Genomic DNA, 57,671 nt, shown 5'->3' on the forward strand with positions numbered 1-57,671 from the left:
CATGCGCTCTTAAACAAAAACAAACATATGATTTTTATACATAAAGCTTTGTATAAAGTCAGCCACATTCAATCCTGAGAAACCCGATAGCCCCAACCCTATATTCAGCAAATACGCAGCTATTGAAATCCAGCAAAAAAAGGGGAAAGACTGATATTCAGAGCAAATGTATTTAAATCGGCTAGAATGGAACCTGGGCATGAATCTCAACCTTAATTCCACTCAAAGGCTGCTCGAACATCAGCTGACTGGCATGCAGTGCCATCCGCTTTAAAGGACTGCGCTGTGGTTTCGGATGATAAAGTTTATCTCCGGTAATCGGGTGGCCAATATGTAGCATATGCACTCTAAGCTGATGTGAGCGACCTGTAATCGGTGTCAGTAAAATCCGGCTAATATCTTGTTCCGCAGAATATTCAAGCGACTGATATAAGGTCTGGGCTGCCTTCCCCAGCTCATAGTGCACCATCTGACGTGGGCGGTTTTCCCAGTCTGTAATTAAGGGCACATCTACACAACCTTCGCCTTTGAGCTGGCCTTGCACCAAGGCCACGTACCGTTTGGAGACCGTTCTTGCCTGAAACATTTTACTGACCGCAACCTCGGCCGCACGATGTTTGGCGAACATTAAAATACCTGACGTTGCCATATCCAGACGGTGAGTAATTTTTGCCTGTGGATACTGGTCAAGTATGCGTAAATAGGCACTATCCTGATGCTCGGGCAAACGTCCCGGAACTGACAATAATCCGGCTGGCTTTTCAATCACCACCAGATCTTCATCTTCATAAAGAATCTGTAGCGCGTCCTGTGGCGGAGCATAGACAAAGTCGTCGTTAATTGGCATGTGCAAGTGAAGAATCAGGTGAAAACCGGCAAAATAACAAGCCGTCTTCCGCCTGTCAATCCAGCCCCCTAAAGTACCAGCTAATCTGCCAGATAGGATTCAACTGTTGATACCATCCGGGCTTTCTTCAGATAGGGCGTATTGCTATCCCGATCTTCAATACTAAACAGCCCCTGATTGGCCAACTTGATTTTCCCCAGACTGCTTTTTTGAATAAACTGATTTATCAGCCTCCAATCAACGCCTTTGATATTTTTACACTTATTTTTTATAGTTTCGACTTCAATCTGCAACGCATAGCCTTTATAAGCTGATTTATATAAAAGCTTCCTCTCTGTTGGGGTTCTAAAGTAATCAAGAGTCTCAAAATAAGCTCATTAAAAACTCCATTTAATAAATCTATACCCTATAAAGCGCTACTCATACAGCGGGATTTAGATGAGCTGTATCAAAGCGTCTGAGGCTAAAATAGCAGATTGATGCAGAAGAAATGAACGCTTATGTGTATATGCTGTAAGTCTGGAAGGATAATCAACAGCTGATTTATTTTAGTTCTTCTCTGGTTATTCTTTGAGAATTCTTTAGGGTGTTGGGAAAACTCTGAATGGTTTACTTCAACTATCACTCTTTGTAAGAAATGATCTTATAGCCTATAAACTTTTGATCTATAGCGTCCTAAGCCGAATCGAGACCTTTTGGGTACGTACTGCACTCGCGTTTTGCGCCGCTCACAGCATGCTACTCTTTTCGATCCCATCACACCCTTGAGAGATATAATAGATAAAACCCGACGGGATTAATTTCCTATGTTTTTTTAATTTTCTGGATTTTTGAAAATTTATTTCTTTAGACATCTATGAATCGAAAAATATTTCCCCTCTCCCTTATTTGATGCTATTTTCTTCTGGAAAAACCAGTTTTCACGGTATTTTTATACGTGAGTTTTTACAGCAGTCATTTTAAAAGCATGGCCTATTATTGTACTTAGATTAAATTCTACTGATGGACTGTAAAGATAACTCCGCTCTAGTCAGCCTCTGATTTAATAATGTCAGGCCGAATCCACCTGTCGCCCATCCAGCCCATTATTAAAGGCTTATAAAAGTTTTTGATTAATCAGTTTGATCACCACAATCCGAACAGCTTTAATGCACAAACAGATGACGGGTATGATGATTGATATAGGCATTCAAGCCATCGCCATATTGAGCCAGCTGCTTCATATTTTCGACATGCTGATAGCCTGCGCTACTATAGCTATAGGTATAAACTTTTGAGCTTTTCTTAAATTGAACCCGAATAAACTCTCTACCAATCTGATAATTAGCCACACCTGAATCATGATTCAGATCGAGATAATGTTGCAATTGAGCCGTTCCTAACACTATAAGTCTTATCGTTTATATGGGGATTTTTCGATCAATTTTCAAATTCTATTTCTCGCCTTAATCATAGCTTTGGTGTAGTCAGACATTCTGAGAGTCGAGGTGAAATTAAATATATAAAAATCAATATAATTCAGCATCTAGATAAGAATTAAGTAGTTTAAGCATGAGCAGATATTGAAAAACCCCACCTTAGGAGTGGAGTTTTTTCAGTAGTTAATTTTTTTAAGTTTTAGACCGGTCTTATACAGCACAGCATTTGCTACAACCTTCTACTTTTTCAGTCGGCCAATTTATTCTTGCACGCTGATAAGCCAGTGCATAATTGGCGAAATACCCCAGCACAACTTGATCGTCAAATGCGGGTAAATCCTCACAACCGAGCGTTGCATTGTGTATTAGGTGTATGCCTTGGGCTATCGGTTTTTCATCTACAATAAATTTTATCATTTTTAGTTCCCCCATGTTTTTTTAGAATTTTCAACCTTCAAAAAACCATACAAAAATTATGTGTTTATAAAATTAAACCGATAATGCGCAAAAATCAATCATTTTCATAAAAGATGATAGTTTTTGAAATTGAATAAAAAAGACAGTTAATTATAAGAAAAATAGTTTAAAAAAGAGATTTTGCCTGATTGAGAAATTCGTCTTGGCTTTTTAAATGGTATGGGAGGTTTTTATAAAACTTACTGTCAAATTAATGAAAATTAGCTTTGTATCATAGAACAATCTATATCTTCCTGTTTCTTCTGTTATAGCCAATGCACGCCTCATATCACCTTCACAACCAGAACAACGCCCAATACTGGCACTCAAAATGACAAGACGGACAATAAGCCGATCTATTCCCTCTTGTTAGACAACACACGATTGAACTCCCTAGGGTTACAGTCGACAGGCCACGCGCATTGAATGTACTCATTTATACGGTTCCTGCCGTACCACTCCCTACAATAATCGCCTTGGCCCAACTGGCAAACTGTGACATTGCTCCACCACTGACAACCATACTGGTGAGTGTGCCCGCGAGCCTTTTTGCCGGGGTCGCTATGGTGTCTAAGACATTATCGCCCCATGGCATATAGTAAGTTGCGATTTCACAGAAGATAGCAATACGCCAAGCGATACCCACGAATAGTATTGCCAAATACTCAAAACTTCTCATAGGTTCAAACCATCCTATGAGAGCAGCAATACTCATCAGCAACAAGGAAAAAATACGTGCAAACCGTAGGCTGTATCCAAGCCACGCCAAGGCATAAACCTAATACTGTTTCTCTATATATGCCCATCTAGTGCTTGATGCTTTTTATAAAGTTCTAGATTTAAAGTAACAAAAAAGCCCTATGGAGTAATAGGGCTTTTTTTAAAACAGGGAGTAACTGTTTTATTTATGCTGCTTAGGCATTCTTATTGTTGAATTGATTGCCAAGGCATTTGGTACACGGGGGTAAACGATCAGTACCAATTTCTAAGTAGGTGCGGTGGCCGCATTTGACACAAAAATAGAAGCCTGTTCCGGGTTTTTGACCAGCTGTAACCATCTTTGCTCTCCATAGGTTTTAGAAATGGTGAACTTAGTGTATATCCAAAATGTAAGGGCTGTCTATTGGTTATTTTGAATAAAAATGATGTCATTTTTGCAAGAAATGATTTCAGAAAAATTATGCTGGGTTTATAAAGGTTGAGGGAGCATCTTTAATGGTTGCAATTTGCATTACAGCTGAAGCGCTTTGTGATCTTGTGCTGGCTCCTCCTCTCTTTTTATAAAAAGTCAAAGAGTATGGATGTCAGAACTTTAAGCAAGCTACAGTGACTATTTTTTTTACGTAACGTTAATTTGTTACCACAAAGGAAAAATTCAGCTATTTTTTCTTCAAGGTGAACTTGCTAAGTCAGCAGATAGCTTGACTACAACTTGTTATATAACTTTCGCGACAGTCATTAGATTGCTCTATTCCAATTACTTAAACCATGATTCTTAATCCCTGATTATAAAACACATCATATTTATGCAGATAATTTGAACTAATACTCTCGATTAATTTCTGATATTTCATAAAATGAAGATTGAGTCAGGTTTTACTTTCGCATGCGCTCTCATGATTCTGCGAATATACCTAACTTTAAGACTCACTACACAGGTGCCGCACTTGGAATTTGAATCCGCGGTTAAATAAATATAAATTAATCATATTGGGCAGTATAACCACCGTCTATTACCACAGCTTGTCCTGTCACACCGCCCGCCTTATCACTGGCAAGAAAAATTGCATAATCTGCAATTTCTTCCACACTCAGTAAGCGTTTTTGTGGCACCATCGCCAAAATCACATCTTCTAATGCACGTTGTTCGCTGACATTGCGTGTTTTAGCCAAGTCATGAATTTGACCACGTACCAATGGCGTATCAACATAACCGGGACATAAAGCATTTACTGTAATGCCCTCACCGGCGCACTCTAAAGCTGCGACTTTGGTCAAACCAATCACACCATGTTTAGCACTGTTATAGCCCGCCTTACCTGCAAATCCAATTAAACTATTAATCGAAGCCATATTAATAACACGGCCAAACTGCTGGGCTTTCATGATTGGAAATGCATACTTGATACCAATAAATGAACCCACCAACATGACATTTATTAGCTTTTGATATACTGCCGTTGGAAAGTCTTCAATCAGGGCGATATGTTGAAAACCTGCATTATTAATTAAAATATCCAGACGGCCATAAGTTTTTTGAGTCAGTTCAATGGCAGCTCTATATGCCTCTTCATCTGTGACATCACAAGGCGCAGACAACGCGTCAAAGCCTTCTTTTTGAAGTGCAATCACAGCCTCAGCGCACTTTTCTACATTCATGTCAGAAATAACAACTTTAGCCCCCTCCTTGGCAAATTTCTTTGCAATTTCATGCCCAATACCACTGGCTGAACCTGTAATAAATGCAACTTTATCTTTTAGCAGTTGACTCATCATATCCTCCGTTGTCTGATTTTTTCATTCTAAATTCTTAAACAACACCCAACCAAGTAAAGGCAGCAATCACTACAAATACAGCAATGGTTTTAATGATCGTAATGGCAAAAATATCTTTATAGGATTGATTGTTTATGGGTTAAAACCTGTGACCACCTGTAAGGTAACTGCGCCATTATGCGTAAAGTATCTATACCGCATAATGCCATTGCAGCATTGTACTGATCCGCCATCACACCTAGGACAATACTCATCCCCTCCGAGGCTGACCCCATACTCATGCCAAAACCACAGTGGTAGCAGTTCATATTGCTGGGCATTTTCATCAATGATTTTTTAATTAATTCCAAGTGATAGACTCTAGTGCTTAAATTAAGCAGACCAAATAGTTTAGTGCGATCAATTGGTGACTTTACACTTCAATATATGACGCTTGTTTAACATCAGATGTATCGCTATGGTTTGATTTTTTTGTTATCTATGGTTGGTGAATAAACATCAACTAATGGTTCTAGCTTGGTATAGCTACAGTATTCGGCTTAGTTGAACCCCATTTAATATAATTTTTTTGTTGTAAAGAAAACTCAAAAGACAAAAAATACACAGCTTCCTATCAAAATATAAATCAAGAGTTACAATAATACGGTGGAACTAATATTTCTTGGCTCATCGCATTATTTATTTTAGTGCGTGTAACGGCATTATTTTTAATTTACGCCTAACTCAGAAAATGAAACCTGTATAACAACAGTGGTTAGTTTAATAAACTCAATTGATTAATTTAAAATCATTATACTAAGGTGAAACTGGCTTAGCGTCAAAAGGGTGTCAGCTTAATAAGTTAATAAGGCAACCATGATCCTAGACCTTTTAGAAAAAACGTTAGGGATAACGATAAAATAACAACAGGGAGAAATAATGGGCACTTTAGCAATCCTCATCTCATTGGCATTACTGATGTTTTTTGCCTATCGAGGTATTTCAGTACTGATTTTGGCACCAATTATGGCAGCGATTGCCATTTTTCTTTCTGGCGACATGCTATATATGATGCCCCAGTACACAGAAACCTTTATGTCTGCTTTGGGCGGCTATATTTTAAAATTCTTTCCTATTTTTTTATTGGGTGCCTTATTTGGCCAGTTAATGGTTGATTCGGGTGCTGCATCCAGTATTTCAAACTGGATCATGAAGAAATTAGGGTATAACCGAGCTATTTTGACCGTGGTATTGGCGTGTGGTGTATTGACTTACGGTGGGGTATCACTGTTTGTGGTGGCTTTTGCTATTTACCCCATTGCCAAGTCTATGTTTCAAGCGGCAAATATTCCAAAGCACTTAATTCCAGGTGCCATCGCTTTAGGCTCATTTACCTTTACCATGACCGCTCTACCAGGTTCGCCTTCCATTCAAAATGCGATTCCGATTCCTTTTTTTGGTACCAATGTATTTGCTGCCCCGGGTATTGGCGCCATTTCCGGTTTGATCATGTTTGGTTTGGGCTGCATCTGGTTACAAAGCCGTGCCAGTAAAGCCTATAAAAATGGCGAAGGATACGGTATTGATACCCAAGAAGCAGAAAACTTAGAAGACGGTTTGAGCTCTCAAGGTGAAATGCCAGTATTTTTGGCATTTTTACCCTTGCTGTTGGTCATTGGTGTAAATGCTCTGTTCACCTACATTCTTTTTCCCAGCATGGACTTCAGTTCGTTCAAAGAACTCTATCCAAACTTAGATCCAAGCAAACAAACAGGTTTGTGGGCATTGGTGATTGCCTTGATGGCGGCATGTTTAAGCTTGATTTTATTACGCTTGGGCAAATGGAATAACTTAAAAGAAACTGTGAACAAAGGTGCGTTGGGTTCGATGTTGCCAATTTTCAACACAGCTTCTGAAGTGGGCTATGGTGCAGTTATTGCATCATTGGCGGGCTTCGTGATTATCCGCGATATGGTGCTAAATGTATCAAGTAATCCATTGATTTCAGAAGCCATCGCCATGAATATTTTGGCAGGCATTACCGGTTCTTCTTCTGGCGGTATGTCGATTGCCTTATCGACTTTGGGTGCCGATTACCTGGCCATGGCGACTGCTGCTGGTATCAACCCTGAATTATTACACCGTATTGCGGCATTGGCGGCAGGCAGTTTAGATACCCTGCCTCACTCAGGTGCGGTTATCACATTACTGTCTATCTGTGGCATGACGCACAAACAATCTTATGGCAATGTGGCCATGTGTACGGTTGCCATTCCACTGGTATCGCTTGTTGTAGCGATTACTTTGGGTACGCTTTTCGGCTCATTCTAATCCGTATTTACAGGATGCTGCAAAGCGTCCTGTAGCCATTTTTAAGGATTAAATATGAAACTGGCTTAGATAGATGACTTTCATATAGATTGATCTCATAGCTTAACCTACACCATAGCCCCCGAAAAAGACTCTCAATTTGCAATTTTTGAAACCGGTTTATGAGAGTAATGATATTGATATCATCGCTACAGTAACCAAAGTTGTTCATGAGCGGAAACGGTTTTACTGTGACACCATTTACAACATACATGGCCAAAGAGTGATTGAGGGCGAAGTAGAATTCTGGGGACCTAGCCTCACAGTTGCACTTTACTGCTGACTTGTGAAGCTCATTTACTAAAATGTCTTGAGAAATCAGAAGCTCTCTATAAAAATGCAATCCGTTTTAGCACTTATTGAGCCATTTGGAATTAAACCAACTTGTGTACACATTGATGCAAAGGTGTCTTCACTAATTTACCCAAATCTCTCATATATGCTTAAAATCTTTTTAAATAAAAAAACCCCACTTAACAGCAGGGTCTTTTTACAATAATAACAATTACTTTAAGCTTAAAGTCTTATGCCACATTGCCTTCCAAAAAATCCTGTGCAAAGCGCTGCAATACCCCACCGGCTTCATAGACAGACACCTCTTCCTCAGTATCCAAACGACAGGTCACCGGGACTTCAACAATCTGATTCTTGCCATCTTCAGTTGCACGCTCAATCACCAAAGTTAAGTCAGAACGCGGCGCAATATTCCCCATCACGCTATACAGCTCCGTCCCGTCCAGCTTCAGGGTTTTACGATCCGTGCCCGGTTTAAACTCCAGCGGCAACACTCCCATACCGACCAGATTGGTACGGTGAATACGCTCAAACCCTTCTGCTACAATCACTTCTACCCCGGCAAGACGCACCCCTTTGGCCGCCCAGTCACGGCTTGAGCCCTGACCATAGTCCTTGCCCGCAATAATGATCAGCGGCTGTTTGCGGTTCATATAGGTTTCAATCGCTTCCCACATCCGCATCACTTCACCTTCCGGCTCCACCCGTGCCTTTGAACCCTGTTTGATGCTGCCGTCAGAACGCACCACCATTTCATTAAACAGTTTCGGATTGGCAAAGGTTGCACGCTGCGCCGTCAAATGGTCACCGCGGTGCGTTGCATAAGAGTTAAAGTCTTCTTCAGGCACCCCCATTTTGTGCAGGTATTCACCCGCTGCCGAATCCAGCATGATGGCATTCGATGGTGACAGATGATCCGTGGTGATGTTATCGCCCAAGATTGCCAGTGGACGCATATTCGCAAGTGTACGTGGTGCAGCCAGTGCGCCTTCCCAGTAAGGCGGGCGGCGGATATAGGTACTTTGCGGACGCCAGTCATACAGCGGACTTGCTGCCTGCTCACGCTCCCCCAGATCAAACATCGGGATATACACCTGCTTGAACTGTTCCGGTTTAACCGATTCTTTGACCAGGGCATCAATTTCTTCATCCGACGGCCAGATGTCTTTTAAGTAAATCGGGTTACCGTCTTTGTCATGCCCTAATGCATCTGTTTCGATGTCAAAACGGATGGTTCCGGCAATGGCATAGGCCACCACCAAAGGCGGTGAAGCCAAAAATGCCTGCTTGGCATAAGGATGGATACGTCCGTCGAAGTTGCGGTTACCTGAAAGCACCGCTGTGGCATACAGGTCACGGTCAATAATTTCCTGCTGGATGTTCGGATCAAGCGCACCCGACATGCCGTTACAGGTGGTACAGGCATAAGCGACAATACCGAAACCCAGTTTTTCCAGATCACCCAGTACTCCGGCTTCTTCCAGATATAAAGCCGCTGCTTTAGACCCCGGGGCAAACGATGATTTCACCCACGGTTTACGCACCAAACCAAGCTCATTGGCTTTACGTGCCAGCAAGCCTGCTGCCACGGTATTACGTGGATTTGAGGTATTGGTACATGAGGTAATCGCAGCAATAATGATCGCTCCATCTGGCATTAAGCCTTCTGCTTCTTGCGCGCGAGCTGCTTCTAAATTGCCGGCAATGCCTTTTTCTTTCAGGTCCGCCGTTGAAACACGCGCATGCGGATTGGAAGGTCCGGCAATGTTACGTGTAACGGTAGAAAGGTCGAAACGCAGCACACGCGGATATTCCGCCTGTGTCATGTCTGAGGCCCAAAGACCGATTTCTTTGGCATAGGTTTCAACCAGCCTGACCTGCTCGGCTTCACGGCCCGTCAGCGTTAAATAATCAATGGTGTTCTGGTCGATGTAGAACATCGCTGCAGTTGCACCATATTCAGGTGTCATGTTGGAAATCGTCGCACGATCCCCCACCGACATGCTGTCTGCACCTTCACCAAAGAATTCCAGATAGGCACCCACCACACGCTCTTGACGCAAGAATTCTGTGAGCGCCAGTACAATATCGGTTGCGGTAATGCCCGGCTGACGCTGACCGACCAGCTCCACCCCGATAATGTCAGGCAAACGCATCCACGAAGCACGGCCAAGCATTACGTTTTCAGCTTCTAAACCGCCCACCCCGATTGAAATCACGCCCAGAGCATCGGTATGCGGTGTATGCGAGTCGGTACCGACGCAAGTATCCGGGAATGCCACGCCATCACGATTTTGAATGACTGGAGACATTTTCTCCAGATTGATCTGGTGCATGATGCCATTGCCCGCCGGAATCACATCGACATTTTCAAACGCGGTTTTGGTCCACTCAATAAAATGGAAACGGTCTTCATTACGACGGTCTTCAATGGCCCGGTTTTTTTCAAAAGCATCCGGGTCAAAACCGCCATATTCCACCGCTAGAGAGTGATCAACGATCAATTGCGTTGGTACCACCGGATTGACTTTGGATGGATCGCCGCCCTGCTCGGCAATGGCATCACGCAAACCGGCAAGGTCAACCAGTGCGGTTTGACCGAGAATGTCATGACAGACCACGCGGGCGGGATACCAGGGGAAATCGTGATCCTGTTTACGGTAAATCAGTTCTTTTAATGACTGTTCCAAAATGGCAGGATCGCAACGGCGCACCAGCTGCTCGGCCAGTACTTTGGAGGTATAGGGAAGTGTGGCATAGGCGCCTGGCTGGATATCTTCCACAGCCTGACGCACGTCATAATATTCCAGCGGGGTGCCTTGCAGCGGTTTACGATATTTTTTGTTCATAGCTTACCTGCCTCTTGCATCATTTTTTCCTACATCATTGTTGTTAAGAATGACCATCGCTTAAGTGGCATAGTACACTGCCGAAAAGCCACTTCCCAAATCATTTATATTTCATATACTTAGTTGCAAAAATCCGCATTTCAGCAACATTTTGTTATATATTTTTTAGAATATCCGCTCTAAATGTTCTTTTTTTAAGCAATTTTAGCATTTCCTTCCTATTCTTTAGTATGAGATCGATTTGCTGAAGTAAAAATTAATTGAATTCTATATATTTAAATAAACCTTTTAAGCATTTATAAAATCTATATTTTTTATATTTACCCCAGTATTTCTAACCTTCAAAAAAATGAAAATGGCGAACTGGCGGCTTCGGGGCGTATAGTTATTCTGTGGCAAGATAAAACCACGCTCATACTTCCAGTGAATAAATTCTGGTGTTGAAAAAATTCAATACGTTTGTGCAGTACCACCAATACATCAACCAAGGCTAATTCAAATGGTTGTATCGGATAGAAGATTATACCGAACTGAATAATCCTAACTCCTAGGGATTAGCCACTCACACATCTCGAGCTGGCGTTCGTGATGTCTTGGGCCTAACCCTCAAAGAATGGTCCAATAAACTATTGCAGCCTGTTCACAATGTCGGACCAGAAACTGAAAAAAATGATTTCGATCAGCTTAAGTTTCTTCCTGTCACGACAAGTACCTACGATGGTTTAACTATCGATCAATTACCCCATACTTTCTGTTTTGCATCTTTTAGATCATGAAGCTCGGGGCATGATGGAAATTATGCGGATCTACGATGACACATTTGACTGTAACCGCAAACTGCCCTCACCTCCTATGAGCTTGCCTATTACCGCAGAGCCCAATCGTGTTCATTAATGAGCAGTTTTACAAGTTTTATTCAGCCTAGAGCAATATGGGCTTTTTGTTTGCCTATCTGCCTTGCATGTTGCAAAATATCAGGATTAATGATTTGTGAAAATATACCCAGAGGCTAAACATGGCAACATCTACTGCTTTTATACTCTTCACTCTAAATGGTGTAGATGCGCAAAAATTCCTTCAGGGTCAAGTGACTTTAAATACTGAAGCATTAGCCGAAAACCAGACGCGTTATACTGCCATCTGTAGCTTAAAAGGGCGTATTCAGTTTGGGTTGTGGCTAAAGAAAATCAATTCAGAAAGCTTTGAAATTGTCACCACCCAAGACCAAGCCGAAGAATTTGCCAAACATATTAAAAAATTCGGGGCTTTTTCAAAAATGAAACTGGAAGAAGTCGGCACGGTTTATCCGACTTTACACGGTGAGCATACTGAATTTTCCCCAGCCGAAGCTGATATTGCCCTGTGGAAACAGCAAGCTATTCGAGCCGGACAAGCTTGGATTGAAGCAGATATTGCCGGAGAGTTTCAGCCGCAGGAATTACGTCTGCATCAGCGTGAAGGGGTGAATTACGACAAAGGGTGCTATTTAGGGCAGGAAGTGGTGGCACGCCTGTGGTTTAAAGCCAAACCAAAAGCCTGGTTGCATCTCATTCAAGGTACAGGCCCTGCGCCTGCACAAGCTGAACAGTTAAATCGAGGTGTCCAGGTGGTCAACAGTACCGCATGTGAAAATAGCTATATTGCACTGGTGGTTGCCCGCCCTGAAGCTTTGACTGAACTGGATGTGACGGTTTTGGATTTACCTGAAAGCTTAAGTGGCGATGTGGCGCGTCCGCAGTAAGTGCTTTTATTTTAAAACTCATCCAAAAAGCCAAGCCTCTACGCTTGGCTTTTTAGTTTCTGTTTCTCGTTTAATCTTGTTTTTTAACTGTGTATTCAGGGAGTATCTGCAGACTTTAAAGATAAAATCGATGCATAATTGATGCTGAAAATACAGATTAATGCCTAATTTTAAATTATTTACCAGTCAAACAACTGTTTTTTATTTCGTGACAAATTCCTTATTTACAAAGTCCAAAATCCTTTTATGATGGAAGGACAATGATTAAAACCACACCATGGAATCAGGTGTAAAAAATATTAAGGTTATAGGAACCATGAAGAAAAAGTTAGTACTCGCTGCAATTCTTGCAGTTTCTGCACAATTCACGCTGGCCAATACTGCTGCTGTTCCAGTTGATCCACAATTTACTAAAATTGAAGAAATGGTTAAAGCCAATAATTTTAAGGGCGCCTATGAGGCCTTAAACAAGCTGGCGAGTCAGGGAAATGCTCAGGCCATATATAACTTAGGCTATTTAACACAATCTGGCCAAGGGACTGTCAAAGACGAGAAAAAGGCCGTTCAGCTCTATGAACAGGCTGCCAGCAAAGGCTATCCGGTTGCGAATTATGTCCTTGGAAAAAACTATGCTGCTGGCACTTTAGGCTTAAAACAGGATCTGACCAAAGCCAAACAGCATTTAGAAAAAGCATCAGCTGCAAATTTTGATGATGCGACCATTGATCTGGCTGTGCTGCTGTTTGCAGAAGGTAAACCCGCCTCTGACAAAAGTGCCCTGCAAAAATTACAGCCTCTGCTGAATAAAGGCAATTTGCAGGCAATTCATGCCAAAGCACTATATGACATCAGTCTGGGCTTTAAAAATAAAGATGAAAAGCCGGTTCAGCAAGGGCTGAGCAGCATTCAGGATCTGGCTAAAAAAGGCTATATCCCTGCCCTGATGGCAGTGGCCAACATGTTTGCCAATGGCAGCATCGTGCCGCAAAACCTGCCTGAAGCGAAAAAAATCTTTGCGGCACTGGCAAAGGAAAATATTCCACAAGCCAAAGAGTCCTTGGTCACAGTGGATAAAATGATTGCGGAGCAGAAAAAAGCACCGGCGAAAAAAAGCTAATCCCTTTTTCTTCAGTTCTGAAAAAAGCTCCAACAGGAGCTTTTTTGATGCGGACGTTTTCTTGAATATCAGCTTTTAACTCCACCATAAGGTAATCAGTCCACTGGCGACAATAAAACCTGCAATAGTACTCATCAATAAGGGAGTTAAAGTCCGTTCCTTTAAACCATAAGCCTGCCCCAACATGCCATACAAGGTGGGCATCGGCAGGGCTGCAATCAGGGTCCCAGCATAGATCATTTCCTGACTTAAGCTGGTCAACTGGCTGAGCCCCAGATACATCAGTAAAGGCATCAGGATATTGCTGGAAAACACCAGATAACAACTTTCTACATTTACATATTTCAGACTGGTACCCACAATTCCGCCGCCAATCACAAAGAGTGCCAGCGGTGAAGCGGTTTGTCCTATCATGGCAAAAACCTGATCAAGATAAACCGGCACCCGGATCTCGAATACGGCACAGCTGATGCCCAGTATGACTCCGACAAATAGGGGATTTTTAAAAAGCGGCAAGATGGTACTTTTCAAAATACCACCCAGATTGGATTGCTGCTGACTACCCATTGCCGCCAGTACCAGCACCATAGGAAGCAGCAGCATACTTTCAATAATAACGACCAGAGAAGTATAGGTCAGGGCTTGTGGTCCGACCAGCAAGGTCAGCATAGCCGTCCCGATCAGCCCGGTATTGGACATGGCTGCACCCAGAGATAAAATCGCGCTATGTGAAAAACTATTCTGGAAATGACGACGCATTATCCAGAAACCGGTCGTATACAGCACTAAAGTAACCGTGCTATAGACCATAAAGTATTCAAAATACCAGATTTCATGCAGGTCTTTAGAAGACAGAACTTGAAAGAACAGCAAGGGCAAAGCCACTTTAATAACAAAAGCACCAACTGTATCAACCTGTTCTTTTTTTAAGATTTGACATTTCACACTGAGGTAACCCAACCCCACCAAGAGAAAGATAGGTACAATGACCGAAAAGATCATATGAAAAAACCTGTTGCAAATGAAGCATGATTATAGGCCCTGGTACGGGGAAACAGGCTTTAAAAAGGCTTAAATAAACCATTTAGCCCATGAGGTGCAGAACGTAAATATTGGGGTGAAATTTTAATTTCCTGTTTCAATTCGGCAGCTGCATGCCAAGGCCAGTGTGGATCATATAAAATGGCACGGGCAATCGCGATGGCATCGGCCTGATCCTTCTGTAAAATTTCCTCAGCCTGTTCAGCATCAGTAATCAGCCCCACAGTAATCACCGGAATCTGGACTTGGGGCTTAATTGCTGCTGCAAAAGGCACCTGATAACTTGGTTTTATATCGATTTTTTGCGCTATATGCAGGCCTGCGCTGGATACATGAATATAGGCAGCTCCCAGAGCTTCCAAAGCTTTAGATAGTTCAATAGAGGCATTAATATCCCAGCTTGGCTCTTCTTCAATCCAGTCTGTTGCTGAAATACGCACACCCACCGGATAGCCTTCTGGAACGACTGCTTTCATCGCCTGGAACACTTCCAGAGTCAAACGCATACGATTTTCTAATGAACCACCATATTGATCTGTACGCTGATTCGACAGCGGAGACAGAAATTGATGCAATAAATAACCATGTGCAGCATGTAACTCAACCAGATCAAATCCAGCGTCTACGGCACGTTTGGCACTGTGTGCAAAGTCAGAAATGACCTGCTGGATTTCCAGCTCACTCAGTGCTTTAGGAGGATGCTCATCTGCCTGAAAAGGAATACTACTGGCAGATACGGTTTGCCAGCCATGCGGTTCATCGGGCTTGAACTGCCCTCGGCCCGACCAAGGCTTGTCAGTAGAGGCTTTACGGCCGGCATGCGCCAGCTGAATACCAAATGGCATAGGCGAGATGGATTTGACTTTGGTCAGCAACGTCTTGATCTGGTCCGCCTGCCGATCATTCCATAATCCCAGATCGGCATAGCTGATCCGACCCTCGGGCTGCACGGCCGTCGCTTCTACAATACATAGCCCCGCACCGGAAAGTGCATAACTCGCCCACTGCTGTTCATGCCAATAAGTAATTTCACCCTGATCCGTTGCAGAATATTGACACATAGGTGCAATGACAATTTTATTGCTGAGTTCTAATGCACCGAACTGGAGAGGCTGAAATAATAATGTCATGGGTTCTTCCTTTTTATTCATTTTCAATCAGGGTCAGGCAAAACTGATAAACAGGCCATTGAGACCTGGTTATTTATAACGTGAATGCTGCTTTTTTAAAAGATGATACGGCGACTGAGTCCCAGGACCGGCATATCATCCTTATTTTTTGTAGCACCTGGATTCACCAGCTCGTGCAGGTTCGAAGCTGATATCAGCCCCGGCGTTGCATGAATTTTAAATTCCAGTCTTTTTTTATCCTTTCTGAATAAAAAGTATAAATACCTATTCAAACATCGCACTATTTTAAAATGCACTAAGTCGGCAATGATCGGTCATTTTTCTCACTCCCCAACGTGATTCACTTGCAATCCCTTTCAAATCACCCAATATTAATACCATTCTCCTGTTGCTGATGTGTTATGCCTGAATTACCAGAAGTTGAAACCACTAAAACCAGTTTATTACCCTTAGTTGAGCAAAAAGTGCTACGTGTCGAAGTACGACAGCCAAGCCTACGCTGGCCGATTCCAAATGATCTGGCCAAATTGCAAGGTCAGCGTCTGATCGGACTAAACCGTCGTTCCAAATATATTCTGGCTGAGTTTGAAAACGACAGTATGCTCTGGCATCTGGGCATGTCAGGCAGTTTTCGCCTCTGTGAACCGCATGAAGAATTACGTAAACATGACCATTTAATTATCCAGTTTGAAGATTTTGAATTACGTTATCACGACCCTCGCCGTTTTGGCTGTATTTTGTGGCTAGATGAGTATTCACAAACGAAGTTGATTGATACTTTAGGTCCTGAACCTTTAAGTGAAGCATTTGATGCTGCATATTTAGCGCAAAAATTAAAAAATAAAAACACTGCGATTAAAGTTGCCATCATGGATAACCATGTCGTGGTGGGCGTTGGCAATATCTACGCAACCGAGAGCCTGTTTAATCTTGGCATTCATCCGGCCCAGCCCGCCAAAGACCTAAGCCCAAGTCAAGTTGAAAAACTGGTCCTTGAAATCAAGCGCATTCTGAAGCAGGCGATTGAGCTCGGTGGCTCGACACTCAAAGACTATACCAATGCCATGGGTGAAAACGGTTATTTCCAGCAGACCTTGCTGGCCTATGGCCGTGCCGGTGAGATGTGTGTCAACTGTGAAACCCCCCTTGAAAATCTCAAACTGGGACAGCGTGCATCGGTATTCTGTCCACAATGCCAGCCGTTAAAAGCAGTTAAGCTAGCTGCGAAGCCAGTGATACAGGGGAATAAAACATGAAGTCCGCTATCGTCCGTCATATTCTGGTTAAAGATAAAGACACTGCCGAGCAACTGAAAAAGAAAATTAAAGGCGGTGCAGACTTTGCCAAAATTGCCAAACAACATTCCACTTGCCCATCCGGAAAAAAAGGCGGTGAACTCGGTGATGTAAAAAAAGGCCAACTGGTTGGGCCAATAGATAAGGCCGTGTTCAGTTTGCCAGAACGCGAATTACATGGCCCAATCAAAAGTCAGTTCGGCTGGCACTTGCTGGAAATTAAATTCCGGATGGATTTTTAAGCCCGGCTTCTTCCTTCTACTGATGGCAGAGAAAGAGCTTTTGAGTGATAAAAATGAGCATTTGCGTAAAAAAACGGCGCCCCACGCGCCGTTTTTTATATAAGCCCAAGCTCTTAAGCTTCAGGACGTTTTTTCAACTCATCCCGAATTTCACGCAATAATGCAATATCTTCCGGGGTTGCTGCAGGTGCTGGCTCCGCCTCTTGCTTACGGCGCATTTTGTTCATCACTTTAACCAGCCAGAACACCACCCAAGCCAATAAAATGAAATTAATCAGAATCGTCAAGAAGTTACCATAGGCAAAGATATTTAAACCAGCTTCTTTTGCAGCTGCCAGATTAGTAATGTTATTTGGATTATCGCCCAGTACCAGGAACCAGTTTGAATAATCAACATCTCCACCTAGAATCCAGCTGATAAAAGGCATAATTAAATCAGCAACCGCGGAATCAATAATTTTACCGAAAGCGCCACCAATGATTACACCAACCGCCAGGTCCATCACATTGCCTTTAACAGCAAATTCTTTAAATTCCTGAAGAATACTCATAACTTATTTCAACCTACTCTTATCAAGTTTTGTCCTGAATTATACATGAGGCAGGACTTTTGATTTTTATTTAATTTACTGGGTTTTGGTAAATTACGCTTGGATGCTATCCAAAAATAAAAAACCGTAATCTCCAGGAAGATTACGGTTCATTTAATCTGATAAATCGTCTAAAGATTATTTATCACGATTACGTTTACGTTCGTTTTCAGTCAGGTAACGCTTACGAATGCGGATTGACTTCGGTGTTACTTCAACCAGTTCGTCATCTTCAATGAATTCAAGCGCTTGCTCAAGTGTGAATTCGATAGCTGGCGTCAGCGTCAAGGCTTCGTCAGTACCCGATGCACGTACGTTCGTTAACTGTTTTGCTTTGGTCGGGTTAACTGTCATATCGTCAGAACGAGAGTTAATACCAATGATCATACCTTCATAAACTTCTAATTGCGGTTTAGCAAATAGACGGCCACGATCTTGTAGGGTGAATAATGCATAGCCCAAGCAAGTGCCTTGAACCATAGAAATCAGCACACCATTTTGACGTTTCGCAACAGTACCTGCTTTCGCCGGACCATAATGCGAGAAGCTTGAAGTCATGATACCTGTACCAGAAGTCATGGTCATGAATTCAGAACGGAAACCAATCAAGCCACGTGAAGGGATCGTTGCTTCAATACGGATACGGCCTTTACCGTCAACTTCCATATTGGTTAACTCGCCCTTACGGTGACCCATTTGTTCCATTACAGCACCTTGGTGCTGATCTTCGACGTCGAAAGTCACGTTTTCGTACGGTTCTTGCATTTCACCATCGATTTCTTTCATGATCACTTGCGGACGAGATACACCCATCTCGAAGCCTTCACGACGCATGTTTTCGATCAACACAGAAAGATGCAGCTCACCACGACCAGACACTTTAAAACGGTCCGGACTGTCAGTATCTTCAACACGTAATGCGACGTTATGAATCAATTCGCGGTCTAGACGTTCACGGATATTACGTGAAGTAACGAATTTACCTTCTTTACCAGCAAATGGTGAGTTATTGACCTGGAAGGTCATCGACACTGTAGGTTCGTCTACAGAAAGCGGAGGAAGTGCTTCAACAGCTTTCGGATCACAAATCGTGTCAGAAATATTTAATGCATCGATACCTGTGACACAAACGATATCACCCGCAGATGCTGACTCCACATCCACACGATCTAAACCATGATAACCCATGATTTTCAGGATACGGCCGTTACGCGTCTTACCTTCTTTATCAATAACAGTAACTGGCGTATTTAATTTGATCGAACCGCGCTGGATACGACCAACACCGATAACACCTACGAAACTGTTATAGTCCAGTGAAGAGACTTGCATCTGGAACGGACCATCAACGTCAACCGCTGGTGGTTCAACGATGTCTACAATCGTTTGGAACAACGGAGTCATGTCTTCAGCCAACTCATCCGGAGCAGGACCCGCTACACCACGAAGACCTGAAGCATAAACAACCGGGAAGTCTAACTGTTCATCAGAAGCACCCAAGTTATCGAACAAATCGAATACCTGGTCGATAACCCAGTCTGGACGCGCGCTTGGCTTGTCAACCTTGTTGATGATCACGATTGGCTTTAGACCACTCGCAAAGGCTTTTGCTGTCACAAAACGTGTTTGCGGCATTGGACCTTCCTGAGAGTCAACCAGAAGCAGTACACAGTCAACCATCGACATTACACGTTCAACTTCACCACCGAAGTCGGCGTGTCCCGGGGTGTCCACAATGTTAATACGGTATTCAGTATCAGTACGTTTGTCTAACCATTTGATTGCAGTATTTTTTGCAAGAATGGTAATACCACGTTCACTTTCGATAGCACCCGAATCCATGACACGCTCAATCTCACCCGCGCGATCACCGAGAGCACCTGATTGTTGCAAAAGTTTGTCTACAAGAGTAGTTTTACCATGATCGACGTGCGCAATAATGGCGATGTTACGGAGAGTTTTAATATCTGACATGTAAATTCAATGCGTATGTAATTTGAGGGCAGATTATACAGAAAAATACTAATTTTTTATAGTGGCTGTTTATTTACAGGACTAATTTTTTTCTCCTTATGTCCCCATTTAGTTTGTAAAGGCGTGTAACTCGATTAGAATAGCGCCACTCAGCCTTAATTTTCTTTGACACATGTCTGATTTTAATCAATCTCCCCCTTCAAAAGATCAACTTGACCTGGTGTATGGTCTGGAAGATCGTCCTAAACCTTTTATTGCTTTTTTAGCCGCTTTCCAGCATCTCCTGGCAATTATTGTCCCGATTGTGACCCCCGGCCTACTCATCTGCCTGGCACTGGGTGTGTCGAAAGAAGATACCAACATGATTTTATCCATGTCATTGGTCATTTCGGGGATCGCTACATTTCTACAATCTAAAAAAGTTGGCCCATTTGGTGCCGGCCTGCTAATTGTGCAAGGAACCAGTTTTAATTTTATTGGTCCTATTATTGGGATTGGTTCTGCCATGGTGGCGGCGGGCACACCGGTCGAATCAGTAATGGCCGCTATTTTCGGTGTGGTCATTGCAGGTGCCTTCATTGAGATGGGCGTTTCACAAATTCTGCCCTGGATTAAAAAACTGATTACCCCGTTAGTTACCGGAATTGTGGTGCTGCTGATTGGTTTGACCTTAATTAAAGAAGGTCTGATCAGTATGGGGGGCGGTTATCAGGCCATGAGCGATAAAACTTTTGCCAATGCCGACAACCTCATCATGTCATGCACCGTACTGGCCCTGATTATTATCTTGAACCGGGCACGTATTACCTGGGTAAAAAGCTCTGCCATTCTCATTGCACTGGTGGCCGGCTATATTCTGGCAGGCTTCATGGGTCACCTGGATTTTTCCGGTCTCAAAGATGCACCTCTGGTTCAAATTCCGACCCCAATGCACTTTGGTCTGGACTTCTCCTGGAGCCTGTTTATTCCCATGGCATTTATCTACCTGGTAACCTCGCTGGAGGCGATTGGTGATATTACGGCAACTTCTAAGCTGTCAAACCAACCTGTCGATGGTCCAGAATGGATGAAACGTATTAAAGGCGGTGTTCTGGTCAATGGCGCCAACTCACTGCTTGCTGGTATCTTTAACACTTTCCCGAGTTCAGTCTTTGCGCAAAATAATGGCGTCATTCAGCTGACTGGTGTGGCTAGCCGTTACGTTGGTATCTGGATTGCAGCCCTTCTGGTGATTCTGGGTTTATTGCCTGCTGTCGCTGGTGTCATTCAGGCTGTTCCACAAGCCGTATTAGGGGGCGCCGTGATGGTGATGTTCGGTGCTGTGGCTGCATCAGGGATCAATATTCTGTCTGGCGTCCATTTAGACCGTCGTGCCCTGCTGATCATTGCGATTTCTCTAGCACTTGGTCTGGGTGTTGCACAGGTACCGCAAATCCTGGAACATTTACCTGAACTATTCCGTAATATTTTTAGTTCTGGCGTAGCGACCGGCGGTATTGCCGCACTTATTTTAAATATTGTACTTCCAGAAACAAAGAAGTAATTGCATGTCCAGAAAACACTGTTTAAGCCCCACTTGGACAGTGTTTTTTCTATTGGAGAAAGATCTATGGATCCTAAAAGCGAAGTTTTATTAAGACAATACGATTATTTGTCAGGTCGGATTTTATTACTGAATGCACCGACCGATGAGCTTCTTGCTGAGTTTGGTGAGTCGATCCAGCCCTCAATCTGGACATGGAACTTTAATGATTACCAGTATTTTCAGGCACGGCAGGCAGAGGTCCATTTTGGCACTGAAATTCCTGCAGGAGAATTTGATCAAGCTGTTATCTTTGTTCCCAAATCCAAAGAATTACTCAATTATTTGATTCATAACCTGGCCGTACAGCTAAAACAGGGAAGCAGTATCTTTCTGGTGGGTGAAAAGAAAGGCGGCGTAGAGCGGGCAGCAAAGCAATTACAAGCCTATGGTAAAGCCATTAAACTAGATAGCGCGCGTCATTGCCAACTATGGCAATTAACCTTAGACTGCGCGGTCGAAGCGAAAACTTTGGCAGACTGGGCTCAGACCTATACAGTTCCGACTCCTAAAGGAGAGTTAACGGTGTGCGCCCTTCCAGGCGTGTTTAGCCAAAATCGCCTGGATGTAGGAACTGCGGTACTTCTTCCTTATCTGAATCAGGTTAGCTCAGGCAAGATTGCTGATTTTGGCTGTGGGGCCGGTGTGATGAGCGCCTATCTAGCCAAACTGAATCCAGAAAATCGGATTTTTGCACTGGATGTAGATGCTTTTGCATTAGCCTCTACACAAATGACCTTCGAGAAAAATCAGCTGAGTCCGCAGCAGCTTGAAATCAAAGCCATTTCGGGTATTGAAGATGCACCGCTATTTTTACATGCCATTGTCAGTAATCCTCCTTTTCACCAAGGGATCCAGACACACTATGATGCCAGCGAGAACCTGTGCAAGACTGCACGTCGCCACCTCAAATCCGGTGGTGAATTATGGATTGTGGCGAACCGCTTCTTAAATTACCCAACTTTAATTGAGCAAAGTTTTGGTCAGTGTACGGTTAAAACGGATCAAAGCGGCTTTAAAGTGCTGTTTGCCAGCACTCAAAAAAACTTTAAGGAATCATGATGAGCGAAACTCAACACAGTCCACAGCTGCAGCGTAAGCTGAGTGCTCGTCATTTGAACATGATTGCCATCGGCGGTTCCATTGGTACCGGTTTGTTCCTGGCCTCAGGAGCAACTATTGCAAATGCCGGACCTGGGGGTGCGCTCATGGCCTATGCCTTAATCGGCATCATGATTTACTTTCTGATGACCAGCTTAGGCGAACTTGCCACACACAACCCGACATCTGGTGCATTTTTCACCTACGGCACCAAATATGTGGAAGGCGGTTTTGGTTTTGCACTGGGCTGGAACTACTGGTACAACTGGGCAATTACTGTTGCTTTTGAACTGGTTGCAGTTCAGTTCATCATGAAATTCTGGTTTCCGGATATTCCCGGCTTCTATTGGAGCGCCATTTTCCTGACCGTGGTCTTTGGAATTAATGCCTTGACCGTTAAAGGTTTTGGTGAATCTGAATTCCTCTTCTCGCTGGTTAAGGTTCTTGCCATTATCGTGTTCATCATCATTGGCATCTTCATGATTTTCAAAATTATGATGACGCCTGAGGTAAGCGTCTTTGGAAATTGGAGCAAGGGAGAAGCCCCCTTTGTAGGGGGATTATCGGCCCTTATTGGTGTGGCGATGATTGCCGGATTCTCTTTTCAGGGTACTGAAATGGTGGGAGTGGCAGCGGGAGAATCCAAAGATCCGAAAAAGACCATTCCAATTGCCATCAAACAGATTTTCTGGCGTATCTTGCTATTTTATATCGTCTGTATTTTCATTATCGGCACCTTGATTGCCTATGATGATCCACGTCTTTTACAGGCTGCCGCTACAGATAATATTGCGCTTTCACCCTTTACCCTTCTGTATGAGCAGGCCGGTTTTGCTTTTGCAGCCAGTGTGATGAATGCCGTGATTCTAACTGCAATTTTATCGGCAGGTAACTCTGGCATGTATTCCTCTACCCGCATGTTATTTGATATGGCACGTAAAGGCAGTGCACCAAAAATATTTGGCCTACTCGATGCTCGTGGTGTACCCATGAACGCGCTCTATGCCACCACAGCGATTGCCGCCTTATGTTTCTTGACGACTTTTATCGGTGAAGAACAAGTATTTAACTGGCTGTTAAATATGTCAGGCATGTGTGGTTTTATTGTCTGGCTAGGAATTGCAGTTTCGCATTACCGCTTCCGCAAAGGCTATATTGCACAAGGCTATAAACTGGATGAGCTGGCTTATCGTGCCAAGTTCTTCCCTTTCGCACCTTGGTTTGCATTTACGCTCTGTGCCATTGTGGTTCTCGGTCAGAATTATCAGGCGGTTCTGGAAGGAGAATGGCTGGCCGTATTGTCAACTTATATCGGCATTCTGTTATTCCTGGTCATCTGGCTGGGCTATAAATGGAAATACAATACCAAGCTGATTTCCTATCAGGAAATGGATGTGCAACCTATGAAAGTTGATCGGAATGAATAATTTCTTGTGATCTAAAAAAGCAGCTGAAATAGCTGCTTTTTTTTACACTTTTAGATTAATTATGCCGCATGACAAAATGACGGTCATCAATCACAATGACCTGCTGACAAATCCCCCCTACTTGGCGCTGCTGTTCAAACACCTCTTTGGACATTGGCTCAAAACTATCAAAGAAGCTGATTTCATTTGCATTGATGTCATAAATTAAAGAATGATTTCCCACACCCTCTAAAGTGTCATAAAACACAATAACAAAAGTGCCCTGTTCTACATAAGCTTGAATATCCGCATAAGCAAGAGGAAACTCGTGCACAGGAAGTTTGAGTTTTTCGGCTTTCTGATAAAAGTCGACTTCTATCGGTTGTTTATCGAGATCGGGTTCTGTATAGAAGTTCACATCCAATCCGAGTGTACTTAAAGCCACTGCTAATGCAATACTCGAAGCTCCCATCTCAGTATCATGGCAAGTCAATTGCACCAAGTCTGGAATATGTAAATCGATACCATAATGATGAAAGATCATCCAGATTGCAAAAATTCCGCTATTGGCCTCCAGCTTTTGCAAATCCTCAGGAATTTCCACACTCATGTCTTTACTCAATTCAATTTTAGAAAGACAAGTGTAGGCAAAAAATCAATATAAAAAAAGGCGGCTCATATGAGCCGCCTTTTAACATTCAATAATAAATTATTGAGCTGTTTGCTGTTCGCCTTCCACTAGTACAGTACGGCTACCAGTGATTGTCGCGAATACGCGACGGTTCATAGCACGACCTTCTTTAGTGTTGTTGTCAGCAATCGGTTGATCCCAAGCGAAACCTTGAGTAGACAAACGAGCTGCATCAACGTTGTATTCGTTTACAAGTGCAGACTTCACAGAGTTAGCACGAGCTAGAGATAAACGTTCGTTCAATGCACGTGGACCAGTGTTGTCAGTGTGACCTTCGATACGTGCAGTTGCGTTTGGATATTCAACCAGTTTCTCAGCAACTTTAGCGATTTCTGGCTTGTACTGGTCTTTGATGTTTGACTTGTTAGTATCAAAGAATACGCGAAGTTCCATGTTCAGGTCTTCAGTCAACTCTTGTGGAGCTGGAGCTACTGGAGCTACTGGCTCAACCGGAGCAACTTCTACAACTGGAGCAGCTGGTTTCAGACGGCCACCTAGAACTACGTTAAGACCAGCAAGCGCTGTATAGTTCCAGAATTTTTCGTCAAAGTGGTAAGTACCACGAGCTTCAGTACGTAGTGCCAATGCATCGTTGATGTGCCAGAACGCACCGATACCCGCGTTACCTAGAGTACCTTCTTCTTCATCACCACGAGTACCGCGATCTACGCCATCGAATTCATATTTGTAGTGACCAGCACCTAAAAGCATGTATGGCTTTACTTTGCTGTCATAGTTACCAGTGAATACATCAGAAGTTGCATAGAAGTTACCTGCAATGTTCTGACCTTTGTATTCTGCACCAGAAGCTGCATAATCTACATCGCCTTTAACTTGGCTATATTCAGCTTCAAAACCTAACCATGGAGTTAATTCAACACCAATCGCAGCACCAACGAATAAATCGTCTTGCATTTCACCTTGAGATGGATTTAATAACTCACCGTCATTACCGCCATTGTTGTGCTGGGTGTCTTGGAATGTGTAACCTAACATTAGTGGAGTAACAGTTACGCCTGCGTTTGCAGCAGCAAAAGGAGCTGCTACAAGCATTGCTAAAGCAATACGACTCATTTTCATGGATTTATCCTCCAGAGATAACAATTGTTGTTCAAGCTCAGGCCCTGATATTAGGCCACCCTGAGATAGGCTTTTTTACCCCAGTTTTATTTTTAAGCTATTCACATGGCATCATACAAACACTTTATTATTTTTCCAAGTGCTTGATTAATTTAATCAAGTAAATTATTGACAAAATTACTTACAATTTCCGTTGTAATTCGGTAATTTTTTACTCAATTTCACAGCGCAAATCACCTATTTTAAGTACCAATTTATTTTTTGACGGCTTATTTGAACTCTTTAAAAATATTCAATACAGCCTAAAAACGCATAATTAATAACATATTTCTTATAAAAAAATATATAATTCAGGTAACTCTATGTATATAAAAATAACAAGAGCATTTACGCTTGTAGAACTGATTATCTGTATTGCGCTGATCGCAATTATGGTGACAATCGCACTACCTTACGCTCATGGCTACTTTTCCAGACAAGAAGCCAAAGCTATTCCGGCTAAATTATTTTCCATAAATCGCTTTGCACGTAGCCAGGCAGCTGTACTGCACCAAAATGTAGTGATCTGTCCTAGTCAGGATGCCTTAACTTGTCATCCAACGCAATGGAATAAAAGCTTGATTGTATTTATAGATAGAAATAGGAACCGTCAAGTAGATCCAGGCGAACATATTTTACATATTGATCAATTAAACCTTAAATACGGTAACTTAAGCTGGCGGGGTACTCTACGTACACCTAGTATTACTTATCAATCCAATACAGGCTTACCGATTGGATCAAATGGCAGCTTTTATTACTGTTCTACTTATCAAGCCGCTCAGCAACGCATTGTATTGAGCAAAATGGGGCATCTACGGATTGAACATCTGTCTAGCTGCTAAGGAAACCCTACAGTCTATATTTCGTGATGATTAAAGCTTTAATCCTGTTTTTTTTATCCTATACTGCTTGAGTTGGAAAAAAATTGATTAAAACACATACGGAGATATAACAATGACTGACATCGTAATTGTCAATGGTGCACGTACCGCAATGGGCGGTTTTCAAGGCAGCCTAGCCAGTGTTACTGCACCTGAACTCGGTGCGGTAGCCATTAAGGAAGCCATTGCACGTGCCGGCTTGCAGCCAGGCGATATTGAAGAAGTCATCATGGGTTGTGTACTCCCGGCTGGATTAAAACAGGGACCTGCTCGTCAGGCTATGCGTCAAGCGGGTCTTCCTGATTCAACAGGTGCCGTCACCATTAACAAGCTGTGCGGTTCAGGCATGAAAGCTGTTATGCAGGCAGCCGATATGATTAAAGCCGGCTCTGCTGACATTGTGGTTGCGGGTGGTATGGAATCCATGACCAATGCACCGTATGTCTTGGCCAAAGCTCGTGGCGGCTTCCGTATGGGGCATGGCGAAATTAAAGACCATATGTTCCTGGACGGTCTGGAAGATGCTGAAACAGGTCGCCTGATGGGGTCTTTTGCTCAGGATATGGCCAATACAAAGGGCTATACACGTGAACAGATGGATGACTTTGCAATCCGTTCCTTGAAGCGCGCGCAGAACGCTGTCAATGCAGGCTACTTTAGTGATGAAATCGTACCCGTAACAGTGTCTACCCGTAAAGGCGATGTGGTGGTTGATAAAGATGAACAACCCTTTAATGCCAATATCGATAAAATTCCAACGCTCCGTCCTGCTTTTGCCAAAGACGGTACGATTACTGCAGCCAATGCCAGCTCGATTTCAGATGGTGCATCAGCTCTAGTAATCACCTCGGCTGACAATGCAGCAGCAAAAGATTTAAAGCCTTTAGCCAAAATTGTTGCCTATGCTTCAAATTCTCAGCATCCATCTGAGTTTACCATTGCACCAGTCGGGGCAATTCAAAAAGTACTGGATAAAACCGGATGGACTACTGAAGATGTAGATCTTTGGGAAATTAATGAAGCTTTTGCCATGGTCACTATGTGCCCAATGGATGAGTTCAAGCTAGATCCAGAAAAAGTCAACATCAACGGTGGCGCGTGTGCACTTGGCCATCCGGTTGGTTCTACAGGCTCCCGTATTATCTTGACTTTAATTCATGCGCTAAAACGTACAGGTGGCAAGAAAGGCATTGCTGCACTCTGTATCGGTGGCGGTGAAGCAACTGCAGTGGCGATTGAATTACTTTAACCTCTGCCCCTGCCCCATCCCTCTCCCATGGAGAGGGGGTTAAAAATCCTCCTAATCTGGAGGATTTTTTCGCTTACCTTTTTAGTAGTTTTCCTTATGCAAGATGAGTCAAAGCTGCTTAGACTAAAAGAGCACAACACAAAAGGAGTCCTGTAATACGACTCCATCACTATCCCAGTTTTCAAGCTAATACCGAAGCAGCCTTTCGCTTCTACCATTCCGTGTTTGGCGGTGAGTTTTCAACGCTGATCCGTTATGGAGATATTCCTACTAATGATGAACCTTTCTGATGGCGATAAAAATCTGATTCTGCATATTGCTCTACCTATGAATGAGGATACAGAATTGATGGCATCCGATGCGAATGATAAATTTTGCGCGCAAACCAATACCGTGTTCACGCCAGGGAATAGTCACTACACTTCTATTCATCTGGAGGCAAATGAACAGGCTAAGGCCAAAGATGCTTTGATGCATTATCGGCAGGGTGAAATGAAATGCTGCTGGAAAAAACCTTCTGGAGTGCGCTCTATGGCGCCTTTAGCGATCAGTTTGGAATTCACTGGATGATCAATTGTCAACTTAAAGCTATATAAATAGCTAAATCAAAAAAGCCTCCGTGTGGAGGCTTTTTAAGTCAGTGCCGATTAAGCACCTGTTTGATAGCGCGCTTCTGATACTGCAGTGGAGGCCTGATATGGGTTAGTAAAATCACCTAAGCCAGCAGCTGCTTCCTGAATATCCTTACCTTCTTTAATCACGAAAGTATCAAAACCAGAACGCTTCATGTAGTTCAAAACGTCTTTGAACACATCACCGGTGGCACGCAGCTCGCCCTGGAAACCTTGACGGCGCAGCAATGCAGCAAATGAATAACCACGGCCATCATTGAAACCTGCAAACTCAATAAAAATGGCATCAAGTTGGTCAAGCGGAAATTCATGGGTTTCAGGTGAAGCATCAACCGTTAGGTACAATGCTTTTTTACCAGAAACATTGGCAATCTGGTCTAACTGTTCGACAGTCAGCACCACATCACCCTGTGGCAATGCACCATCTTCACCAATGAGCCGATATGTATTGTCGGTAATCGTGCCATCTTTAGAGAGCACAGGTAGTGCGGTATTAAGCATATGCACGCTCCTTGAATGGTTTGATGCCGATACGGCGATACGTATCAATAAACTCCTCGCCTTCTTGACGTAAATCCAGGTAGGTATTCAGAATTTCTTCTATAATATCCGGTACGACGTCGGCAGCGAATGATGGCCCCAAGATGTCACCGATCGAAGCATCGTGGTCTGCATTTCCACCAAGCGTAATCTGGTAGAACTCAGCGCCTTTTTTATCGACCCCTAAAATACCGATATTACCCACATGGTGATGACCACAGGCATTCATACAGCCTGAGATATTCAGATCGAGTTTACCCAAGTTATAAATGGTATCTAAATCATCAAAACGGCGTGAAATCGCTTCAGAAATCGGAATCGATTTGGCATTCGCCAATGAACAGAAATCGCCACCTGGACAGCAGATGATGTCAGTCAAGAAACCGATATGCGCACGCGCCAAATTATGCTGATCCAGAGTCTGCCATAACTCGAACAGGTCTTTTTGCGGGACATCTACCAATGCAATATTTTGCTCATGCGTGGTACGCAGTTCACCAAAGGTATACTTGTCTGCAAGATCTGCAATCAGCTGCATTTCTTCAGTCGAAACATCACCCGGCGCAATACCGGCACGTTTCAGGGAAATCGTGACTATACGATAGCCGGTGACTTTGTGTGCATTGGTATTGATGTTGAACCATTGCTTGAACTTTGGATGTTGTGCAAACAGCTCAGTGAAGTCTTCATCTGCATAGTCTTGATAGTCAAATGGCGTGAAATTCTCATCCATTTTCGCCAAGGTGTCTGCATCAATTTTCAGGGTTTTCACTGTATGTTTAAATTCAGCTTCAACTTTCTCGGCAAATACTTGTGGTGTTAATGCTTTCACCAAAATCTTGATACGCGCTTTGTATTTATTGTCGCGGCGGCCATGCAGATTATACACGCGCAGGACAGCTTCAAGATAGGCTATTAAATCTTCACGTGGCAAGAACTCACGAATAAAGCTGCCAATCACTGGCGTACGGCCCAAGCCACCACCGACTTTGATTTTATAGCCGATTTCACCTGCTGCATTTTTTACGATGTAGACTCCAATATCATGGAATGCAGTGGCTGCGCGGTCAATTTCTTCAAGTGCAGATACGGCAATCTTGAATTTACGTGGCAAAAAGGCGAATTCCGGATGGAAAGTTGACCACTGGCGGATCAGTTCACAGGTCGGACGCGGATCAGCAATTTCGCCCGCCACCACACCGGCATACTGGTCCGTTGTAGTATTTCGGATACAATTGCCTGACGTCTGAATCGCGTGCATCTGTACCGTCGCGAGTTCCGCCAGCATGTCTGGTACATTTTCCAGCGCTGGCCAGTTAAACTGGATATTCTGACGGGTGGTGATATGCGCATAGCCACGGTCATATTCTTGAGCCAGATCAGCCACTTTACGCAGCTGCTTAGAATTCATCAGGCCGTACGGTACCGCGATACGCAGCATCGGTGCATAACGTTGGACATAAAGACCATTTTGGAGGCGGAGCGGACGGTATTCTTCTTCCGTCAATTTGCCCGCTAAATAACGTTCCGTCTGGTCACGGAACTGTGCAACACGTTCATTAATCAGTTGCTGATCGAAATCAGTATATAAATACATGGCGTACAGCTAGTAGTTTCTATTATATCGCTGGCAAGGATAGCGAGATTAAAACTATCAATAAAATGCTTTTTATACATATTTCATAGCGATTTTATTGATAAGCCTACCTTAGATTCAATGATATAAAGCTTTAGCGTCACTTCTGCTGTTTTTTTAGCTAAATGATTTATTTATGAGATCTTTAGCATTTATTTTCATAAAGGAGTTAACCTGGGTTTAAATTACCAGTACTGCTTCTCTCCCAGAGCCTGACCGATAAAATCATAACGCATGGCTGAGCGCGAAAATTTGATTGGACAAGCCAGCTGGGCTTGGCTTTGTTCAGAATCATTCATTTTCAGAGGTACCTGTACGACCCATCCCCGTTGCTGCGCCAGTTCGGAGTGCAAGGCTTCCTCCAGTTTTAATACCGGCTCGACACACACATCCGCCTGAGCAAACAGCATTTGCCAGTGGGCTAAAGGCTGGGAGCGGATTTTGTCTTGAATGGCCTGCTTGACCTGAGCATGATCTTCAGGAGCAAAAGAGGTTCCTTTTTCCAAAATGATCGGCAGCTCCAGCAACTGTGCCAGCCCTTGCATGAACTGCGGTTCCAGACTGCCAATCGACAGATAACGTCCATCCTGCGTCTGATAATAGTCATACAATGTACCGCCATTTAAATAGCCCGATTCGGCCTGCTGATGCTGGTTAGCTGCCAGACTGGCTGAAGCTGCCATATTATTTAAGGTCGCAACGCAATCGGTCATGGAAATATCAATATATTGCCCCTGGCCACTGCTCTGCCGTTCAATCACGGCGGCCAGAATTGCAACCAGCGCATGCATGGACCCACCCGCAACATCGGCAATCTGGATACCCATTGCCGGTGGTCCACTTTCCATCCGGCCACTATGCCCGGCAATTCCTGATAGAGCCAGATAGTTAATATCATGTCCCGCCCGGTTTTTATAAGAGCCGGTCTGGCCATAACCGGTAATCGAACAATAGATCAGACGAGGATTGAGAGCACTGAGACTTGGATAATCCAGGCCAAGCCGCTGCATCACGCCTGGACGAAATTGTTCAACCACAATGTCATAATCTGCAATTCTCATCCGGATCTGCTCAAGATGCTCCGGATTCTTCAAATCCAGTGCCACAGAATGCTTGTTTCGGTTCAGATAACTATGGGTAGTCGCCTGCCCATGTGCAAAAGGCGGCATCAAACGTACCAGATCAGGCCGGGTCGGTGATTCAATATGCACAACCTCTGCACCTAGATCTGCAAGATATAAAGTGGCAAACGGGCCTGGTAGTAATGTAGAAAAATCGAGGACTTTCAATCCTTTTAGCGCATAGGACATTGGCGTTTTTACTCTACTTATATTGCTTTTTGTCTTATCATAAAACATAAAAACCAGAAAACAATGTCATGTTCAGCCATTTACCTTGATAGTTTCGGCAATTTACCATGTAAGAAAATGGTAATTGCTTTCTTGTAAATTGCCATTGATTTATTATTTTTTGTCATTTAGGTCAAATATTAGTGAACATTAAAGAGACTGAAGGATTAAACATGAGTCGTGATACGATCAGCATCCATTTCGTCAATGCAGCTTTATCTGGTGTTAAACGCCTCGGCATGGATGTCGATACTTTATTGTCTCACGTTGGGATTGAAGCAGAATTGCTGCATCAGCCCAAGGCCCGTATTTCGCCTGAACAATATACCCGCTTTATTAAAATGCTCTGGATGGTGACTCAAGATGAACACGTCGGCTTTGACAAACAGCCACGTCGTTTGGGTACTTTTGCGATCATGTGCCAGCTGATTATCCATGCCAAAACGCTGGGTGATGCACTGGAGCTATCTTCTCAGTTCTATAAACTCTTTGGTGATGACTGGTCCGTGACGCTGGAGCGTGACAAACACGAAGCCCGTCTGGTTCCTTTAATTCCCAACTCGATGGATCCGGATCACTTTATTACCGAAAGTATGCTGATGATCTGGCATGGCTTGGCTTCCTGGTTAATTGAGCGTCGCCTGCCACTGGAGCGTGTCCACTTCAGCTATCCGCGTCCGGCCCATGCCGATGAGTATGACGCCCTGTTTTTTGCCCCAGTGATGCAGTTCGATATGCCGCGTACTGAAATTACTTTTGCAGCCGACTATCTGGATTTGCCAATTCGCCAGAATGAAGAAACGCTAGAAGAATTCCTGAAAGCCGCTCCAGCACAACTGCTGGTGAAGTTCAAAAACACCAATTCACTGACTTCACGTATCCGTGATGTATTGAAGAGCCAGATTGGCGAAGAAATGCCCACCCTGAACGATGTAGCCTCCATGCTATATCTGTCTCCGCAAACCTTGCGCCGTCGTCTGGCAGCTGAAGGCAAGAGTTATCAGGGGGTAAAAGATGCGCTGCGTCGTGATGCTGCAATTCATCTCTTACTCAACCCGGATCTGACTCTTGAAGATGTCGCGCAGCAGGTCGGCTTTAGTGAAACCAGCACCTTCCACCGTGCTTTCAAGAAATGGACGGGTGTTACGCCAGGTCTGTATCGCCAGTTACATGGTTACCATTAACATCGGTTTAATAAACCTTTATTGTAAAAGCTAATCACCTGCTGGGTGATTAGCTAGCCAAGCCCAAGCTCCAGACTTGGGCTTTTTTTAGATCTATTTTTTCTGTCCATCCCTATTGACCAAACTGCTCAAATGATCTGGTTCGTTCTCGTCATTGCACTTCAAAATTTAATCATTACACTCGAAATATTAGAATAATTTTAGTAAAGCAAAAAGGATATTGTATGAGCGAGGCCTATATTATTGATGCCATTCGCACACCACGCGGAAAGGGAAAAAAAGACGGCGCATTGCATGAAGTCAAACCGATTAGCCTATTAACCACATTGTTAAATGAACTCCAGCAACGTCATCATCTGGATACTGCGCAGGTCGATGATATTGTTTTGGGCTGCGTGACACCAGTTGGGGATCAGGGTGCGGATATTGCCAAAACTGCTGCGATTGCGGCGGGCTGGGACAATGACGTGGCCGGTGTACAGATCAACCGTTTTTGTGCCTCGGGGCTGGAGGCTGTCAATCTGGCCGCACAGAAAGTCCGTTCTGGCTGGGAAGATCTGGTCGTTGCAGGTGGCGTTGAGTCTATGTCTCGTGTAGCGATGGGTTCAGATGGTGGGCCTTGGGCCTTGGACCCGGAAACCAATATGGCCTGTGATTTTATTCCGCAAGGGATCGGCGCTGACCTGATTGCCAGTATTGATGGCTATAGCCGTGCGGATGTGGATCAGTTTGCTGAGCAATCCCAGAAAAAGGCAGCAGCTGCACAGGCGCAGGGTTATTTCAATAAATCTATTATTCCTGTCAAAGATAAAGCCGGTGTCGTAATTCTGGAGCAAGACGAGTTTATTAAACCCAATACCACAGCAGAGGCGTTGAGCACACTCAACCCTAGTTTTGCCATGATGGGACAGATGGGCTTTGATGCCATCGCCCTACAAAAATATCCGGAAGTAGGCAGTATCCAGCACGTGCATCATGCCGGCAACTCTTCCGGAATTGTAGATGGTGCCGCTGTGGTGCTAGTGGCTTCTGAACAGGCCGTTCAACAGCACAATCTTAAACCCCGTGCCAAAATACTGGCAACTGCACTGGTGGGGGCTGATCCGACCATTATGCTAACTGGCCCTGCTCCGGCTGCGCGCAAAGCCTTGGCCAAAGCCGGACTGACAGTGGATGACATTGATCTATTTGAAGTCAATGAAGCTTTTGCTGCCGTTGTGCTGCGTTTTATCCATGAAATGAAGGTTGATCCTGCCAAAGTCAATGTGAATGGTGGTGCGATTGCTATGGGACATCCCCTAGGGGCGACTGGTGCAATGATTTTGGGCACCTTGTTGGATGAACTGGAACGTCAGGGCAAAAAACGTGGTCTGGCCACCTTATGTGTTGGCGGCGGCATGGGCATCGCCACCATTATTGAACTGGTTTAATTTAAATACCCGAAGGCATTTAAGGCCCGTTAACGTCATAGGCACGCTACCGATCATCATATGAGTCCTGTGTCTGCGGGCTAGTCAGCTAAATGACACAATTAAACAGGTGGTGTGTATGACCAGGGCTTCACCTACTTTTGCCAAATGAGAAGTGCATTTTGTATTAGTAGCCTGAACTTTAGGGTTAGACCCAGAATTCAGATGAATTTGGATCGCCTCCACAATCATGGAAGTTTCTAAACTTGAGTAAGGACAATAATTCTAAATTCATCAATTATTATTTGGATAAAAATGTATGAGCGCAATTCAATATCAAAAAACTGCAGATAATATTGTCATTTTAACCCTTGATTCTCCGAATCAGTCTGCCAATACCATGAATGCCGACTTTCGTCAGGCCCTAGATGAAACCGTTGCCCAGCTCCAGACAGATGAGCATATTAGCGGGATTATTTTTCGATCCGCCAAAAAAACTTTTTTTGCTGGCGGTGACCTGGATGAACTCATTCAGGCCACTCCTGAACAGGCCACTGATTTTTTCCATATGATTGAAGGAATGAAAGCCAAACTGCGTTATATCGAAACGCGCGGCATTCCTGTGGTGGCCGCCTTGAATGGCACAGCCTTAGGTGGGGGCTGGGAGCTGGCGCTGTGCTGCCATCGCCGGATTGCACTCAATGATCCCAAGAGCAAGTTTGGCTTGCCTGAGGTGACACTGGGATTACTGCCGGGTGGCGGCGGGATTGTACGCATGGTTCGCCTGCTGGGCCTGCAAAGTGCACTTCCCCTGCTAATGGAAGGTAAACAGTTGAGTGTCGAGAAGGCAAAAACTTTGGGCCTGATCCATGAGACGGCGGACTCGGCAGAAGAATTGCTGGAAAAATCTGTGGCTTGGATCAAGGCTCACCCGCAATCTCAACAACCCTTTGATGTGAAAGGATACAAGATTCCGGGTGGCACGCCGGCCTCTCCTGCTGTGGCACAAATGCTGGCCATTGCACCAGCCATGCTACGCGACAAAACCAAGGGCTGTTATCCGGCACCTGAGGCCATTCTCTCTGCTGCTGTTGAAGGGGCACAGGTCGATGTCGATACGGCGCTTAGAATTGAGTCACGTTATTTTACCTTTCTTGCCACCGGTCAGGTGGCCAAGAATATGATTGGCACTTTCTGGCATGGCATGAATGCCATCAAGTCTGGTGCCAGTCGTCCAAAAGGCTGGGCACCCTGGCAGGCAAACAAGGTGGGTATTCTGGGGGCAGGCATGATGGGCGCCGGAATTAGCTATGCCACCGCCAGCAAAGGCATTCAGGTGGTACTCAAAGATGTATCGCTTGAAGCCGCTGGACAAGGCAAAGCCTACAGTCAGAAACTACTAGATAAAAAAGTATCCCAAGACCGATTAACTGCGGACAAACGTGAGCAGATTTTAGCTTTGATTCAGGCCACGGCAAGTTCTGAAGATTTGGCGGGTTGTGATCTCATCATTGAAGCTGTTTTTGAAAATCAGGAACTCAAAACTCGTGTGATTCAGGAAGCTGAAGCCTTTTTAGCTGAAAATGGCGTAATGGCATCTAATACCTCGACCTTGCCAATTAGTGACCTGGCTCAGGCATCGCAAAATCAGGCGAATTTTATTGGTCTGCATTTTTTTAGTCCGGTGGATAAAATGCAGCTAGTAGAAATTATTAAAGGACACAACACCTCGCCTGAAACTTTGGCCAAAGCTTTTGACTTTGTGCAGCAGATTGGTAAATTACCGATTGTGGTGAATGATAGCCGTGGCTTCTTTACCAGCCGTGTCTTTGGCACCTTCGTTCAGGAAGGTTTACGTCTGCTGGCAGAAGGGGTTCATCCCGCGCGTATTGAAATGGCGGCACTTAAAGCTGGTATGCCTGTCGGACCGCTAGCAATTCAGGATGAAGTTTCTCTGACGCTTTCAGAGCATGTAGCCACAGAAACCTATAAGGCAATGGCGGCTCAAGGTAAGGAGCGACCAAGCTCGGCAGCGGATGAAGTGATTCATCGGATGATTCATGAATTTAACCGTAAAGGTAAAGCAGCCGGTGCCGGTTTCTATGACTATCCTGAAGGCGGTAAAAAGCAGCTTTGGTCGGGCCTCAGTCACTGGCAAAAAGATACTCAGATCACCGAACAGGAAATGATTGACCGTTTTCTGTTTGTACAAGCGCTGGATACCGTGCGCTGTCTGGAAGAAGGTGTGCTTGAATCGGTGGTGGATGCCAATATCGGTTCGATCTTTGGTATTGGCTTTGCAGCCTGGACAGGAGGCGCTGTACAGTTCCTGAACCAATATGGACTAGATAAGGCCATTGCTCGTGCTGAAGTGCTGGAGCAGCAATATGGTGAACGCTTTAAAGTGCCACAGTTATTAAAGCAACATGCCAGTCAGGCAAAAGCATTTGCATAGGCAGCCAGTAAAAGGGAAGTTTTGAACTTCTCTTTTTTTGACAGGTTAAAATCATACAAGTCAGCTGAAATCATCTCTTTCACAGAGATTTTGATTCGTTTTTATTCAATTTATGTTATAAAGTTACACAAGTTAAACATCCACTACAGGGACTTGCACATGACTGATCACAGTTCACCTGAAAAATCACCTTGGGGCTGGAAAGCATTAATTATTTTCTGCATCTTGAGTGGATTCTTCATGCTCTTTTTCTGGCTTGCAGTCAGTAATGAACCAGATTACATGCCAAGCCAGCAAAACAAGCAGAATACCCAGCAACATGCTTTTAAGAATGCACCGGTGATGTCGCAAGAAGCTCTGGCCAAAGCTCAGGCAGACCGTGAAGCGCGCCAGGCAGCTGGAGCCAACGTCCTGCAGGACCCATCAGTGCAAGAAAATGTTCAGCAGGAACATGACGCAGGGCATGGGCAGTAAAATCAAGATATTCAAAAAAAAGCAAGGTTCTTCCTTGCTTTTTTATTTGAGTTTTAATCACTTAGTTTTAAATACATATCGATATGCGGAATTCCACAATCCAGATATTCTTCCCCTTGTACGACAAAACCTAAGCCTTGATAAAATCCCAGCGCATGTACTTGGGAAGAAAGCTTGACATATTCACGCTGTTCAGCTTTGGCCTGAGCAATTATGGCCTGCATGATCTGTTGCCCGATGCCTAATCCACGTGCGGACTGCATGACGGCCACCCGACCAATACTATGATTTGCCAGTAAACGTGCCGTTGCAACGGGCTGTTCCTGTAAATAAGCAATAAAATGCACCGCTAGTGGATCTTCTGCATCCCATTCATCTTCCGGGGCAATGTGCTGCTCCTGAATAAACACAGCTTCACGAATTGCCTTGGCATCGGGGGCTAAATCGTCCCAGATACCAGAGGCAATACGAAGCTTATGATTGTCTAGCATTTCGAGCCAATCCCTTGCTGATCCCACTGATTATTTAACAACAATTCCAGTGAATGTTTCTGAATACCGTACATCTCTTTTAAGGCCTGTATTTGAGCCAGCACAGCCTGATCCGGTTGCGTATAATCTTTGCGTTTGGTAGCCAGAATCATTTTATTTTTACTGGTATGTTCCAGCGCCACAAATTCAAAGACTTTGGTCTCATAACCATAGGCTTTTAGCAAAAGCGCACGAATGGTATCCGTCAACATTTCCGCCTGCTGTCCGGCATGAATCCCGAATTGCAGCATTGGGCTCAAGACCTGCGGCGCCTGCAGCTGGGGCCTTAATTCTTTATGACAGCAAGGTGCACACATAATGATCTGGGCATTCAGGCGAATGCCACTATGAATAGCAAAATCCGTCGCCACATCACAAGCATGCAGGGCAATCATGACATCCAGATGTTCTGGTGCATACGTTCTCACATCGCCCTGAAAGAAATCCAGCTGATTAAAACCAGACTGCTGCGCAACACTTTGGCAGAACTCGACCATTTTCGGATTAAGTTCTACTCCAGTCACGTACGGGGTCTGGCCATATTTTTGCATATAGGCATATAACGCACAGGTTAAATAGCCTTTGCCAGAACCAAAGTCCACCACCCTCAAGCCATGCTCGGACACCTTGATTTGCGCCAATGCACCGGAAAAAATTTCGACAAATTTATTAATCTGTTTCCATTTGCGCGCCATACTTGGAATGATCTGTTCATTCTGATCAGTAATCCCCAAATACTGCAAAAATGGACTGTCCTGATCAACATAGCGCTGCTTAATCCGGTCATGGCCTTGCCCGTGGTTGACTTTTGCAGGGCCTGACTGGGTTTTGCTGCGGGTCAGCATGGCTTTTTTCTTGTTTTTTTTCAGCTGTAACTCTTCCTGATCGGTTAATAAATTCGCCTGCTTGCAACTGGCCAGTGCATCTGTTACCTGAGCCAAGGCATCAGTCAAAGGATAGTTTTTGGTGATATCCTGAGTTTGATAGCGATACAGACAGCTCAACACCTTCTGCTCATTCAGTGCAATCACCCTGAACATCATTTTCTCTAACTGTTCCAGCTCACCTTTATACTGGCTCAAAATCAGACGATCAAAATGATCAGTTTCAACAGCTTGCTGGAAAGCCTCCAGAAATTGCTGTTCCTGAACCGAAAGAGAAGTCGATGTCGACATAAGAAAAACCTGATATAAATTACTGTTCAAGTTTAATTCTTCTTAACCTAAAAGCAAAATTGAATTACTATACAAATGTATATTTAAATTAGAATGATGACCATGCAAAAAGCGCCCCTCATTTCAGAAGACTATGATCAGGCTGAAGAAAGGATTAATTATATCAGTCACGGCCTGGGTGCACTGCTGGCTATTATTGCTGGTATTCTTTTGATTGTTAAAGGGTCTTATTTAAGTACAGGCCCCTGGATCGGACTATGGGTCTATGCACTCAGTATGGTGTTATTATTTTCCGCTTCCATGCTCTACCATATGTCGACCTCGGCAGACCGTCGTTATTTTTATAAAAAAGTCGACCATACAGCAATTTACTATCTGATTGCCGGTACCTATACCCCCTTTCTGTCGATTGCCATTCCCACGGCCAAAGCCCAATATTTATTGATTGCCTTATGGATCATTGCTGCACTCGGTACACTGTTCAAGTTTATTTTCATTCATCGTTTCCAGAAGCTTTCTCTGATCGCCTACTTGCTCATGGGCTGGCTGGCTGTTCTGGTCATTGATGATATGCAGCAGTATCTGAGTGCTCAATCTTTAACCCTCCTGATCATTGGGGGATTGGCTTATACCGTAGGTGCATTGTTTTATGCTCTAAAAAGGGTAAGATATGCTCACGCTATCTGGCATATTTTTGTATTGATAGGGGCAGGATCACACTTTCTGTCTATCTATCTGTACGTGATTTAATCTTCTTCTTTCTCCATTTCAGTGACCCTGAGCGAGCAGAAACGAGAAGATTGCAGTTGTTTTTTTAAAAAATTACGCCTTTTTTAAAAAGATTACGCTTTTAAAACTAATTTTTTATTTTTAGTAAGTGTAAGGTTATTCATGGCGTCTCCAGAAACTATCGCTGCCATAGAAACGACAGCGACCAATTCAAAATTTCGTGTTTTAACGGCAAGCTTGGTGGGCACCACAATCGAGTTCTTCGATTTTTATATTTATGCCACAGCTGCTGTTATTATTTTCCCCTATCTGTTTTTCCCGGCAAGTACAGATCCAATGACTGCCACGATTCAATCGCTGGCGACTTTTGCAATTGCCTTTATTGCCCGCCCGATTGGGGCAGCACTTTTTGGCCATCTGGGCGACCGGATTGGACGTAAGGCTACCCTGGTTGCAGCACTGCTGACCATGGGGATCTCTACCGTTGCCATCGGTTTACTCCCGACCTATGCCCAAATCGGAATTGCCGCGCCTCTGCTTCTGGCACTCTGCCGTTTGGGACAAGGCTTAGGTCTGGGGGGTGAATGGTCTGGGGCGGTTCTTCTTGCGACCGAAAACGCACCCGAAGGCAAACGTGCCTGGTATGGCATGTTCCCGCAGCTTGGGGCACCGATTGGCTTCATTCTGGCAACCGGCTCATTCCTGACGCTGGGCGCATTTATGAGCGAACAGGCCTTTATGACCTGGGGCTGGCGTATTCCCTTTATTTCTAGCGCCCTGCTGGTCATTATCGGTTTATGGATTCGTTTAAAACTGCATGAAACTCCGGCCTTCCAGAAAGTGCTGGATAAACAAAAAGAAGTCAACATTCCTTTCTTTCAGGTATTTAAGAATCATTCGAAAATGCTGGTGCTCGGCACAATTGCCGCGATCTGTACCTTTGTGGTGTTCTATTTGACCACAGTATTTGCACTGCAATGGGGCACCAAACAATTGGGTTATTCGCGTGAAGAATTCCTGAAATTACAGCTGGTGGCGACGCTGTGTTTTGCAGCTTTTATTCCTTTATCTGCAGTATTGGCAGAGAAATTTGGCCGTAAAACCACCTCAATTGGGGTATGTGTAACTTCTGCTATTTTCGGGATTTTCTTTGCCGATATGTTGGAATCTGGTAATACGCTGATTGTTTTCCTGTTCCTGTGTATTGGTCTGGCGATTATGGGGCTGACCTATGGGCCAATTGGTACGGTACTGTCAGAAATTTTCCCGACCTCGGTACGTTATACCGGTTCTGCGCTCACCTTTAACCTAGCCGGGATTTTCGGTGCCTCTTTTGCTCCCCTCATTGCGACCAAACTGGCGACTGAATATGGTCTGTCCGCAGTAGGCTATTACCTGACTGCAGCCTCCCTCCTGTCTTTGGTGGCCTTCCTGCTGATTCGTGAAACCAAAAACGACGATGTCAACAATCAGATTTAATGGCTGCTCAAGCTTAAATCCTGATCAAAGCCAGCATAAAGATGCTGGCTTTTTTTATGATTTCACAACAAAAAACGGCTGTTTCTCTCGGCCTACTTCAGGAACAATCAAATGACTAGAATCTCAATATGAGGCAGACAGATGCAGGAGCTTATTGAACAAATTTCTCAGCAGCAGCTGGTCGAAATTATTATTCTGCTGGAAGATGATAAAAAGCTGGAAGCGATTCATTATATTCGGTCCCACACCCCTTTAGATGAAATACAGGCTCGACAGCTGATTGATGAGATTGTACGTGAGCATGATCTGGCCCTGCAACGTGATCCGAATGACACAATTGGCCCACGCTTTACTGAAGATGAAGATATGCAGCTGCTGACTCCGCCACTAGAATTACCGAAGCATCCTCAGCTGAGTATTTCCAAAGAGCAGGAAGTGGCCGCACAGCGTGTCCCGGAGACGACTCCTACCCAGCAGATTAAAAAGAAAATCTGGATGACGGCGGCAGCCATCGTACTGCTAATTATTCTGGTCTGGATTATCTTTTAAAAACCACGCCAATCCAGCTCTATTTAAACAAGCTAGATCAATTCAATAATATCAATCGTTGGGGGCACCCGAAAACGAAACGGCACCCCGACCATACCTGTTCCCACCGTCACAAATACATCGGCATGTTCATGACGGTACAGACCTTTCTTATGTCCCAGAATGGAGACTTTCTTCATCACATAATCGGTCAGCCAGGGCAGTTCCACCTGCCCGCCATGTGTGTGTCCAGACAACATCAAGGGCCGGATGGGCAATTTCGGAATCATGTCCACTGTATCCGGATTATGCGACAGGATCACCCATGGCTTGTCTTGGGGTAAGTCTGGCATTGAACGCATATCGGTTTTGCCCGCCCACAGATCACCCACTCCGATCAGACGAAACTCGTCAAATTCAACCATCTTTCCTTCAATATCCATGACCTGATTGACTTCCAGTGCATAGCGCAACAACGCCTGAATCGGAGGACCTGGATACTGCTCATCATGATTGCCATTCACCGAATAGACCGGCGCATGAATTTCCTTTAAAATTGCCAGTTCTTCTGCCAGCTTATTTTCAGGTTCGTAGGTCCAGTCTCCCGCTACCACCACCAAATCTGGCTGTAGGTGATTCAGCTTGTGTACAATCTGTCTTAACTGACGCTCATGGCCTGAAAATAGACCGATATGCAAGTCGGCAATCAGAGCAATTCGCACAGGCTGTTTCAACGGCTTGTCTGGATTAATCTGATAGCGCATGGTTTTCATGCGAATGATATGCGGCTCGATAAAACGCGCATAACTCAGCACGCTGGTAATCAGGAAAATAAAAATCGCTTCATGTGGCGAGTAATAGCCCGTCCAGCCAGCATAGATACTAAAGAACACCAGAGGAATCAGCAGATAGGCCAGATAAAAAGCCAGCAGATGGGCAAACGCTTTAAAAGGATGTATAGTTTCCGTACGCGACTGGCTGGACCATGCCTGATACACTGCCCAGAAGGCGAGAAGCGCCATCCCTATATAAAAATAAAAAAATACGGAACTGCTATCCCACATACAATCGCCTTATCAAGTTCACCAGTATATGACTGGCTTTATATTTATCTTTTCATAGCTGGCCATTATACTCAATTCAAATTTTTCAAACTTTAATGTCTATGACCTCTGCTTTCCGCACTCAAGCCACATCTACTGCTTTTACTGCCCGTCGCCGCTTGAGTACCGGAATGTTGCTCAGTGCAACACTGGTGCTCGGCTTGCCCGCATGCAGCACTTTGCCCAAACAGGCTGAGCAGCCAAGTCAGATGGCCTTTGAGACAGATACCAGCCAAACCAGTCTGGCACAGATCATTACCCCCCTACGCGACAAGAACCTGGGCCTGACCGGTTACCACCTACTATATGACCCCCTGGAAGCCCTGGCTGCACGGATGCAGCTGATTCACAAAGCAGAGCGTAGTCTGGATTTGCAATATTATATCTGGGATAACGACCGGATCGGTGCCCTGGCCTTGCATGGCCTGATTCAGGCTGCAGATCGCGGCGTTCAGGTGCGTCTGCTGATTGATGACAATAATGCCAAGAAAATGGAAGGTATTTATCTGGCGCTGGATCAGCACCAGAATATTGATGTGAAGTTGTATAACCCTTACCGCTTCCGTAAATACCGGGCCATGGACATGGTGCTGGACTTAAAACGTATCAACCGCCGCATGCACAATAAAAGCTTTATTGCCGACAACCAGATTGCGCTGATTGGCGGTCGCAACATGAGCAATCAATATTACAATGTAAGTGACAGCTATCAATTTTCTGATGTAGACGTGATGCTGGTCGGGGCAGCTTCAGATGAAATCATTCACTCTTTTGATGAATACTGGAATGATGAATATGCTTATCCGGTTCGTCAGATCGTTAAGCCCGGACATCACACCTTGCGTTTCCCCAGCCTGAAACAGCAGCTGGAAGCCCATGGTCAGGATATCTATACCCAAAACTACCTGAATCTGGCCAATCGCTCCCAGGCCTTTGATAAATGGCTGGAACATAACATCCAGCTGGACTGGGTAGAAGCAGAAGTAGTCAAAGATTCTCCTGCCAAAATCAAAGCAGAAGCAGAGACTGAGGATCATCTGAATTTTCAGTTATTACAACGTCTGGAAAAACCTGAACACAGTGTCGATATTGTCTCCGCTTATTTTGTGCCTGAAAAACTGGGGGCAGAACGATTAAAAAAACTGGCAGCCAATGATATTAAAGTCCGTGTTTTAACCAACTCTTATAAAGCCAATGACGTCTCGATTGTGCATGCCTTCTATGCCAAATACCGTCAGAACCTGCTGGAAAATGATGTACAGCTGTATGAATTTCTGGCTGCACCCGATGCAGATCACCTGAATGCCAATACTGAAGAACTCGCCAAGAAAGCCAAAGTCAGTCTCAAGGGCCTAAGCCGTTCCAGTCTGCATGCCAAAATGATGGCCCTGGACCAGAAACAGGTCTTTATTGGTTCCTTTAATTTTGACCCGCGTTCTGCCTATTTAAATACTGAAATCGGAGTTGTATTAAACAGCCCTGCTCTGGCCCGTGCGGTACATAGCACCATGGACCAGAATTTAAGTAAATATGCGTATAAGCTGGTACTGGATGCCAATCAGAAGATTAACTGGAAAATCAGCAAGGCAAATGGAGAGACCAAAACTTTTACCAAAGAACCTGGGATGAAATGGTATCAGCGGGCGTCCTTAAAATTCCTGTCCTGGCTACCGATTGAAGGCTTTATGTAAACGATATGGAACTCAAAAACTGCTGAATCAATATGACAAGTCGCTACCCCGGCTGACTGGTTTTTTTAGTCAGCACCATGACCTTAATGCGATTCTTTCAGCACTTTGGAGTGTAATTCCTTTAAGCCCTGCAACATCTGGTCTTGCACTATCGGGGTCAAAGTATCAACGGTCAGTCCTGCTGTCGGAATAGCCGGCAAAGCCATCAGATGCGCAGTCACTTTCGGCATTTCCAGTACATTTTGCACATGGGCCGCAAAGCTGATGTTATCAATAAATGGCGCTACCATATCCAGTTGCCCTTGCTGATTGACATAACACAGCAGGCAGATTTGAACCGGACGCTGCGCTTCAATTGCAGCTCCTAGAATACGGCCATGCACCTTCTTGATTGAACGACCATCCGAAGTTGTGGCTTCCGGGAAAAACAAGACCGGAATATCCTGCTTTAAAAACTCGCTAATCTGCTCACGGATTCTTACCGAATCTCCCGAACCTCGTTTAATAAATAAGGTTCCGCCACTTTTGGCCAACTTCCCCAATACCGGCCAATTTTCGATTTCGGCTTTGGCCAGAAAAAACACCCGGGCAGCCGAGCCTAAAACTGCAACATCCAGCCAGGAAATATGGTTGCTTACCCACAGGGCAGGCTCACGTGGAATGGTGCCATGCACTTTGACTTCAATATTAAAGACCTTGCACAACTGACGGCAAAAATACTGCACATAACGTGTATTGTTTGGATTATTCGGATGTTTATGCAGGCTATGCCGGTATACCAGATAAAACCCTTCACTGATTGTGGTGACGGATGCAAAGATTTTTCTGGAATAGAGAAAGAATTTTGCAAAGCCGCTTATCTCAGCTGTTTGATTGTGTACAGTAGGGTGCATAAAAAGATCACTAAATCCTAAACAAGATACAGGGAATATCCACGAATTAAACTTATTCTATACTTTTCAATCTTAACTTGCATTGATAATAAAAAGCCTCTCATGCCATTTCTCGCATTAATTTAAATATGATTTTTAAATCAAATAAAAAAAGTCATCGAAATATCAGAGCAAAAAAGGATGAAACTATGCAAAAAACCCAGCAGTCCTGCCATGAAATGATTCCACCGGCACAAGCACTTAAATTTATTCTCGGCATAACTCTGGTCTATACCTGTGTTCTGGTAACACTTGCACAACTGTTTGTCACGGTGCTTTAAAAGAAAGCCTTGTATGCCCGTATCTGTTCTGTTCATTTTCAACTAAAATGAAATTTTACAATGGAGCATGTGCTGAGTGGAATATGTAGAGCAACATCGGGGAAAAGAACAGGTCATACTGGTCAGTGTGAGCGTACAAATACTGGAAGACCTGGATGCTGATGAGTTTCACTTGCTGGCACAATCTGCTGATGCTGAAATTCTGCAACATATTCATACACAGCGCCTCCGTCCGGACCCGAAGCTGTTTATCGGTTCAGGTAAGGCTGAAGAAATTGCCGAACAGGTCAAACTGCTGGATGCCAATCTGGTCATTTTTGATCATGCACTTTCTCCGGCTCAGGCCCGTAACCTTGAATACATGTTGAAATGCAGGGTTGTGGACCGGACTGAGCTGATTCTGGATATCTTTGCCCAACGCGCTCGGACGTATGAAGGGAAATTACAAGTTGAACTGGCGCAGTTACAGCATTTATCTTCACGTCTGATTCGCAGCCGTGGCAATCTTGACAGTCAAAAAGGCGGGATTGGCTTACGTGGCCCCGGGGAAACCCTCCTTGAAACTGACCGCCGTCTGCTGCGGATTCGTATGGGTCAGCTTAAAGCCAAACTGGATAAAGTCCGTCAAACCCGCACCCAAGGGCGTGTTGCCCGTCAAAAAGCGGCTGTGCCGACAGTTTCTCTGGTGGGTTATACCAATGCCGGCAAATCCACCCTGTTTAATATTCTAGCCGGCAGCAATGTCTATGCCGCCGACCAGCTCTTTGCCACCCTCGATCCAACCCTGCGCCATCTGGAATGGGACGGCATTGGCAATCTGGTTCTGGCCGATACTGTAGGTTTTGTCCGCAATCTTTCCCACTCGCTGGTGGAATCTTTTAAAGCAACGCTCGAAGAAACCCTGGAAGCCACGCTGCTGTTACATGTGATCGATTCCAGCAGTCCAGATATGGTGGAACAGATTGAAGCGGTCGAAAAAGTCCTGCAAGAAATCGGGGCAGATGTACCGATGCTGCGTGTCTACAACAAGATTGATTGTAGTGGTGAAGAGCCAAAAATCATTTACCGACAACCGGGCCTGCCTGAGCGGGTGTATATTTCAGCCCATAGTGGCGCGGGTATTGATTTATTGCGTAAGGCTGTACATGAAGCTCTGATGGGGCAACTTCAGTCGTTTGAGCTGGTTCTGCAGCATGCACATGGCAAGTTGCGTAATCAGTTATATAGCCTGAACGTCATTCAGTCTGAACATTATGATGAAGAAGGCCACCTGCATCTCAATATCCGGATTGCGCCACAAAAACTGGAACAACTGATTAAACAGGCGCATTTACCCCTCGAAGATATTCTTGGCAAGCAGGCGCAACAATTCAAGCGCCCACTGGAAGAATTTGAAATCAAGACCAAGATCGAGTAAAACTTGATTATTAAACTTTTTATTAAATGACTACAATTGATGAACTGGATAAAAAATATCGACTGGCCAGCATGGATCGCCACTCTACTGCTGATTGTGGTTTTTCGTGAAGGCTCAGTATGGATCATGACTCAACTCAATCATCCTGAACTGGGAAATCTGGTCGGGCTGATCAGTCTGCTGATTGTACTGTTTGCATGGCGTTATTTTTCCAAACTGCCTCCACGTCTGATTGATACCAATAATAAACTGATGAAAGAAAGTGCCTTTGCCTTTTTGCCGATTAGTGCGGGTTCTTTGATCATGCTGATCCAATTGGGACAAAAGATTCCAGCCTTTATGCTGGTGCTGTGCCTGAGCACGCTTCTTCCTCTTTGGATCTACGCCAAAATGGCAAAACGCTGGTTATAGGAATCCCCCATGCTCTCTATTCTGTATAGTTTTTTGATTACCCTGATCGCTTATCTGCTGGCCAAGCCGCTTAACCGTTTCATTCCACAAATTCCAGTCATTGTTTTTGCCATGTTTCTGGTACTGCTCATCCTGTTCGGATTCGGTGTTCCTTATGAGCATTATATGGATGAGGTCAATCCGATCTTTAACCATCTACTCGGTTACGTAACAGTTGCCCTGGCGATTCCACTTGCTGCCATGCGCTATGATGACCTGCCTTTAAAAGCCATTATCGGGATTTTGATCTTTGCCAGTATCAGTGCCGTGGCTTTACCGATGGGACTGGCTTATCTGCTGCACATGTCTTCTACCGATATTATGGCTTTTGCCACTCGTGCAGTCACCACACCGATTGCCATCAATATTGCCACCTTACTTGAAGCCCCTATCAGCCTGACTATTTTAATTGTGATCCTGTCTGGTGTGATCGGTGCTGCTTTTTCACCGTTTATTTTAAGGCATATCAATGATGAACGCGCCTCCGGCCTGGCATTGGGACTGGCAGCACATGCGATTGGCACGGCACAGGCATGGCAGCGCGGCAGTGTTGCAGGACGCTATGCTGCATTCGGTATGGCGGTCAATGCGGTTTTCACTGCAATATGGCTACCATCATTTATCTTTTTTCTGCAAAAAATGTGACTAAACAATCATTTTTAAATGATTGTTTAGTCTATTAATTAAGCTTATTATCAATTTGTATTTTGTCATAAAGTAAAGGATGATTTTAATGAAAAAGATTAAATTGGTTTCCGCCCTTCTCTTGAGCAGCTTTTCAGGCATGATTTGGGCCAATGATATTACAGGGCTGTGGAAAAACATCGATGACAAAACAGGCTCTTCAAAAGCTGTTTTAGAAATCCGCCAAGAATCAAATGGCAGCTATACTGCTAAAATTATAAAAGTTACCCCGCGTCCAGGTTATACCCCGAAAGAAACCTGTGTTTCCTGCCCTGCCCCTTATACCAATAAACCAATCTTGGGCCTAGACGTACTGACCGGTCTTAAAGCAGACGGCGAGAACAACTACGTGGGAGGTAAAATCCTGGATCCGCTTTCAGGAAAAATCTACAGCACCAAAGCCAGACTGAGCCCGAATGGCAAGCGTATTACTTTACGCGGCTATGTGGGTGTCTCTGCACTCGGCCGCAGTCAAACATGGATTCGCCACGACTAGTTTAAGGCCTGCGCCAGAAGCATAAAACTGAATAAAAAACGTTTCAAATCCAAAAAAATAACCAGTATTCAACTGCAGAATCTAGGCCAATATCGCATATAAAAAATTAGATTCGGCACTTGAATGACAAGTGGTCAAGGGGGAAATAAAGATGCAGAAAAGTATAATATGGGCATCACTCGCAGGTTTACTTTCATTCAGCTCAGCACTTTTTGCTCAAGGTCTGAGCGGTATTTGGCAGCAAATTGACGATAAAACGGGATCACCTAAAGCACTGATTGAAATTCGCCAGGAACACAACGGCACATATACGGGGAAAATCACAAAAATTACCCCGCGTCCAGGCTATACACCCCGGGAAAAATGCGTAGACTGCCCTGCGCCTTATACCAATCAGCCTATTCTCGGTTTAGATATCTTTCAGAACTTAAAAGCTGATGGTCAAAACATGTACTCCTCAGGCAAAATCCTTGATCCGCTTTCAGGCAAAGTCTATAACCTGAAAGTGAAGCAGTCTGCCAATGGCAAACGTCTGCTTTTACGAGGATATATCGGCATCTCAGCGATTGGTCGTACACAAACCTGGATACGTCTGGAATAAAACACCTATATCAATACATGCGTTTAGCGCAATTCATTTAAAGATGTTAATGAACTAAAACTTAAAATCGGGGGAGAGCTCGTATTGTATGCAGAGCTTTTATAGGGGTATAGGATATAACAGCGGCTGGGCAATCCACCTTGACCAGATCTGACTTCGTTACCCACTCAAGCTATAAATGATAAAAAAGCCACGTTTAAGTGGCTTTTTTATGTGGGGCGTCATGCGACCGGATTATCAATGGCAAACATCTGCTGATCTTCAAGACGAAAAGCCATTAACTGATGGCCCCAGACACAACCACCATCTACGTTTTGAATTTTTTCAGTAATTGTTTGGCCTTGCAGGGCAGCCCAATGACCAAAAAGAATCTGATGGGTCTGTGCCGCAGGCGACTCAAACTCGAACCAGGGTTTAAAGCCTTCCGGCATCGGATCATCCAACGCGTCTTTAAAACTATAATCCAGACGTCCTGCTGCATCGGTTAAACGCATACGGGTCAAATAGTTAACGATACAGCGGATCCGTTCATGCCCTTCAAGCTGATCCGACCATAAAGATGGCTCTTTACCAAACATCTCATTCAGGAAAGCATCCACAATTTCAAAGTCATCATCAGCAATGACTGTTCCGACTTCCTGGGCCAGCTCAGCCGTTTTAGCCGCATCCCATAGTTTTGGAATACCGGCATGAGTAAGAATGGTCTGTGGATTTGGAAACAGGCAGAGTGGCTGTTTGCGCAACCAGTCAATCAGATCATCACTGTCGATGGCATCAATCACATCACGGACATTGTCCTGATCTTTAATCGGTTTAATCCCACGTGCATAAGCCAGTAAGGTCAGATCATGATTGCCCAACACCGTTGCAGCAGCCCCATAATCAGCCAGCTTTTTAACAAAACGCAGTGTTCCCAGCGAATCTTCTCCGCGCGCCACCAAGTCGCCAGCAAACCAGATAAAGTCCTGATCAGGATCAAACCGAATTTCTTTCAGTAAGGCTTTCAAGGCTGCAAAACAGCCCTGCACATCACCAATCACGTAATTGTATCGAACCATGCGTGCCATAAGATTAATTTACCATTTGATCTGATAATGCAACAAATTGAGCCAGTGTCAGGGTTTCTGGCCGCGCCATCGGATCGACCCCCGCCTTTTCAAAGCCTTCTTCTGCCAGCATTCCTTTCAAGCTGTTACGTAAGGTTTTACGACGCTGGGTAAATACATGCGCGACCAGACGTGCCAAGGCTTTTTCATTTTTCGCCACAATCGGTTTAGTTACATAAGGTTCTAAACGGAATACTGCAGAAGTGACTTTTGGCGGGGGATTGAAGGAGCCTGGTGGGACTTCAAACAGGAAAGTCGGCTTGCAGTAATATTGAATCATCACCGACAAACGGCCATATTCTTTGCTATTCGGCACGGCCGTAATACGATCTACCACTTCCTTTTGCAGCATAAAATGCATGTCTTTGACTTTTTCACCAAATTCCAAGAGATGAAACAGTAGAGGTGTTGAAATATTATAAGGTAAATTACCCACGACACGTAACGGGCGACCTTCCTGAAAAAGTTCAGTAAAGTCATATTTCAACGCATCGGTTTCTACAATGGTTAAGCGTTCAGGATAAGGCACACGACCCGGTAAGCCTGCTGCCAGGTCACGATCCAGTTCCACCACCGTCAAGGCATCACATTCACCAATTAACGGAGAGGTTAAAGCAGCCAGACCTGGTCCAATTTCCACAATATTGTCACCAGGACGCGGGTTCACAGAACGGACAATTTTAGCAATGACACGTTGGTCATGTAAGAAGTTTTGACCAAAACGCTTGCGCGTATGATGCCCTTCATCTTTCGGGTTTAAGGCATTAATTTGATACATAGACATTTCCAACGTGTAAAAAAGACAAGATCACTGACGCGCCAGATCCAGCGCTAAATCCACAGCTACATGCAAGCTTGAGCTTTTTGCAAGACCACTACCTGCGAGGGAGAGAGCTGTGCCATGATCGACCGAAGTACGGATGAACGGTAAGCCCAAAGTAATATTGATGGCTTCACCAAAGCCCTGAGATTTTAACACAGGTAAGCCCTGATCGTGATACATCGCCAGAACTGCATGGGCATCTTTTAAATTTTCCGGCGTAAATAAAGTATCGGCAGGCAGGCTCAGACTGAGGTTAATACCCTGAGCACGATAACTTTCCAGCACCGGATTAATCACTTCGATTTCTTCCATACCCAAATAACCACCCTCACCTGCATGCGGATTCAGGCCACACACTAAAATATGCGGATGCTGGATTTTAAATTTGGATTTCAAGTCATGAATCAGAATATCAATTACCTGATGCAAGCGCTCAGGTGTAATAGCCTCTGCCACTGCACGTAAAGGTAAATGTGTGGTGGCTAAAGCAACACGCAAGGTTTTGGTGGCCAGCATCATTACCACGCGCGGCACGCCCGCAAATTCCTGGTAATATTCGGTATGTCCACTAAAATGAATCCCGGCTTCATTCATCACGGACTTCTGTACGGGAGCCGTTGCCACGCCCACACTTTTGCCCGTCATGGCATAATCAGCCGAGCGACGTAATTGCTCCAGCACATAGGCGGAGTTATACGGATTCAGCTCTCCTAAAATAACCTCCTGTTCTAAAGCTACATGCTCCACATAAAGCTGGCCTTTTTCTGACGAACAGCTTTGTCCTGTATATTCAACCAGCTTCACCTGCTGGTTCAAACAGTGTGCCCGGGCTTCTAACAGGCTCATATCTGCCAGCACCACCACCGGCCGTTCATCCACACGTTCTGCAAGGCTTAAACAGATATCCGGACCTATACCCGCAGGTTCACCACTTGTCACATATAAAGGCAGCATGATTGACTCAAATTAAAGCATATGCCTCAAGTATACCGCCTGCAGATTCCATATTCATGCCTATTAAAAAGCTATCTGATATCAATAAGAGCTGGAATATGTCCCAATTCAGACACAATGCTGACACAAAGTTGTAAGACAAAAAGAATCAGATAAATGAATCATGACTAAGCAGATAGCAACATAACCCTGAGCATTCAGCAACAGCATACTGATACTGACTGCACTCTACATTAGCACCGGTAGCAGTGGTAAATATGAATTAAGATATATCCACAATCTTGGTAAATGCATCCATTCCAGAAGCAATGCCATAATCAATTCCAGTGCCTACAGAGATAAAAAACGGAATACGCCGCCAAAGCTGAATTTTGCAAATTTAGAAATCGTAAAGTCGGCTGGCTAATCTATTTTAGCCACCTTCTCAGCCTTATTTTCGAGGGAAAGGTCCATTCTTTTTATCCTGATTGTTATTTTGATCGTGGTTGAAGGCTTAGAAAAGCGGAAGTTTCATTACTTCCTTTTCTTTATGCTCTACTATATAATGCAGCGCTTGGAATTCTTAATTTTCATTTGTGATTCTTCACGTATTCGTTTAGAATCTCGTCTCCTTTTTGTTTGGACAGCTTCCGTAGTCCAAACCAACTATAATAGGTAGTGGTTTAATGAAAACTCTCAGCGCTAAGCCAGCTGAAGTTCAACACGACTGGTACGTTGTTGATGCTTCTGGCAAAACTCTAGGTCGCCTTGCGACGGAAATCGCTCGTCGTTTACGCGGTAAGCACAAGACTTGTTATACTCCTCACGTTGACACTGGCGACTACATCGTTATTATCAATGCTGAGCAAGTTCAAGTGACTGGTAACAAGGCACTTGATAAGAAATACTATCGCCACACTGGTTTCCCTGGTGGTATCCGTGAAACTAATTTTGAAAAACTAGTTGCTCACAAACCAGAAGAAATCTTCCAACGCGCTGTAAAAGGCATGTTGCCAAAAGGTCCTCTTGGTTATGCAATGATCAAGAAAATGAAAGTGTACGCTGGTGCTGAGCATCCTCACACAGCTCAACAGCCACAAGTTTTGGACATCTAAGGGATACAGCACATGGCTACTAATTATGGTACAGGTCGCCGTAAGACCGCAACTGCACGTGTTTTCTTATCTGCTGGTACTGGTAAACTCGTAATCAACAACCGTTCACTTGAACAATACTTCGGCCGTGAAACAGCTCGTATGATCGTTCGTCAACCTCTAGAGCTTCTTGAAGCAACTGAGAAATACGACCTTTACATCACTGTTGCTGGTGGCGGTATTGGTGGTCAAGCAGGCGCTATCCGTCACGGTATTACTCGTGCCCTGATCGCTTCTGACGACACACTGAAGTCTGCTCTTCGTCAAGCTGGTTTCGTTACTCGTGATGCTCGTGAAGTTGAACGTAAGAAACTTGGTTTACGTAAAGCACGTAAACGTCCTCAATTCTCTAAACGTTAATTCGTTTACCGGATTGGACAAAAAGCCCTGGATTATCCAGGGTTTTTTTATGGCTTATTTATTTTCATCCAGTTTGATTTCTTAGTGCTTATTGCTCATGTATATCCCCTCCCCAAACCCCTTCATGACACCAAAAAGATTTACTGAAATAATAATGCGCTACACCAAGCAAAACAAACAGCGATACTACCCCCCTTTAATTTAAAGAAGCTGATTGAGCATTTTTTAGCATATTTTCCTTTAATTATTTTCTTATAATTTAAAGAGACAAATATCAATTCATCTTTGATGCTTGGTGCTTTTTGGGGCGAATTTTAGTATCCTAGTCCATCCATTAGAATTTGCTCAGGATTTATGACAGTCGAAAGTGCGCCTCTTCAAGGAATTACCTTATATAGTCATGCCGATGACTTTCGCTCCCATTGGATCCGCTACGTACTTGCCGAAAAACAAATAAAATACAACCTGATTTTAGTCGATCATGACGATGCAGATCTGGCCAGCCTAAATCCGTATAACCAGCTTCCCATGCTGATTGAAAATGAGCTCAAGCTCTTTAATAGCAATATTATTTCTGAATATCTGGATGACCGTTATCGCCAGAACAAGCTCTATGCCGATGCACCCATGCCGCGTGCAGAACAGAGACAGTATCTGTGGCGTTTTGAGCATGACTGGCTAAAACTGGCAGATATTATGTTGTGTCATCCTGATACGTTGGACCTGCAAGCACGCCAGCAGGCACAGCACCAGCTACGCGATATCCTGATTTCCCTGACACCGCTGTTCCAACATTTTCCTTATTTTATGTCAGAGCACTTTAGTATCCTGGACTGCATGCTGTCACCCGTTTTTGTGCGTTTGCCAAGTATGGGGGTAGAATTACCCAAACAGCAATGCCGACCATTTTACTTATATTGTCAACGTATTTTTAGTCGCCCTGCATTTGTCAAATCCATGACCTTGCAGGAAAAAAACCGTTATCAAAAGCAATTGTCGAACCTATAGAGAACTCCCATGTCTGAACCAGAATTCAACTTAAGTCCTACCCGTCCTTATATGGCGCGTGCAATCTATGAGTGGATTTGTGATAACAATATGACACCTTATCTACTTGTCGATGCAACCCAGCCTCATACCATGGTACCAGAGCAGTTTGTTAAAGATGGGCAGATTGTTCTGAATATTGTGCCTCATGCGGTTCATGCCCTAAACATCAGCAATGACAACATCAGCTTTTCTGCACGTTTTGGCGGTGTCTCGCGTGATATTTACGTACCAATGGCAGCAGTAGTAGGGATTTATGCCCAAGAAAACGGTCAAGGCCTGTTCTTCGACCCAAGTGAATATGAGCATATCCAAAATGAAGAAGATGCTTTAAAATCAAGCACTGAAAAGCAACCTGAACCAACCAAGAAAAAACCAACGTTAAGGTTATTAGATTAAATAAAAATGGAGCAAGTGCATGGCTTTTGATTTGGTACAATATTTTGTTGAACAGATAGAAACTCAAAAGCCTGAGCTTCTACAAAACCATACAAAAGAACAAAGACGAGAATATATTTCTGAAATTAATGCGCTGACTTTAGGTAAATTAATTACACAGTGGCGCGATAATCCACAGAAAATTTATAACGAAATCACGCATCCTGATGAACTTTATATTCTGGAGATTTCCCGTCATCTCACCACACGTCCGGAAAATAAATCAGATCTGCCACGCAGCGAGCTTGAGCATCTCAGCGCTGAAATTTTTCATTTGCAATTGTCTGAATTAAAACAATTGCATGACACCGCCAATCATAACCTGAATAGCATTCAGGAATTGCTGCTGGGTCAGATTGAGCATTTGTCAGGTCAGACAGATGATTGGGTTTGGGCAACAAATAATCTAACGGAGCTTAAAGGCTCTAAACCCATTCCTCAAGAAGAGCTATCATTAGAGATATCAATGAAGGAGTTTAATCACATGGTTAACCAAAATACTCAGCATGTTGCAGTTGAAGCAGAAGAAGTTGTCCTCATCAATGTGCCTGGCTGGGCAAAAGTTTTAGAGCCTGTTGTTGCAATTGTGATTTTATGGATCTTAGCAAGTGCTTTAATGCAATTATTTGCATAAGCAGCTCCTCAACTTTTGTAATACCCGGCTAAACCTCTAATACTTTAGAGTATTAGGGGTTTTATATTTAGAGTGCTATACCACGTCCGAATTAAACATAAATAGGCTAATACAGCTAACCGTCGACCTCCAAAATACTTCCCTAACTAAAATCATCTTCTCTAGCTCAAGTGCCAATAGCCATTATTTAAATGTCATTCAGATAAATAGCTGTAAATCAGCACCCTAATAGATGAAATACTGTAGACAAGCGATGATTTGAACCTAGGCTTCTGTTTGTGCGCCATCCTGCATCATAATTGATGTTTTTATAACATCGCTCCTAAAAACTATGAACCTAAATATTTGGAGGTGAATGCTGCGGATGATTCATAGAAATAGATAACCATCTATTTCTTTTCTTTTTATAAAAAAGAAATCCCCCTGCTGATTAGCAGGGGGATTTTGAATAATGAGCTGGCGATGACTTACTCTCACATGGGTAACCCCACACTACCATCAGCGCAAAGAGGTTTCACTTCTGAGTTCGGGAAGGGATCAGGTGGTTCACTCTTGCTATGGTCGCCAGCACAACTGTTTATGGACTTGTTCGGGTCTTATCTGACTGCTTTGCAGTGTTTGCCTTACTTGGTACCAAATAGAATACATTAACAGGGATATCTGAGTTGAATATTGTCTTACTAACGAGCTTCTGAATCAAGCTGCTTTGCTGGATATCGAATCAATTGCGCTTTATACAACAACTGTTTGGGTGTTGTATAGTCAAGCCTCACGAGCAATTAGTACTGGTCAGCTTCATGTATCGCTACACTTCCACATCCAGCCTATCAACGTCGTAGTCTTCAACGGCTCTTTAGGAGACATAAAGTCTCGGGGAAATCTTATCTTGAGGTAGGCTTCCCGCTTAGATGCTTTCAGCGGTTATCCCTTCCGAACATAGCTACCCGGCGATGCCACTGGCGTGACAACCGGTACACCAGAGGTTCGTCCACTCTGGTCCTCTCGTACTAGGAGCAGATCCTCTCAAATTTCCAACGCCCACGGTAGATAGGGACCGAACTGTCTCACGACGTTCTAAACCCAGCTCGCGTACCTCTTTAAATGGCGAACAGCCATACCCTTGGGACCTGCTTCAGCCCCAGGATGAGATGAGCCGACATCGAGGTGCCAAACACCGCCGTCGATATGAACTCTTGGGCGGTATCAGCCTGTTATCCCCAGAGTACCTTTTATCCGTTGAGCGATGGCCCTTCCATACAGAACCACCGGATCACTAAGACCTACTTTCGTACCTGCTCGACTTGTTGGTCTCGCAGTTAAGCGCGCTTTTGCCTTTATACTCTACGCGTGATTTCCGACCACGCTGAGCGCACCTTCGTACTCCTCCGTTACTCTTTAGGAGGAGACCGCCCCAGTCAAACTACCCACCAGACATGGTCCTCGTCCCGGATCACGGGACAGAGTTAGAACCTCAATATTACCAGGGTGGTATTTCAAGGATGGCTCCATGGCAACTGGCGTCGCCACTTC

General features: G+C 44.2%; 52 protein-coding genes, 2 rRNA genes and 3 pseudogenes (1 of these 57 cut by a window edge). 30 read left to right on the top strand and 27 right to left on the bottom strand.

Features of this window, described 5'->3' with window-relative positions; all coding sequences use genetic code 11:
* Positions 1–181: 181 nt before the first annotated feature.
* From E5Y90_RS11105 to E5Y90_RS11140, 8 genes and pseudogenes are all read right to left on the bottom strand, one after another.
* Positions 182–847, bottom strand: coding sequence for a pseudouridine synthase (locus E5Y90_RS11105; protein WP_151207548.1), 666 nt, complete (start codon positions 845–847; stop codon positions 182–184).
* 80 nt (positions 848–927) lie between these two features.
* On the bottom strand, positions 928–1,140 hold the full coding sequence (locus tag E5Y90_RS11110; protein ID WP_174659039.1) for a hypothetical protein: 213 nt from the start codon (positions 1,138–1,140) through the stop codon (positions 928–930).
* A gap of 852 nt (positions 1,141–1,992) precedes the next feature.
* Complete coding sequence (locus tag E5Y90_RS11115; RefSeq protein WP_174660215.1) at positions 1,993–2,214, bottom strand: hypothetical protein; 222 nt, start codon at positions 2,212–2,214, stop codon at positions 1,993–1,995.
* A 261-nt stretch (positions 2,215–2,475) separates the two neighbouring features.
* Positions 2,476–2,682, bottom strand: a complete 207-nt coding sequence (locus E5Y90_RS11120; RefSeq protein ID WP_151207550.1) for a hypothetical protein — start codon at positions 2,680–2,682, stop codon at positions 2,476–2,478.
* A gap of 478 nt (positions 2,683–3,160) precedes the next feature.
* Positions 3,161–3,527 (bottom strand): annotated as a pseudogene (locus E5Y90_RS17500) (DUF4126 domain-containing protein); the annotation flags it as partial.
* Between the two features lie 108 nt (positions 3,528–3,635).
* A complete protein-coding gene (locus tag E5Y90_RS11130) occupies positions 3,636–3,779 on the bottom strand; it encodes a zinc ribbon-containing protein (RefSeq protein WP_086322766.1) in 144 nt (47 codons plus the stop codon).
* A 643-nt stretch (positions 3,780–4,422) separates the two neighbouring features.
* Positions 4,423–5,214, bottom strand: a complete 792-nt coding sequence (locus tag E5Y90_RS11135) for a 3-hydroxybutyrate dehydrogenase (protein WP_174660216.1) — start codon at positions 5,212–5,214, stop codon at positions 4,423–4,425.
* Positions 5,215–5,251: 37 nt separating this feature from the next.
* Positions 5,252–5,489 (bottom strand): annotated as a pseudogene (locus E5Y90_RS11140) (GntP family permease); the annotation flags it as partial.
* Between the two features lie 643 nt (positions 5,490–6,132).
* On the opposite strand from E5Y90_RS11140, the gene E5Y90_RS11145 reads away from it, so the two are divergent.
* The gene (locus E5Y90_RS11145) at positions 6,133–7,527 is read left to right on the top strand and encodes a GntP family permease (RefSeq protein WP_228723992.1); all 1,395 of its coding nucleotides are present in this window, start codon (positions 6,133–6,135) and stop codon (positions 7,525–7,527) included.
* 563 nt (positions 7,528–8,090) lie between these two features.
* On the opposite strand, the gene acnD is transcribed toward E5Y90_RS11145, so the two are convergent.
* Complete coding sequence (gene acnD, locus E5Y90_RS11150) at positions 8,091–10,709, bottom strand: Fe/S-dependent 2-methylisocitrate dehydratase AcnD (RefSeq protein ID WP_174660218.1); 2,619 nt, start codon at positions 10,707–10,709, stop codon at positions 8,091–8,093.
* Positions 10,710–11,724: 1,015 nt separating this feature from the next.
* On the opposite strand from acnD, the gene E5Y90_RS11155 reads away from it, so the two are divergent.
* A complete protein-coding gene (locus E5Y90_RS11155) occupies positions 11,725–12,450 on the top strand; it encodes a YgfZ/GcvT domain-containing protein (RefSeq protein WP_174660219.1) in 726 nt (241 codons plus the stop codon).
* 316 nt (positions 12,451–12,766) lie between these two features.
* Positions 12,767–13,567, top strand: a complete 801-nt coding sequence (locus tag E5Y90_RS11160; protein ID WP_174660220.1) for a tetratricopeptide repeat protein — start codon at positions 12,767–12,769, stop codon at positions 13,565–13,567.
* 75 nt (positions 13,568–13,642) lie between these two features.
* On the opposite strand, the gene E5Y90_RS11165 is transcribed toward E5Y90_RS11160, so the two are convergent.
* Positions 13,643–14,569 (bottom strand): AEC family transporter, encoded by a 927-nt coding sequence (locus E5Y90_RS11165; RefSeq protein ID WP_174660221.1) that lies wholly within the window; start codon positions 14,567–14,569, stop codon positions 13,643–13,645.
* A gap of 59 nt (positions 14,570–14,628) precedes the next feature.
* Complete coding sequence (locus E5Y90_RS11170; RefSeq protein WP_174660222.1) at positions 14,629–15,738, bottom strand: NADH:flavin oxidoreductase/NADH oxidase; 1,110 nt, start codon at positions 15,736–15,738, stop codon at positions 14,629–14,631.
* A 401-nt stretch (positions 15,739–16,139) separates the two neighbouring features.
* Between E5Y90_RS11170 and mutM the strand changes: the two genes are divergently transcribed.
* Both mutM and E5Y90_RS11180 read left to right on the top strand, forming a co-directional pair.
* Positions 16,140–16,994, top strand: a complete 855-nt coding sequence (mutM, locus tag E5Y90_RS11175; protein WP_174660223.1) for a bifunctional DNA-formamidopyrimidine glycosylase/DNA-(apurinic or apyrimidinic site) lyase — start codon at positions 16,140–16,142, stop codon at positions 16,992–16,994.
* Positions 16,991–17,275 (top strand): peptidylprolyl isomerase, encoded by a 285-nt coding sequence (locus tag E5Y90_RS11180; RefSeq protein WP_151204519.1) that lies wholly within the window; start codon positions 16,991–16,993, stop codon positions 17,273–17,275. Before mutM ends, E5Y90_RS11180 begins: the two co-directional genes overlap by 4 nt.
* A gap of 113 nt (positions 17,276–17,388) precedes the next feature.
* Here the strand turns inward: E5Y90_RS11180 and mscL are convergent, their stop codons facing one another.
* Both mscL and typA read right to left on the bottom strand, forming a co-directional pair.
* A complete protein-coding gene (gene mscL, locus E5Y90_RS11185) occupies positions 17,389–17,826 on the bottom strand; it encodes a large conductance mechanosensitive channel protein MscL (RefSeq protein WP_151204518.1) in 438 nt (145 codons plus the stop codon).
* A 177-nt stretch (positions 17,827–18,003) separates the two neighbouring features.
* Positions 18,004–19,839 carry a translational GTPase TypA gene (typA, locus tag E5Y90_RS11190; protein WP_151204517.1) on the bottom strand — a complete coding sequence of 612 codons (1,836 nt, stop codon included), beginning with the start codon at positions 19,837–19,839 and terminating at the stop codon, positions 18,004–18,006.
* A gap of 172 nt (positions 19,840–20,011) precedes the next feature.
* On the opposite strand from typA, the gene E5Y90_RS11195 reads away from it, so the two are divergent.
* The 3 genes from E5Y90_RS11195 to E5Y90_RS11205 all read left to right on the top strand — a co-directional run bounded on the left by E5Y90_RS11195 (position 20,012) and on the right by E5Y90_RS11205 (position 23,949).
* Complete coding sequence (locus E5Y90_RS11195; protein WP_151204516.1) at positions 20,012–21,382, top strand: uracil-xanthine permease family protein; 1,371 nt, start codon at positions 20,012–20,014, stop codon at positions 21,380–21,382.
* Between the two features lie 66 nt (positions 21,383–21,448).
* The gene (locus E5Y90_RS11200; RefSeq protein WP_151204515.1) at positions 21,449–22,483 is read left to right on the top strand and encodes a methyltransferase; all 1,035 of its coding nucleotides are present in this window, start codon (positions 21,449–21,451) and stop codon (positions 22,481–22,483) included.
* Positions 22,483–23,949 (top strand): amino acid permease, encoded by a 1,467-nt coding sequence (locus E5Y90_RS11205; RefSeq protein WP_174660224.1) that lies wholly within the window; start codon positions 22,483–22,485, stop codon positions 23,947–23,949. Before E5Y90_RS11200 ends, E5Y90_RS11205 begins: the two co-directional genes overlap by 1 nt.
* Before the next feature lie 55 nt (positions 23,950–24,004).
* Here the strand turns inward: E5Y90_RS11205 and E5Y90_RS11210 are convergent, their stop codons facing one another.
* Together E5Y90_RS11210 and omp38 are read right to left on the bottom strand one after the other, a co-directional pair.
* Positions 24,005–24,538: a peptidase C39 gene (locus E5Y90_RS11210; RefSeq protein ID WP_174660225.1), complete on the bottom strand. Its 534-nt coding sequence runs from the start codon at positions 24,536–24,538 to the stop codon at positions 24,005–24,007.
* A 99-nt stretch (positions 24,539–24,637) separates the two neighbouring features.
* Positions 24,638–25,699: an outer membrane protein Omp38 gene (gene omp38, locus E5Y90_RS11215; protein ID WP_174660226.1), complete on the bottom strand. Its 1,062-nt coding sequence runs from the start codon at positions 25,697–25,699 to the stop codon at positions 24,638–24,640.
* 362 nt (positions 25,700–26,061) lie between these two features.
* On the opposite strand from omp38, the gene E5Y90_RS11220 reads away from it, so the two are divergent.
* The 3 genes and pseudogenes from E5Y90_RS11220 to E5Y90_RS11230 all read left to right on the top strand — a co-directional run bounded on the left by E5Y90_RS11220 (position 26,062) and on the right by E5Y90_RS11230 (position 28,467).
* On the top strand, positions 26,062–26,583 hold the full coding sequence (locus tag E5Y90_RS11220) for a GspH/FimT family protein (protein WP_174660227.1): 522 nt from the start codon (positions 26,062–26,064) through the stop codon (positions 26,581–26,583).
* Between the two features lie 112 nt (positions 26,584–26,695).
* On the top strand, positions 26,696–27,871 hold the full coding sequence (locus E5Y90_RS11225; protein ID WP_151207968.1) for a thiolase family protein: 1,176 nt from the start codon (positions 26,696–26,698) through the stop codon (positions 27,869–27,871).
* 155 nt (positions 27,872–28,026) lie between these two features.
* A pseudogene (locus tag E5Y90_RS11230) lies at positions 28,027–28,467 on the top strand (VOC family protein).
* Positions 28,468–28,518: 51 nt separating this feature from the next.
* On the opposite strand, the gene E5Y90_RS11235 reads toward E5Y90_RS11230, so the two are convergent.
* The 3 genes from E5Y90_RS11235 to E5Y90_RS11245 all read right to left on the bottom strand — a co-directional run bounded on the left by E5Y90_RS11235 (position 28,519) and on the right by E5Y90_RS11245 (position 31,989).
* Positions 28,519–29,004 (bottom strand): DUF934 domain-containing protein, encoded by a 486-nt coding sequence (locus tag E5Y90_RS11235; RefSeq protein ID WP_174660228.1) that lies wholly within the window; start codon positions 29,002–29,004, stop codon positions 28,519–28,521.
* Positions 28,997–30,640 carry a nitrite/sulfite reductase gene (locus E5Y90_RS11240; RefSeq protein ID WP_174660229.1) on the bottom strand — a complete coding sequence of 548 codons (1,644 nt, stop codon included), beginning with the start codon at positions 30,638–30,640 and terminating at the stop codon, positions 28,997–28,999. Before E5Y90_RS11240 ends, E5Y90_RS11235 begins: the two co-directional genes overlap by 8 nt.
* Before the next feature lie 224 nt (positions 30,641–30,864).
* On the bottom strand, positions 30,865–31,989 hold the full coding sequence (locus E5Y90_RS11245) for a CaiB/BaiF CoA transferase family protein (protein ID WP_174660230.1): 1,125 nt from the start codon (positions 31,987–31,989) through the stop codon (positions 30,865–30,867).
* Between the two features lie 212 nt (positions 31,990–32,201).
* On the opposite strand from E5Y90_RS11245, the gene E5Y90_RS11250 reads away from it, so the two are divergent.
* The 4 genes from E5Y90_RS11250 to E5Y90_RS11265 all read left to right on the top strand — a co-directional run bounded on the left by E5Y90_RS11250 (position 32,202) and on the right by E5Y90_RS11265 (position 37,550).
* Positions 32,202–33,212 carry an AraC family transcriptional regulator gene (locus E5Y90_RS11250; protein WP_151207976.1) on the top strand — a complete coding sequence of 337 codons (1,011 nt, stop codon included), beginning with the start codon at positions 32,202–32,204 and terminating at the stop codon, positions 33,210–33,212.
* A 224-nt stretch (positions 33,213–33,436) separates the two neighbouring features.
* On the top strand, positions 33,437–34,642 hold the full coding sequence (locus E5Y90_RS11255) for an acetyl-CoA C-acetyltransferase (RefSeq protein WP_151204505.1): 1,206 nt from the start codon (positions 33,437–33,439) through the stop codon (positions 34,640–34,642).
* Between the two features lie 298 nt (positions 34,643–34,940).
* Positions 34,941–37,076, top strand: coding sequence for a 3-hydroxyacyl-CoA dehydrogenase NAD-binding domain-containing protein (locus E5Y90_RS11260; protein WP_174660231.1), 2,136 nt, complete (start codon positions 34,941–34,943; stop codon positions 37,074–37,076).
* 159 nt (positions 37,077–37,235) lie between these two features.
* Complete coding sequence (locus E5Y90_RS11265; RefSeq protein ID WP_227548036.1) at positions 37,236–37,550, top strand: hypothetical protein; 315 nt, start codon at positions 37,236–37,238, stop codon at positions 37,548–37,550.
* Positions 37,551–37,603: 53 nt separating this feature from the next.
* On the opposite strand, the gene E5Y90_RS11270 is transcribed toward E5Y90_RS11265, so the two are convergent.
* Both E5Y90_RS11270 and E5Y90_RS11275 read right to left on the bottom strand, forming a co-directional pair.
* Entirely contained in the window at positions 37,604–38,041 is a 438-nt protein-coding gene (locus E5Y90_RS11270) for a GNAT family N-acetyltransferase (protein WP_151205553.1), read from the bottom strand.
* Positions 38,035–39,255, bottom strand: a complete 1,221-nt coding sequence (locus tag E5Y90_RS11275; protein WP_174660232.1) for a class I SAM-dependent methyltransferase — start codon at positions 39,253–39,255, stop codon at positions 38,035–38,037. The genes E5Y90_RS11270 and E5Y90_RS11275 overlap by 7 nt, the downstream gene beginning before the upstream one ends.
* A gap of 102 nt (positions 39,256–39,357) precedes the next feature.
* Between E5Y90_RS11275 and trhA the strand changes: the two genes are divergently transcribed.
* From trhA to E5Y90_RS11290, 3 genes are all read left to right on the top strand, one after another.
* Positions 39,358–40,005 (top strand): PAQR family membrane homeostasis protein TrhA, encoded by a 648-nt coding sequence (gene trhA, locus E5Y90_RS11280; protein WP_151205551.1) that lies wholly within the window; start codon positions 39,358–39,360, stop codon positions 40,003–40,005.
* A 141-nt stretch (positions 40,006–40,146) separates the two neighbouring features.
* Entirely contained in the window at positions 40,147–41,463 is a 1,317-nt protein-coding gene (locus E5Y90_RS11285; protein WP_174660233.1) for an MFS transporter, read from the top strand.
* 141 nt (positions 41,464–41,604) lie between these two features.
* Positions 41,605–42,012 carry a hypothetical protein gene (locus tag E5Y90_RS11290; RefSeq protein WP_151205640.1) on the top strand — a complete coding sequence of 136 codons (408 nt, stop codon included), beginning with the start codon at positions 41,605–41,607 and terminating at the stop codon, positions 42,010–42,012.
* A gap of 32 nt (positions 42,013–42,044) precedes the next feature.
* On the opposite strand, the gene E5Y90_RS11295 is transcribed toward E5Y90_RS11290, so the two are convergent.
* On the bottom strand, positions 42,045–43,055 hold the full coding sequence (locus tag E5Y90_RS11295; RefSeq protein ID WP_174660234.1) for a metallophosphoesterase: 1,011 nt from the start codon (positions 43,053–43,055) through the stop codon (positions 42,045–42,047).
* 95 nt (positions 43,056–43,150) lie between these two features.
* Here E5Y90_RS11295 and E5Y90_RS11300 point away from each other — a divergent pair, with 95 nt between their 5' ends.
* Positions 43,151–44,785, top strand: coding sequence for a phospholipase D family protein (locus E5Y90_RS11300; protein ID WP_373688393.1), 1,635 nt, complete (start codon positions 43,151–43,153; stop codon positions 44,783–44,785).
* Between the two features lie 83 nt (positions 44,786–44,868).
* Here the strand turns inward: E5Y90_RS11300 and E5Y90_RS11305 are convergent, their stop codons facing one another.
* A complete protein-coding gene (locus E5Y90_RS11305) occupies positions 44,869–45,678 on the bottom strand; it encodes a lysophospholipid acyltransferase family protein (RefSeq protein WP_174660235.1) in 810 nt (269 codons plus the stop codon).
* Between the two features lie 188 nt (positions 45,679–45,866).
* Here E5Y90_RS11305 and E5Y90_RS17605 point away from each other — a divergent pair, with 188 nt between their 5' ends.
* The 6 genes from E5Y90_RS17605 (at position 45,867) to E5Y90_RS11330 (ending at position 49,646) form a co-directional block, all read left to right on the top strand.
* Positions 45,867–45,998, top strand: a complete 132-nt coding sequence (locus E5Y90_RS17605) for a hypothetical protein (protein ID WP_257234957.1) — start codon at positions 45,867–45,869, stop codon at positions 45,996–45,998.
* 76 nt (positions 45,999–46,074) lie between these two features.
* Positions 46,075–47,415, top strand: a complete 1,341-nt coding sequence (gene hflX / locus E5Y90_RS11310; protein WP_174660236.1) for a ribosome rescue GTPase HflX — start codon at positions 46,075–46,077, stop codon at positions 47,413–47,415.
* Positions 47,416–47,454: 39 nt separating this feature from the next.
* Positions 47,455–47,826: a hypothetical protein gene (locus E5Y90_RS11315; protein WP_151205287.1), complete on the top strand. Its 372-nt coding sequence runs from the start codon at positions 47,455–47,457 to the stop codon at positions 47,824–47,826.
* A gap of 9 nt (positions 47,827–47,835) precedes the next feature.
* Positions 47,836–48,510, top strand: a complete 675-nt coding sequence (locus E5Y90_RS11320) for an LrgB family protein (protein ID WP_151205288.1) — start codon at positions 47,836–47,838, stop codon at positions 48,508–48,510.
* A gap of 88 nt (positions 48,511–48,598) precedes the next feature.
* Positions 48,599–49,045 (top strand): DUF2147 domain-containing protein, encoded by a 447-nt coding sequence (locus E5Y90_RS11325; RefSeq protein ID WP_151205289.1) that lies wholly within the window; start codon positions 48,599–48,601, stop codon positions 49,043–49,045.
* Positions 49,046–49,196: 151 nt separating this feature from the next.
* Entirely contained in the window at positions 49,197–49,646 is a 450-nt protein-coding gene (locus tag E5Y90_RS11330) for a DUF2147 domain-containing protein (RefSeq protein ID WP_174660237.1), read from the top strand.
* Between the two features lie 221 nt (positions 49,647–49,867).
* Here E5Y90_RS11330 and E5Y90_RS11335 read toward each other — a convergent pair whose 3' ends face one another.
* The 3 genes from E5Y90_RS11335 to pdxA are packed head-to-tail and all read right to left on the bottom strand — an operon-like array spanning position 49,868 to position 52,529.
* Positions 49,868–50,713, bottom strand: coding sequence for a symmetrical bis(5'-nucleosyl)-tetraphosphatase (locus E5Y90_RS11335; RefSeq protein WP_174660238.1), 846 nt, complete (start codon positions 50,711–50,713; stop codon positions 49,868–49,870).
* Between the two features lie 4 nt (positions 50,714–50,717).
* A complete protein-coding gene (gene rsmA, locus E5Y90_RS11340; RefSeq protein ID WP_151205292.1) occupies positions 50,718–51,530 on the bottom strand; it encodes a 16S rRNA (adenine(1518)-N(6)/adenine(1519)-N(6))-dimethyltransferase RsmA in 813 nt (270 codons plus the stop codon).
* Positions 51,531–51,560: 30 nt separating this feature from the next.
* Complete coding sequence (gene pdxA / locus E5Y90_RS11345; protein WP_174660239.1) at positions 51,561–52,529, bottom strand: 4-hydroxythreonine-4-phosphate dehydrogenase PdxA; 969 nt, start codon at positions 52,527–52,529, stop codon at positions 51,561–51,563.
* Positions 52,530–53,194: 665 nt separating this feature from the next.
* On the opposite strand from pdxA, the gene rplM reads away from it, so the two are divergent.
* The 5 genes from rplM to E5Y90_RS11370 all read left to right on the top strand — a co-directional run bounded on the left by rplM (position 53,195) and on the right by E5Y90_RS11370 (position 56,141).
* Positions 53,195–53,623: a 50S ribosomal protein L13 gene (gene rplM, locus E5Y90_RS11350; RefSeq protein WP_151205294.1), complete on the top strand. Its 429-nt coding sequence runs from the start codon at positions 53,195–53,197 to the stop codon at positions 53,621–53,623.
* Positions 53,624–53,635: 12 nt separating this feature from the next.
* Positions 53,636–54,022 carry a 30S ribosomal protein S9 gene (rpsI, locus tag E5Y90_RS11355; RefSeq protein ID WP_151205295.1) on the top strand — a complete coding sequence of 129 codons (387 nt, stop codon included), beginning with the start codon at positions 53,636–53,638 and terminating at the stop codon, positions 54,020–54,022.
* Positions 54,023–54,376: 354 nt separating this feature from the next.
* Positions 54,377–55,030 carry a glutathione S-transferase N-terminal domain-containing protein gene (locus E5Y90_RS11360; RefSeq protein WP_151205296.1) on the top strand — a complete coding sequence of 218 codons (654 nt, stop codon included), beginning with the start codon at positions 54,377–54,379 and terminating at the stop codon, positions 55,028–55,030.
* Between the two features lie 9 nt (positions 55,031–55,039).
* The gene (locus E5Y90_RS11365; protein WP_151205297.1) at positions 55,040–55,468 is read left to right on the top strand and encodes a ClpXP protease specificity-enhancing factor; all 429 of its coding nucleotides are present in this window, start codon (positions 55,040–55,042) and stop codon (positions 55,466–55,468) included.
* A gap of 19 nt (positions 55,469–55,487) precedes the next feature.
* Positions 55,488–56,141 (top strand): hypothetical protein, encoded by a 654-nt coding sequence (locus E5Y90_RS11370; RefSeq protein ID WP_174660240.1) that lies wholly within the window; start codon positions 55,488–55,490, stop codon positions 56,139–56,141.
* Between the two features lie 454 nt (positions 56,142–56,595).
* Here the strand turns inward: E5Y90_RS11370 and rrf are convergent.
* Both rrf and E5Y90_RS11380 read right to left on the bottom strand, forming a co-directional pair.
* Positions 56,596–56,710, bottom strand: a 5S ribosomal RNA gene (rrf, locus tag E5Y90_RS11375).
* Positions 56,711–56,899: 189 nt separating this feature from the next.
* A 23S ribosomal RNA gene (locus E5Y90_RS11380) occupies positions 56,900–57,671 on the bottom strand (it continues 2,121 nt past the right edge of the window).

Source organism: Acinetobacter sp. 10FS3-1 (assembly GCF_013343215.1).
In the GTDB taxonomy this organism is placed as follows: domain Bacteria; phylum Pseudomonadota; class Gammaproteobacteria; order Pseudomonadales; family Moraxellaceae; genus Acinetobacter; species Acinetobacter lwoffii_C.

Coding starts and splice junctions, on each gene's coding strand:
- E5Y90_RS11105 (WP_151207548.1), bottom strand. CDS start 847: ATGCCAATTAACGACGACTTTGTCTATGCTCCGCCACAGGACGCGCTA.
- E5Y90_RS11120 (WP_151207550.1), bottom strand. CDS start 2,682: ATGATAAAATTTATTGTAGATGAAAAACCGATAGCCCAAGGCATACAC.
- E5Y90_RS11130 (WP_086322766.1), bottom strand. CDS start 3,779: ATGGTTACAGCTGGTCAAAAACCCGGAACAGGCTTCTATTTTTGTGTC.
- E5Y90_RS11135 (WP_174660216.1), bottom strand. CDS start 5,214: ATGAGTCAACTGCTAAAAGATAAAGTTGCATTTATTACAGGTTCAGCC.
- acnD (WP_174660218.1), bottom strand. CDS start 10,709: ATGAACAAAAAATATCGTAAACCGCTGCAAGGCACCCCGCTGGAATAT.
- E5Y90_RS11155 (WP_174660219.1), top strand. CDS start 11,725: ATGGCAACATCTACTGCTTTTATACTCTTCACTCTAAATGGTGTAGAT.
- E5Y90_RS11160 (WP_174660220.1), top strand. CDS start 12,767: ATGAAGAAAAAGTTAGTACTCGCTGCAATTCTTGCAGTTTCTGCACAA.
- E5Y90_RS11165 (WP_174660221.1), bottom strand. CDS start 14,569: ATGATCTTTTCGGTCATTGTACCTATCTTTCTCTTGGTGGGGTTGGGT.
- E5Y90_RS11170 (WP_174660222.1), bottom strand. CDS start 15,738: ATGACATTATTATTTCAGCCTCTCCAGTTCGGTGCATTAGAACTCAGC.
- mutM (WP_174660223.1), top strand. CDS start 16,140: ATGCCTGAATTACCAGAAGTTGAAACCACTAAAACCAGTTTATTACCC.
- E5Y90_RS11180 (WP_151204519.1), top strand. CDS start 16,991: ATGAAGTCCGCTATCGTCCGTCATATTCTGGTTAAAGATAAAGACACT.
- mscL (WP_151204518.1), bottom strand. CDS start 17,826: ATGAGTATTCTTCAGGAATTTAAAGAATTTGCTGTTAAAGGCAATGTG.
- typA (WP_151204517.1), bottom strand. CDS start 19,839: ATGTCAGATATTAAAACTCTCCGTAACATCGCCATTATTGCGCACGTC.
- E5Y90_RS11195 (WP_151204516.1), top strand. CDS start 20,012: ATGTCTGATTTTAATCAATCTCCCCCTTCAAAAGATCAACTTGACCTG.
- E5Y90_RS11200 (WP_151204515.1), top strand. CDS start 21,449: ATGGATCCTAAAAGCGAAGTTTTATTAAGACAATACGATTATTTGTCA.
- E5Y90_RS11205 (WP_174660224.1), top strand. CDS start 22,483: ATGAGCGAAACTCAACACAGTCCACAGCTGCAGCGTAAGCTGAGTGCT.
- E5Y90_RS11210 (WP_174660225.1), bottom strand. CDS start 24,538: ATGAGTGTGGAAATTCCTGAGGATTTGCAAAAGCTGGAGGCCAATAGC.
- omp38 (WP_174660226.1), bottom strand. CDS start 25,699: ATGAAAATGAGTCGTATTGCTTTAGCAATGCTTGTAGCAGCTCCTTTT.
- E5Y90_RS11220 (WP_174660227.1), top strand. CDS start 26,062: ATGTATATAAAAATAACAAGAGCATTTACGCTTGTAGAACTGATTATC.
- E5Y90_RS11225 (WP_151207968.1), top strand. CDS start 26,696: ATGACTGACATCGTAATTGTCAATGGTGCACGTACCGCAATGGGCGGT.
- E5Y90_RS11235 (WP_174660228.1), bottom strand. CDS start 29,004: ATGCTTAATACCGCACTACCTGTGCTCTCTAAAGATGGCACGATTACC.
- E5Y90_RS11240 (WP_174660229.1), bottom strand. CDS start 30,640: ATGTATTTATATACTGATTTCGATCAGCAACTGATTAATGAACGTGTT.
- E5Y90_RS11245 (WP_174660230.1), bottom strand. CDS start 31,989: ATGTCCTATGCGCTAAAAGGATTGAAAGTCCTCGATTTTTCTACATTA.
- E5Y90_RS11250 (WP_151207976.1), top strand. CDS start 32,202: ATGAGTCGTGATACGATCAGCATCCATTTCGTCAATGCAGCTTTATCT.
- E5Y90_RS11255 (WP_151204505.1), top strand. CDS start 33,437: ATGAGCGAGGCCTATATTATTGATGCCATTCGCACACCACGCGGAAAG.
- E5Y90_RS11260 (WP_174660231.1), top strand. CDS start 34,941: ATGAGCGCAATTCAATATCAAAAAACTGCAGATAATATTGTCATTTTA.
- E5Y90_RS11265 (WP_227548036.1), top strand. CDS start 37,236: ATGACTGATCACAGTTCACCTGAAAAATCACCTTGGGGCTGGAAAGCA.
- E5Y90_RS11270 (WP_151205553.1), bottom strand. CDS start 38,041: ATGCTAGACAATCATAAGCTTCGTATTGCCTCTGGTATCTGGGACGAT.
- E5Y90_RS11275 (WP_174660232.1), bottom strand. CDS start 39,255: ATGTCGACATCGACTTCTCTTTCGGTTCAGGAACAGCAATTTCTGGAG.
- trhA (WP_151205551.1), top strand. CDS start 39,358: ATGCAAAAAGCGCCCCTCATTTCAGAAGACTATGATCAGGCTGAAGAA.
- E5Y90_RS11285 (WP_174660233.1), top strand. CDS start 40,147: ATGGCGTCTCCAGAAACTATCGCTGCCATAGAAACGACAGCGACCAAT.
- E5Y90_RS11290 (WP_151205640.1), top strand. CDS start 41,605: ATGCAGGAGCTTATTGAACAAATTTCTCAGCAGCAGCTGGTCGAAATT.
- E5Y90_RS11295 (WP_174660234.1), bottom strand. CDS start 43,055: ATGTGGGATAGCAGTTCCGTATTTTTTTATTTTTATATAGGGATGGCG.
- E5Y90_RS11300 (WP_373688393.1), top strand. CDS start 43,151: ATGTCTATGACCTCTGCTTTCCGCACTCAAGCCACATCTACTGCTTTT.
- E5Y90_RS11305 (WP_174660235.1), bottom strand. CDS start 45,678: ATGCACCCTACTGTACACAATCAAACAGCTGAGATAAGCGGCTTTGCA.
- E5Y90_RS17605 (WP_257234957.1), top strand. CDS start 45,867: ATGCAAAAAACCCAGCAGTCCTGCCATGAAATGATTCCACCGGCACAA.
- E5Y90_RS11315 (WP_151205287.1), top strand. CDS start 47,455: ATGAACTGGATAAAAAATATCGACTGGCCAGCATGGATCGCCACTCTA.
- E5Y90_RS11320 (WP_151205288.1), top strand. CDS start 47,836: ATGCTCTCTATTCTGTATAGTTTTTTGATTACCCTGATCGCTTATCTG.
- E5Y90_RS11325 (WP_151205289.1), top strand. CDS start 48,599: ATGAAAAAGATTAAATTGGTTTCCGCCCTTCTCTTGAGCAGCTTTTCA.
- E5Y90_RS11330 (WP_174660237.1), top strand. CDS start 49,197: ATGCAGAAAAGTATAATATGGGCATCACTCGCAGGTTTACTTTCATTC.
- E5Y90_RS11335 (WP_174660238.1), bottom strand. CDS start 50,713: ATGGCACGCATGGTTCGATACAATTACGTGATTGGTGATGTGCAGGGC.
- rsmA (WP_151205292.1), bottom strand. CDS start 51,530: ATGTATCAAATTAATGCCTTAAACCCGAAAGATGAAGGGCATCATACG.
- pdxA (WP_174660239.1), bottom strand. CDS start 52,529: ATGCTGCCTTTATATGTGACAAGTGGTGAACCTGCGGGTATAGGTCCG.
- rplM (WP_151205294.1), top strand. CDS start 53,195: ATGAAAACTCTCAGCGCTAAGCCAGCTGAAGTTCAACACGACTGGTAC.
- rpsI (WP_151205295.1), top strand. CDS start 53,636: ATGGCTACTAATTATGGTACAGGTCGCCGTAAGACCGCAACTGCACGT.
- E5Y90_RS11360 (WP_151205296.1), top strand. CDS start 54,377: ATGACAGTCGAAAGTGCGCCTCTTCAAGGAATTACCTTATATAGTCAT.
- E5Y90_RS11365 (WP_151205297.1), top strand. CDS start 55,040: ATGTCTGAACCAGAATTCAACTTAAGTCCTACCCGTCCTTATATGGCG.
- E5Y90_RS11370 (WP_174660240.1), top strand. CDS start 55,488: ATGGCTTTTGATTTGGTACAATATTTTGTTGAACAGATAGAAACTCAA.